Source organism: Sphingomonas sp. CFBP 13733 (genome assembly GCF_014841795.1).
In the GTDB taxonomy this organism is placed as follows: Bacteria; Pseudomonadota; Alphaproteobacteria; order Sphingomonadales; family Sphingomonadaceae; genus Sphingomonas; species Sphingomonas aerolata.
On sequence record NZ_JACYUP010000013.1, the window covers coordinates 1 to 47,200 of the forward strand.

Consider the following 47,200-nt stretch of genomic DNA (forward strand, 5'->3'; position numbering starts at 1 on the left):
CAAGTCGCATGGCAAGCGCGCCCAATAAGGCCGCTGGCAGGAACCCCGCCCCCGGGCGGGGCTTCACCAAAGGAGTTTAGCAATGAAGTTTACGATCCGGAGTGCGATCGTCGCCGCAGCGATGATGACCCCGGCTGTGGCCTTAGCGGCGAACAGCATTGCCATGCACCGCGATCCAGGGTGCGGCTGTTGCGAGCAGTGGGCCAAGCAGGTCCGTCAGCAGTTCGGGCGCAACGTGCAGATCATCGATGACGCTCACCGCGATGTGCTTCAGCGCAAGATGGGTGTCCCCGCCGACCTCAGTTCATGTCACACCGCGGTAGTCGACGGTATGGCATTTGAGGGCCATGTACCGATTGCCGACATGAAACGGGTGCTTGCCCAGCATCCCAAAGGCGTAAACGGGCTTGCCGTGCCGGGTATGCCGGTGGGATCACCTGGCATGGAAATGCCGGGCATGAACGCACAGCCCTATGAGGTGATCGCGTTCGGACCAACCGGACGCAAGGTGTTCGCCCGCCATTAAAAGAGGGAGGCGCGGACGCCTCCCTCCCATTTACTTTTCATGCCCGACATGTCGTGGCCGGCATGGTCTTTACGCCTGCCGCTTTCATGTCGGTGCAGGGCGTTGTCGGAATCGATAGTGGTTTGAAGATCGTGAGAGCTTTCATAACTTAACATATCCGCTATGCCGGATGCATGGATAACGATTCGGCTATCATTGCGCTTGGTGCGCTCGCGCAAGGCACACGCCTCGACGTGTTTCGCCTGCTGGTTCGCCACGAACCGGACGGCATGGCGGCGGGTGAAATTGCCCGTCAGCTCGACGTGCCGCAGAACACCATGTCCGCGCACCTCGGCATTCTCGCGCGCGCCGGCATCGTGCGCTCGGAACGGCATAGCCGGTCGATTATTTACCGTGCCGATCTAGACGGGCTGCGCGCGCTAACGCTGTTCCTCGTCAAGGATTGCTGTGCCGGCTCGCCTGAACTGTGTGCGCCGCTCCTGGCCGAACTCACCCCCTGCTGCTGAAAGGACGCCCCGTGGCCGTCGATATCGTGATCTATCACAACCCCGAGTGCGGCACGTCGCGCAACACGCTGGCGATGATCCGCAATGCTGGCATCGAGCCGCACGTCATCGAATATCTGAAAACCCCACCCTCGCGCGCGTTGCTGGTCGAGCTGATCGACCGCGCCGGGATCACGCCCCGCGATCTGCTACGCGAGAAGGGGACGCCCTATGCGGAGCTGGGCCTTGGTGACGATGCGCTGTCAGACGACACGCTGGTGGACGCGATGATGGCGCATCCGGTCCTCATTAACCGGCCGCTGGTCGTCTCGCCGCTCGGCGTGAAGCTGTGCCGACCGTCCGAAGCGGTCCTCGATCTGCTGCCTGATGCCCAACAGGGCGCGTTTGCCAAGGAAGACGGCGAACAGGTTGTGGATGCTTCGGGCCAGCGCATCGCCTGATGCTGCTCGCGTTCGCTATCTTCGTCGTCACGATCGCGCTCGTCATCTGGCAGCCCAAGGGCCTGGGCATCGGCTGGAGCGCGCTAGGCGGCGCGGCCGTCGCGCTACTCGTCGGGGTCGTTTCGCTCTCTGACGTGCCGGTGGTGTGGGGCATCGTCTGGAACGCGACCGCGACGTTCGTCGCGATCATCATCGTCAGCCTGTTGCTCGATGAAGCCGGGTTCTTCGAATGGGCGGCGCTCCACGTTGCGCGCTGGGGCGGGGGGCATGGTCGTCGGCTGTTCGTGCTGATCGTCCTGCTCGGGGCGGCGGTGTCGGCGCTGTTCGCCAATGACGGCGCCGCGCTGATCCTGACGCCGATCGTCATCGCGATGCTGAGGGCCCTGGGATACAAGGACAAGGCGACGCTGGCGTTCGTCATGGCGGCGGGGTTCATTGCCGATACCGCAAGCCTGCCGCTGATCGTCTCCAACCTCGTCAACATCGTGTCGGCCGACTTCTTCCGGATCGGCTTTGCCGATTATGCCTCGGTGATGGTGCCGGTCGATCTGGCGTCGATCGCCGCGACGCTGGTCGTGCTGCTGCTGTTCTTCCGGCGCGACATACCCGCCAGCTACGATGTGGCGCAGCTCCGCGCGCCCGCTGATGCGATCCGTGACCATGCCACATTCAAGGCGGGCTGGGTCGTCCTCGCCCTGCTGCTCGCCGGCTTCTTCTTGCTCGAACCTATCGGCGTGCCGGTCAGCGCCGTCGCTGCTGCCGGTGCCGTGCTCTTGCTGGTCATCGCCGCGCGCGGCCATGTCATCCAGACGCGCAAGGTGCTGGCCGGCGCGCCGTGGCAGGTCGTGATCTTCTCGCTCGGCATGTACCTGGTCGTCTATGGCCTGCGGAATGCCGGACTGACCGACCATCTTGCCGGCCTGCTCGATCGCACCGCGCAAGGCGGCGTTTGGGGTGCGGCGTTCGGCACCGGGATCATTGCCGCGCTGCTGTCGTCGGTGATGAACAACATGCCGACCGTTCTGGTGGGTGCGCTGTCGATCGACGCGACGCACGCCACGGGCGCGATCAAGGAAGCCATGATTTACGCCAACGTGATCGGGTGCGACCTTGGCCCGAAAATCACACCGATTGGCTCGCTCGCGACGCTGCTCTGGCTGCACGTCCTCGGGCAAAAGGGCATTCGGATCGGCTGGGGCTATTACTTCAAGGTCGGCGCGACGCTAACGATTCCGGTGCTGCTGGTAACGCTCGCGGCACTCGCGATCAGGATCAGCATGGGATGACGGCACTCGTATATCTGGCCGCGTCGCTCGCGGAAATCGCAGGCTGCTTTGCCTTTTGGGCATGGTTGCGGCTGGGCAAATCGCCCCTGTGGCTGGCTCCGGGCGTGGTATCGCTTGTGCTGTTCGCCTGGCTGCTGACACGCGTGGACAGCGATGCAGCAGGGCGGGCCTATGCAGCCTATGGCGGCGTCTACATCTGTGCATCGCTGATCTGGCTGTGGGCTGTCGAAGGGGTGAGGCCCGACCGCTGGGACGCTGGTGGAGCGACACTCTGCCTGATCGGCACCTGTATCATTCTGCTTGGCCCAAGGACCGCCTGATGCCGCTTCGCGCCCTCTCTGACCCCGATCATCTACCCGCCCTTGATCGGCGCTATGCGCTCGATCGTCCTGCCCTTGGGCTGGGCGCTGGTGATCCACCTCCGCGCATACTGTTGCTCTACGGCTCTTTGCGGGAGCGGTCCTTTTCGCGGTTGTGCGTTGAGGAAGCCGCTCGCCTGCTGCAATTCTTCGGCTGCGAAACGCGAATCTTCGATCCTTCGACGTTGCCGCTGCCCGATCAGGTGACGGGGGACGATCACCTGGCCGTCCACGAGCTACGCGAACTGTCGATGTGGTCGGAGGGGCATGTGTGGTGCAGCCCCGAGCGCCACGGCCAGATCACCGGCATCATGAAGCTGCAAGTCGATCACCTGCCGCTGTCGATGGGTGGGATGCGCCCGACGCAGGGCCGCACGCTTGCCGTCATGCAGGTGTCGGCCGGATCGCAGTCGTTCAACAGCGTGAACACCCTGCGCGTCCTCGGCCGTTGGATGCGAATGGTGACGATCCCAAACCAATCGAGCGTCGCGAAGGCGTTTGCGGAGTTCGACGAAAGCGACCGAATGAAGCCTTCGGCCTACTATGATCGGATCGTGGATGTGATGGAGGAGCTGGTGCGCTTCACGGTCCTTCTACGCCCGCACACCACGCAGCTTGTTGATCGCTATTCCGAGCGAAAGGAGGCAGATGTGCCGATCGATAGCGCCACGGACCTTTCGAGCATCGCAACCTCGCCAACGTACCGGAAAGGCGAGTAAAGTTCTCTTAGTGTGGCGAACCGCTCCTCCGACATTGTGCATCACTGAGTGTGCTTCTAGATGCATCCAATGAAACGCCGGGCTCGCCCATTCTCCAAGATATTGCGTTCCATGGCGTTTTTCGTCCTGGCAGTGATGTTGCTGGTCCGGCTTGGCCCGCTCTGCGAGACGATGGCGATGGCCGCGCCTCCGGCTGCGTCCGCGATGATGGACTGCGCCAGCAAATCAGCAGGCGCTCCCATCAAAAAGGCACCTGCGTCGGCCTGCGCCATACCGTGCGTTGCGGTTGCCGGCGAAACCGTCGAGCATATCGGGCTGGTTCCGTCCTCCCATCTATCGCCTTGGCCAGCTCCACAGACGGGCCTTTTGGGCATGGCATACGCTCCGGCCACGCCCCCTCCGCAAACCGTGTGACGTCGAACACCATCACACGTAAATTTCGGAGAATATCATGACCAAGTTTAAGCTCATCAGCGCTGCCTTCGCCCTCACTCTGTCGACTGGCGCATTCGCCGCTGTCGCCAATTGCTGCGCCGACATGGCGTGCTGCAAGGACGGTGCGGACTGCTGCAAGGATGGCGCAAAAGCCAAGGCCGCGGACTGCTGCGATCATGCTAAGGGCGGCATGAAGCACGGCTGAAGCTGGATAGGGGCGGGCAACCGCCCCTATTTTTCTAGTCTACATCTACCCGCCGCGGCACGCCGTCGCGCCATGGTCGCTGTGACGAGCGGAGAGTTACCCGTAGGGTTGAGGCTCTTCCCCGAACCGCATCCATCGTTCGGCCCATCTCGCGTGCGATTACCGCCAGAGTCTGCTTGGCCTCGATACGCCGACGAAGCTCGACGTCATCATCATTGGTCCAAGACGTTCCACGTCGAGCGGTCAGCCCAAAAACTCCTCGATCAGGAGCAATCCCAAAAAGCCGATGAAAAACATGGCGCTGATAAGCGGGGTATCGGGCTTCTCGTGCGCCTCCACCAATAGCTCTTCCGTCACAAGGTAGAGCAGCGCCATCAAACCGAAACTGAGAAACCCGGCGATGACGACGGGCGGAAACGTCGCAACGGGAGTCGCTATCGCCGCACCGATCGGCAGCAACAACGCGATCCCCATCGTAATCGCGATGATCCGCGCCTTGGACTTGATCGTCTCGCCCAACTCGGTGGTCACGGTCAGTCCGAGAAACAGCACCTCCAACGTCAACGCGATCGTCAGCAACACGCCGGCCTTCCCGCCAGCGACGAACGCCAACCCGAGAACAAGCCCGTCGATCAGGATATCCACTGCGACCGCGCCCAACATAGCGATCGGGCCACTGGCGCGACCCTCAAGAGCTTTGAGCGACAGCATCACGAGAATGCCAAGCGCGCCGCCTGTGAATGTCGCGATCGGTGAACCTTCGTGCATCACCTGGGGCAAGATCTCGGCTGCCGCTGCGGCGAACACGACGCCTGCCGCCAAGTGCTGCATAGCGCTTACGAAGGCATCACTTGGCCGTCTCGATACCGCGAATAGCGAGCCGATCAGTACGGCGACGACGGGAATGAGCGTGAAGGCAACGGCCTGCATAGCTTAAGCCCTCACGCTGTCATGATTCAAAGGCGGCAGTTCGATGTGTCCCCCTGATGGGGCTGGCAGCTCGCGCCGTCCGAAACGAGCGTAGAGCGTCGGCAGCACGAACAAGGTGAGCAAGGTTGCGGATATCAGGCCACCAATGACGACGGTCGCCAGCGGCTTTTGCACCTCGGCTCCAGCACCATGACCAAGTGCCATCGGCACAAAGCCAAGCGATGCGACGAGCGCCGTCATCGCAACCGGCCGGAGCCGCGCCAGAGCGCCTTGATGCGCCGCTACCGCACGACCCATGCCTTGCCGCATCAGATCATGGATGGACGACACCATGACCAGCCCGTTGAGAACCGCGACACCTGATAGCGCGATGAAGCCGACTGCCGCTGAAATGGAGAACGGCATGCCTCTTAGCACCAGCGCAAGGATGCCTCCGACCAGCGCCAGCGGAACGCCGGTAAACACGATCAACGCATCCCTGACGGAGCCAAGCGCGCCGTAGAGCAGGAACATGATGACCACGAAGCAGATCGGCACCACAACGCTAAGCCTATCGCGGGCAGATGCCAGGTTCTCGAACTGACCGCCCCATTCGAGATACGTGCCAGGCGGCAATTTCACCTGAGCGTCGATGGCTGACCGGGCATCAGCCACGACACCGGCCACGTCTCGATCGCGCACGTTGGCCTGCACCACGACACGCCGCTTGCCGTTCTCGCGGCTGATCTGGTTGGGACCATCGACCACGGCGATATCCGCCACTGTCGATAGCGGTACGAAGCCGCCACTGCCGGTCGGCACCGGCACCTGAGCAACCGCCGTCAGATCGGATCGTGAGCTTTCGGCCATCCGGATCACGACGGGGAAGCGACGATCGCCTTCAAAGATCACGCCAGCCTGTCGGCCGCCAATGGCTGCGGCAACCGTGTCCTGCACGTCACCCGCCGTCACCCCGACGCGGGACATGGCAGTGCGGTTCGGCCGGATATCGAGCATCGGCAAGCCTTCGGTTTGTTCAACCCGCACGTCTGCTGCACCCCGCGTCTTTCGAAGGATGCCGGCTATCCGATCTGCGGTCGCGTTCATCTCGCCAAAGTCGTCGCCAAAGACCTTGATCGCGATGTCGCCGCGCACGCCTGCAATCAGCTCGTTGAACCGCATCTGGATCGGCTGAGTGATCTCATAGGCGTTGCCGGGCAGAGTGGAGAGCCGCTTTTCCAGCCGCTCGACCAGCTCTTCCTTGGACAGGCCGGGGTCGGGCCACTCCTTCTTCGGCTTCAGGATGACGAAGGTGTCGGTCGCGTTAGGCGGCATCGGGTCCGATGCGATTTCGGACGTGCCGGTGCGCGAGAAGGCGAAACGGACCTCAGGGGCCTTGGCGAGTGCCTTTTCCACCTGGAATTGCATCGCCTGGCTCTGATCGACCGATGTGCCCGGGATGCGGACCGCCTGCACGAGGATGTTGCCCTCATCGAGCTGCGGCAAGAACTCCTGCCCCAATGTCGTAAAAGCGGCCCCGGCGAGTGCCAGCGCACCGATCGCGACGCCGATGGTGAGGGTGGGTCGGCGCATTGCCGCATCAAGTCCCGGCTCATAACGTTTCCGGAGGAAGGTGACGACGCGGCTTTCCTTCTCCTCGACCCGCTTGCTGAGACAGATCGCAATCGCTGCCGGTATGAAGGTCAGCGATAGGATGAAGGCGAACACCAGAGCGATGATGACCGTGAGCGCCATCGGCTCGAACATCTTGCCTTCGACACCCGTGAAGGTGAGCAACGGCGCATAGACAAGGATGATGATAGCCTGCCCGTACACCGATGGCCGGATCATCTCGCGCGCCGACGCCGCGACAATCCCGAGACGTTGCTCGATGGTCAGCACGTCATCACGACCATGCTGCGCCTCGCCCAAACGCCGTAATGCGTTCTCCACAATAATGACCGCGCCATCTACGATCAGACCAAAGTCGAGCGCACCAAGGCTCATCAGATTTGCGGAAACGCCCGCCTCCAACATGCCGATGCTGGTCAGCAGCATCGTGATCGGAATGACGCAGGCCGCGATCAGCGCCGCGCGGAAATTGCCAAGCAGCGCAAACAGAACGACGATTACCAGCACCGCACCTTCGGCGAGGTTGCGGGCAACCGTCGAAATTGTGGAGTTCACCAGCTCGGTCCGGTTCATGACCGGCTTCACGACAACATCGACCGGCAAAGAGCGGCCGATCTGCGTCAGCCGTTCGGCAACGCCGGTCGATACCGTGCGGCTATTCTCCCCGATCCGCATAACCGCGGTGCCGACGACAACTTCATGGCCGTTTTCTGACGCCGATCCCATGCGTAGCGCCTGCCCGGTGCGAACGGTCGCGATCTGGTTAAGCAGGATCGGAACGCTCTCGCGGGTGGCAACGACGGTACGTGCCAGCTCGTCGGCGTTGCGAACACGCCCATCCGATCGAACCGCCAGCCCTTCTCCGTTGCGGTTGACCACGCCAGCGCCCGCGCTGGTATTGCTGCGCTGAAGGGCGGTGGTGAGATCCTGAAGCGTTAGCCGCATTGCCGCCATGCGCTGTATGTCCGGAATAACGAGATATTCCTTGGTGTAGCCACCAAGGGAGTCGACGCCAGCAAGCCCGGCCGTGCTTTTGAGCTGCGGCGTGACGATCCAATCCTGTACGGTGCGCAGATAGGTCGCCTTGTCGGCGTCGCTGACAAGGTGATCCCCCTCGGGGGTGATATAGCTGGCATCGCGCTGCAAGCCGGGTTCGCCGTTGCGGTGGTGAACTTGGTCCAGCTCGCGATATTCGACCGTCCACATGAAGATATCGCCGAGGCCCGTAGCGATCGGCCCCATCTCGGGGTTCACACCTTCGGGAAGGTCTTCCTCAGCGGTTCGCAGACGTTCCGCGACCTGCGCTCGCGCAAAGTAGATATCGGTCTTTTCACCGAAAACCGCTGTGATCTGGGCAAAGCCATTGCGACTTAGCGAGCGGGTATATTCAAGGCCAGGAATGCCCGCGAGCGCGGTTTCGACCGTGAACGCAACCTGCTTCTCGATCTGATCGGGGGAGAGGGCAGGAGCAACGACATTGATCTGCACCTGGTTATTGGTGATGTCGGGTACGGCGTCGATCGGAAGCTGACGCAGCGCGCCAATCCCGAGCAATGCAGCCGCGATGGTGAGAAGCAGGACGAGCCAGCGCTTCTCGACGGAGAGGGTGACGATGCGACCGATCATGGCTCAGTCCTCATCCCCGCCTGCACCCTTGCCGAGTTCGGCCTTGAGCGTGAAGCTGTTGGTGGAAGCGATGCGCTCCGAGCCGGTAAGGCCTGCCGTTACGGTGACTTGCCCGCCGTTGGTGCGACCAAGCGTCACGGGAATTGCCCGGAATCCTGTCGCAGTGCGGACGAACACGAACGACTTGTCCTCGATCATCTGCACTGCGGCCGATGGCACGGCGACGGTGCGGTCCCCGGTCGCAGGAACGAGGATCGATACGTTGACCGTTTCGCCGACGCGCCATGTGCTGCCGGCGTTGTCGAGGGTAGCGATCACCGGCACCAATCGGGTCGTCTCGTCCAGAATGGGGGATACGAACGTGACGCGCCCCTCCTGACGCCGCCCCGGTGCCGTCACTTCGACACGCACGCCGGGTTTCACCCGACCGGCATCGGTGGGGACGAGTGAGGTGGTTACAGTGACCTTCGACAGGTTGGCGACGCGGAACAGCTCTGCATCGGCCGCGACCGCCTGCCCGAGTGTAGCGGATCTCGCGATGACCTGGCCGGCGATCGGCGAGCGAACCGCGATGCGGTTGAGCGCGCCGCCTCCGCTGCCCGTCGCTGACAATTGCTGCTGCGCGAGGCGAAGGGCAATGCTGGCCTCCGTCGCTGCCGTCCGCGCTGCGACCAGATCCTGCTCTGGCGAAACACGTTCAGCGAACAGGCGCTGTTCGCGGCGAAGGTTTGATTGGGCGAGTGCGGAACGCGCGCGCGCGGCTTCTACCTCCGCTTTCAGTGATGCCGCTTCCCGGCTTTCGATGATAGCCAGCGGGTCTCCCCGGCTGACTGACTGCCCGAGATTGCTGGTGAGGGAAACGAGCCGACCGCCTACGGAGGTGGACACAACCTGCACACCCTGAGGATCGCCCTCGATCGTTGCCGATAGCTCGATCGCTCCGGCCACGCCGCCTACTGTAGGACGCGTAACCTCTATCCCGGCATCCGCAATCTGCTGCGCGGACAGGGTGACGATATCCTTTGGACCCTCCTTGGCTTCGCTGGCCTCGGCACCTTCGGTCTTCTCGGCTCCGGCTTTCTCACCGGCCTCGCCGTTGCCACCCCCGCCGCATCCGGCAAGGAGGACAGCCAGGGTCACAGGCGCGAGCGCCCGCATGATGGTCTTCGTCATTGATTGGTTTCCTCGGTCGAGGGCGCTGCGGCAACGAGCCGTTCGAGGCGTGCCTTGGCGTCGTGATAGGTGGCGAGCGCATCGATCGCGGCGGTTCGTGTTTCGGACAGGGTACGTTCGGCATCGAGCAAATCGAGCTGACCGAACTTGCCCTCCCGGTAGCCGATCCGGGCGATCCGAGCGGCTTCGCTTGCCGACGCCAATGCCGGCCCGCTGGCGTTGCGAGCGGTCGTCGCGGCATTCGCGACGTTCGCCTGTGCGCTTGCGATATCCTGCGCGGTATCCAGCTCGGCCGCGCGACGTAGCGCCTGCGCCTGATCAGTCTGCGCCCGCGCCTGCGCCACTGCCGCCTTGCCGTTGTTGAACAGTGGGAACGGGATCGACAGCCCGAACACCGCTGCCACGTCGTTCGTAGCCTCAAGCCGTCGTGCGCTGGCGCTGAGTGTCACGTCGGGAATGCGCTGCGACCTAGCAAGCCGCACCTGTGCCTCTGCCGTTGTCACGTCCGCGCGTGTCGCCGCCAATGCCAGCGTCCCGGCGGTCTCGATCGGCCGCGCTGGACCAAAGCCCTCGACACGGCCGAACCACACCAAGTCCAACGGTCCCGTGAGGGGTTGGCCGATCCGTCGGGCAAGATTGCTTCGGGCGACCTCGGCAAGCCGCTCTGCGCGCTCCACAGCCGTCTCCGCGTTGATCCGCAATACATCGGCGCGCTGCTGTTCGAGCGGTGATGCTCGCCCCGCTTGAACGCGGACGCCGGCTGCGCGCGATGCTTCGCGGGCGATACCGGCCTGCTCGCGCGCGGTCACCAGTCGGCGTTCCGCTGCGGTCGCCTCGATGTAGAGCTGCGTGATGGCAAGCCGTAGATCAGCCTCGGCCAACGCCGTGCCTATCCTCGCTCGATTACCAATCGCATCTGCGACAGCGATCCGTGCCGATCGTTTGCCACCCAACTCGATCGGTAGTGCCAGACCTGCCGTTGTCTCGGCGCTTCGAAGACCGCGATATTGGCCGCTGCCGGCAATGTTCTCGGTCTCGGCGACGATCGACGGGTTCGGGCGGTAGCCGGCAACCGTGCGGCCTGCTTGTGCTGCCCGGACGCCAGCCGTGGCAGCCTCAAGGCTGGGGGCGCTGGCTCCGGCAAGCGAAAGCGCCTGCTCAAGGGTGAGCGGGGGACTGGTCGATGTTGGATCGGCTGACTGCGCCTGTGCGATCGACGCGCACGACGCCACGGCCAATAAGGCCGCAATAAAACGGTGCATGGGTAACGGACTCCTGACGAACCTTGGGCATCCGCACGGGCTTTCCCGGCGGAATTAGGCGTTGGTCAGGCTTGGGGAGGACGTAGGGCTGGGTCCGACGCTACCGGGGCCTTGGGCGCATTGCGCCACATCGATGCAGTCATACGAACGCTGCTGGCTGGTCCGGTTGAATCGGACGCGATCGGCACGCCGACATGATGGCCGTGGCAACCACCATGATGGTGAGGATAAGCCTTGTCGGCGTCTGCCGGCACTTGGTCGGCATCGCCGTCGCAATGATCGAGGGAGCTGACCGCTGTGGTATCAACGCACGTCACGCCTTCGGTCGCATGCGCGACTGATCCAAGCCCGAGCATAAGCACGAGCATGAAACTGAGGAACAGGGCGGAGAGGCGGTGCATCGGCCCGCGCCTTAGCAGCTTACCGACTGCCATGTAACGACTGCTGGTAACTAGCGGGGGCGGGTGAGGGCTCGCTACGCATTTCGGCGCGTGCCTGCCGCATGATCTGAACACCGCCCGATATTCCCAACACAGCCATCAAGGTGGCGACGGCGAGATCAGGCCACGCGCTGTTGAGGCCGAACACTCCGCCTGCGGCCAGTACGACGGCGATGTTGCCAATCGCGTCGTTACGCGAGCAAATCCACACTGACCGCATGTTCGCATCACCGCTTCGAAAGCGGTACAGCATGACCGCGACTACAAGGTTCGCGATCAACGCGGCGATGCCGACCACGCCCATAATTTCGGCATGGGGCGTTGCTTCGTGGAGCGCCCCCCATCCCGCCGCGAACAAGACATAGACGCCTAGCAAAGCAAGCGTCGCCCCCTTCAACATCGCAGCGCGTGCGCGCCAGGCTATCGCCATTCCGGCAACGCCAAGGCTGATTGCGTAGTTCGCAGTATCCCCAAAAAAGTCGAGCGCGTCGGCTTGCAGCGCCTTCGATCCACCCGTGATGCCGGCAACGATCTCGATAACGAACATGCCGCCATTGATGGCGAGCGCAATCCATAGCGCGCGCCGCCACTTAGGGTCGTTGAGAGTGTCCGCCTTGTCGGACGCGCAGCTTGTGCAGGCCATATTCGCCACCTCGATAGAATCGATCTGACAGCCTATATGCACCCTCTAGTCGCTAGAGGGTCAAGCGCTGTGTCTGAGAAACTGACGATCGGAAAACTGGCTGGTGCGACCGGCACGAAAGTCGAGACGATCCGCTACTATGAGCAGATTGGCTTGCTGCCGGCTCCTGAGCGATCGGCGGGGAACTATCGGACCTATGAGGGCGCGCATCTACGCCGCCTGTCCTTCATCCGTCGCGCGCGTGATCTTGGCTTTTCAATCGATCAGGTGCGCGAGCTTATGGGGCTTGCCGATCGGCGCGATCAGTCCTGCATCGCCGTCGATGTCGTTGCCAACCAACACCGCGACGCGATTAGACGCAAAATTGCAGACCTCACCGCGCTTGCTGGTGAACTCGACGCGCTAATAGATTCCTGTAGCCGCAACACCGTCGCCGACTGCCGGATCATCGAAGCACTTGCCCCTTCCGCATAGCGCATCGCTGCTGTCCGGTGGAATGATCGGCTTGCACCGCTTGGGCACTTCAATCCGTGGAGCTGACGATCGCACTTCTTGCCGCCACGTCATCCCGACTGATCTCGATGGTACAGCGCACCGTCTTCTTAGTCCTCACAGCTATCTTGTAGCAGGCTTGCACAGCCTTGCGATTTGCGGTGATGATCCGATCGGCTGCCGCGATGTTGGCGAAAGCATCCGGCCCAGCAGCTCGCATGAGGCGCTGCCCGGCTTCCCATTTCGGTAGGTCAAGCGTGCGCGCTGCCATCCACTCGGGCACCTGCCACTTCCCCGGGAGCTCGCGCGCGATGATCCCCGGCACGATCGTCCATAGCAGCGCCCCGCCCAGGCACGCTCCCGCACCGACCTGCCACAAGGTACGGCGCTGCTCGTCCGCACGGCGGGCAGAACCGCCGATACCGTGCAAAGCGGTCGTCGCCTTGTCCATCTTCTCACCGGCGGTCGCGATCATGCGCCGATCCTCGTCGCGGGCATGGCCGCCAGCCGCGACGATCCGGTCGGCGACATAGCGCGGCGCGACATTGTCCTCGGCCGTTTTCGCCAGCACGCCGACATTTTGCATGGTCGCGTTGAGCGCCTTCGCCATTTTCCCCAGCGTCTCGCTGTAATCGGGTATCTCCGGCACCTCGGCGCGCTCCGCGGACAGCCGCTCGACGGCGCGGCGCAACAGCGCAAGCTCACCGCGGACACCTTCAAACGCCTCCGCTGCGGCGTCCGGTTCGTGATCGTCACTCATGCACTTCTTCCCCTTTACTGCATGAAACCACAAACCGGATCGTACCCGAAAGCACGAACCGTCACCGGCTCATCCCCCGATCCCGGTCGCGCCCACGATCGAGCGACGACGACAGCGCATCGCCGATCGACCGCTCGCTTTCCTGCTTCAGCGCCAGGTCGGGTGCATGGCGACGCAGTGCGGATTCGAGCTGCGGGTCACGGTGCAGCCCGCCCGCCGCCTTCTCCATCCGCTCGCGCAACCGCTCGGCACCGGCACTGTCGCCGGCCCGCTCCATGCCTGCCCGCGCCTGCTGCATTTTCTGCCAGCCTTCCACGAACCGCTCGGCACGCGCGTCCGGGTCTAGCCGCACACGCTTCTCGTCGGCCATCGCGCGTGCCGCGCCAACTGTATTGCCGCCCGACACCTGCTCGATAAGCTTCGGATCACGCGCAAGCGCCGATGCAAGGTCGCGCGCGGCATGGGGACGGGTCGCGTCCAGCCTCTCGCCAGCCTTCTGCAAAGCGCTCTCCTGATGCGGCAGCACGGGCAGACCCTTGTTGCGCATCCGGCCGATATCGCCCGCGGCACGTGCATAGCGTTCGATCGCCTTGGCCTGAGAGACGTCCAAGGTGGTGTTAATCGGCCCCCCCTGGCTGCGATCACGGGCGGTGTTAATCAGACCCCCCTGGCCGTGATCGCGGGCAGTGTTAATCGCCCCCTCTTTCGCGACAGCCGGCTTTGGCCGGAAACCGGCAAACATGCCCTTGGCCTTGTCGCGCACCTTCTCGACCATCTGGCGTGCGAGTTCCGGGAACCGGATCTCGCGCCGATCGGCGAACGCCCGCGCCTGATCCTGCTCGGGCTTAGCGTAATCGCCCGCCATGTCCTTGCCGCGATCACGCGAGAGCGCGCGGACGAGCTGGCGCTGGTCGCTGAAGTCGTCGCGGCCATAGTGGAGCTGCACGTCGTCACGATGACGCGACATGCCGACATAGGCGCTGTGCCGGTCCATGCCGGGGGTGGCGAGGACGTGCGCGCGATCGACCGTCACGCCCTGCGATTTATGGAACGTCGCCGCATAGCCATGATCGACATGGGCATAGTCCTTGGTGTCGAACGCGACGCCGCGCCCGTCATCGAGGCGCACCGCCATGCCCTCGGACGATACCCGCTCGATCGTCGCCAGCGTGCCGTTCTTCACCCCCATGCCGCGCTCGTTGCGCAGGAACATGATGCGGTCGCCCGTCGCGAACTGCCGCTCACCGCGCTCGGCCTTCACCGTCACGTCGTCGCCAAGGTCGCCGGATGCGCGCAACCGGTTGCGCGCCTCGCCATTGAGGCTCTGCACCTCGGCGTTGGTGTGGGTGAGGATGATCCGGGTCTTGCCCGGCTCGGTCTGGCGTGCGCGATCCCAACCGTCCACCAGCTCGCCCCGCGCCTCGTCACGGTTGTCGGCGACGTGGACCATGCCCTTGCTGTCATAGGCATGGATCGCCTCGCCGGTGCGCCCGGTCGCCAGCGCACGCGTGGCGTCGCGCTGCCAGTCCTCGCGCTGCCGGCGTATCTCGGTGATCTCGGCCGCGCCGTGGCGCTCGGTGACGCTGCGAAAGGCCGCGCCGGCCTCGATCGCCTGCAACTGCTCGGGGTCGCCGACCATCACGACCTTGGCCCCGGCATCGCGTGCTTGGGACAGCACCCGCTCCATCTGACGCGAGCCGATCATGCCGGCCTCGTCCACCACCAACACGTCCCTTGGGCCTAGCTGTTCACGCCCCCGCCCCCATGCGTGTTCAAGGCTGGCGATGGTGCGGGACTGGATGCCGGACCCGCCCTCAAGGTTCTCGGCCGCGATGCCTGACAACGCCGCGCCGCGCACCGTGTAGCCCTGCCCCTCCCAAGCCTCGCGCGCGACGCCCAGCATCGCCGATTTACCGCTGCCGGCATAGCCGACGACGGACGCCAGCCCACTGTTGCCGGTGACGTGATCGAAGGCGTCGCGCTGCTCGCTCGACAGGACAAGCCCTCGGCCCTCGGCTGCGTCGATCGCGGCGTCACGATGCCGATCGACGATGCCATGCGCGGCGCGGCCCGCCAGCTCGTCGCTCGCGCGCTCAAGCCGGTTCTCCACCGCGATCATGTCGCGGCTGGTGAACCGCTCCTGGTCGCGCCCGTCCTTCCCCAATGCGACCAGCTCGGGGCTGGCGCGCACCGCCCCCATCACCTGGTCGAACTGCTCCTTGCCGTCGCTGTGCCGGAAGGCGAACGTCGCCAGGTCGCGAGTGGTGAACGTGGCCTGCTGCCGCGTGATCGCGTCCAGCGCGACATTGGGATCGGCGATGATCTTCTCGCCGTTCTCACGAGCGATGCGCGTGTGATCCTCGATCCGCTCCGCCTCAAGCCCCTGCTCCGGACGACGCGATGCGGCCGGGCCGATCTTGTGCTGCGGTTCCAGCCCGATCCCCTGCGCCTCGTAACTGCGGTGGTCGATGCGACCCTCAAGCCCAAGCTCGGCCATGCGCTCATTAACGTGGGCGCTCCACGCCTCGCGCCAGTCCTTCAAAAGCTCGGTCGAGTTCCAGTCGCGGTTCTTCTTCCCGAACCCCTCCGGCCCCACGTCGCGCATCGCAAGCATGACATGCGCGTGCGGCTTGGGCGTGCCGTCCTTCGCCTTGTCCCAATGCACGTTCAGATCCGCGACCATCCCGCGATCGACAAACTGCTGCTTCACGAAATCGCGCGCTAGCTGGACGCCCTGTTTCTCATTCATCTCGCGCGGAATCGAGAACTCCACCTCGCGGGCAAGCTGCGCGTCCTTGCGTTTCTCGCCTGCCTCCACCTCGTTCCACAAGGTCGTGCGGTCGTTTAAACGCTCCGGTGCGCCCTGTGGCAACATCACTTCGGAGTGGATCACGCCTGCCTTGTTGCTGAAGTCGTGATTCCGGTTCAACCGATCGTCGTGCAGCTCGGATGCGGAGCGATAGGCGGCGCTCGCGACGGCGCTCGATCCGTTCGCGCGGCTCACAACCTTGGCGGAGAAATGGTAGATCGCCATGACGCCCTGCTTATTGCACTTCTGAGCGCACGTCGGCAACGACGTATAAGCGCGCACTCATCCTCCGCTTCGCTCCTCCTGATTGACTTGGTGCTGCGTTCTGCTCGTTCTGGCTTTACCCATATGCTCGGCGCGCTAAGATGTTGATGAGCGATACGCGGAAGGGTAAAGGCGATGCGGAAGGTTCGCGATTACGATGCCGAGCTGAAGGCACTGGGTGACAAGGCCCGCGCGCTCAAGGCAAAGCGGGTCGAACAGCTTGGCCAGCTCGTCGTTGCGACCGGGGCCGATGCGCTTGATCCGGAAACCCTCGCCGGGGTGCTGCTCGATGCGATCGGATCAAAGGATGCGGGCGCGAAGGAGGCATGGCGCGCGAAGGGCGCGGCCTTCTTTCAACGACGTGGGCGCAAAGGTGGCGGCGCTGCTGCAATCGACGGATCGGGCACTGCGACTGAACCAGGCGGCGACGCTGCGGGCGGAAGCGGCGGAACGGCGAACGGATAGCAGGGGCTGGGTCGTGCAACGTCGCGAACGAACACGCCATCTGATTGAACTGGGCGGGCTGGTCCAGAAAGCCGGGCTGGTCGAGCTGACCGACGACGATCGCGCCACGCTCTACGGCGCGCTGCTCGATCTCGCCGGGCGTGGTCGCGGCGACGATGCTGGCGACGTGCTGGCGCTATGGAAGCGGCGCGGCAAGCGGGCGTTCGACGCGGAAGCGGAAGGGAGCGAAGCGCAATGAGCGATTTCGATATCGAGACGATCCGTGCCCAAGTCCGCGCGATGAATTTCGTGCGCGGCACGCCGGCGGAAATCGCGATGTGGCATGAGGACATGGCGGACTCGCGCGCCAACCTGGTCATCGAGGACATGATCCCGACGCCCAACGACGATGCGTTCTTCGCGATGATGCTTGACGAGGGCGTGCCCCCTCCCCTTGTATCGCAAATCCTGCTCCGGCTGCTCGATCATCCCGACTCCGACCGGTCCTTGCCGGTCACGCCGATGGAAGCGCACTGATGCCGAGGCGACGGATCAGCCCGCTGTTCGCGGTCTTCGTCGCCTTCGTGGTGCTGATGGCGAGCAACGCCTGGCTCAAGGGCATCTTCGGCTATGGTGAGATTGCGACCGACATTCCGTTCCTGCTGGCCGGCGCGATCCTGTTCCTGGCTTGGCGCTTCAACCGGCGCGCCGCCAACCAGCGGAGCGATCTGCTCGGCTCCGCTCGTTTCGGCGACCGAACCGACGTGCGAAAGCTGGAGGCGAACGGAGATCTCCTGATTGGCCGCTCGGCGAAGTCAGGCAAGCTGCTGCATTACGACGGCGCGGCGCATCTGCTAACGATGGCACCCACCCGGTCGGGCAAGGGCGTCGGCACGATCATTCCCAACCTGCTGCTGCTCGATCGCTCGGTGATCTGCATCGACCCCAAGGGTGAGAATGCCCGCGTCACCGCCCGTGCGCGTGCCGCCAAGGGCAAGGTCTGGTGCCTCGATCCGTTCGGCGTGTCGGGTCAGCCGCCTGCCCGCTACAATCCGCTCGACCGGCTCGATCCCGCCAGCCTCGATCTCGCGGAAGATGCCAACACCCTCGCCGACGCCCTAGTGCATGACGCGCCGGGGCAATCGGGCGAAGCGCATTGGAACGAGGAAGCCAAGGCGCTGATCGCGGGGCTGATCCTGCATACCGTCGTCCACGAACCCGCCGACGCCCGAGTGCTGGCGACGGTGCGCGACAAGCTGACGCTCGCCCCTGCCGGCTTTGCCGCTTTGCTGGCCAAAATGCAGGACAGCGCCGGCGCCGGTGGCCTGATCGCCCGCGCCGCCAACCGCCAGCTCGGCAAGTCCGATCGCGAAGCCGCTGGCGTGCTGTCCTCGGCACAGCGCCATACCCACTTTCTCGACAGCCCTCGCATCGTCGCCAGCACCGCCGCGTCGGATTTCACCTTCGCGGGGCTGAAGGACACGACCGCCACCGTGTTCCTGTGCCTGCCGCCCGATCGGCTCGACACCTATGCGCGCTGGCTGCGGCTGCTGGTGAGCCAGGCCGTCACCGACATGGCGCGGTCCACCGCCCGTCCTGCCCGGCCCGTGCTGTTCCTGCTGGACGAGTTCGCCGCGCTCGGCCGTCTCGAACCGGTTGAACGCGCGATGGGCCTGATGGCGGGCTATGGCCTCCAGCTCTGGCCGATCCTCCAGGACATGCACCAGCTTAAGGCCACCTATGGCGAGCGCGCCGGCACCTTCATGTCCAACGCCGGCGTGATCCAGACGTTCGGGGTCAACGATCATGCCACCGCCGACATGCTCTCGCGCACGATCGGCGACACCACGATCGAATATGATACCGTCAGCACGTCGCGCGGCACCGGCTGGGGCGAAAACCGCGCTGGTCCCTCGGAGAGTGTCAGCGGGCACGTCTCCGCTCGCCGGCTCGCCACACCGGACGAAATCATGCGAATGCGGCCCGATCAGCTTCTGCTGCTCCGCCAGGGCGAAAACCCGCTCGCGGTCGAGAAAATCCGCTACTACGATCAACGCGAGTTCACTGGCCTGTTCGATCCTGCGTGACGATGTGCGAAAGGTGAGTTTTGGGGTAGCGCCTCACCTTCCGAAGGTGACGGAGCTGGTGATCGGATTGACGATCTACGAAACCGATCGCGAAGGAGCTGATTTAAGCACCAACAGCGAGGTTCGGTGCTGCAAGGGTGCGGATCGTGGCAAAGCCCTCTTCCCTGCCCTCATGGCGCTCTTGGTCGGCTCTGGCGTAGTATCTGGTCGCCAGCTTGCCTTTCTTCTTTTTCCGCTAAGCACGCGGCGTTTGCGCCGCTCTGGTGACAGCGCAGCTGGCACCAGACGAATAGTGCATCGGCCATTAGGCCGATTCCATTTGCCTATTCTGACGGTGGTTATCCACAGGCTCGCCACCCCAAAGCTCACCTTTCGCCGTTCAGATTCTCTAATTCTTCTGATTCAAGATTCAGAGCCCTGAAAGGTCCGTATTTCTGCCGAAAAATGCCTCCAATAGTGAGCGTTGGGGTCGATTCGCGTGAGTTTCGGGGTAGCATGCGGTGAGCTTTGGGGTCGGTAAAAGTGAGTGTTCGGGCAGGGTCCAGTGAGTGTTGGGGTACCCCAATGGTTGGGTTAAAAGGATCGGTGAGTTTTGGGGTATCCGCCTCTCTGCTCCACGGGGGAGCTGAAACATTTGCCTAGCTCACTTTTCGTGATTAGGGTGAGTTGGTAAGTTCCTCTAGCTCACCGTTGGTCAAGCCTATGTCGCAACCTGCCGTGGTCGATATGACATTCCGCACGCTGGCCCAGAAGGGACGTGGAAATCCTTTTGATCCCGCCAACTACGGTGAAATCGTCAAGCCCGGCGAGTTGGTCGATATTGTAGAGCTAAGCCCCCTCACCCTCGCGGATCGCCGTATCTACAACCTGCTGATCGCCAATGCCTGGGAACGCATTGGCGAGCCGATCATCCATCGCATTGCGAAATCCGGACTGAAAGGGACGCACCAAGGCAACGAGCGCATAGAGAGTTCACTGCTGCGCCTCATGGGCACCATCGCGATCGTCACGATCCGCAAGGATGGCAAGAGCTACAAGCGCCGTGTCCAGCTGCTCGGCCCAAGTGATGAAAGCCTCGAAAAAGACGGCTTCCTTCACTATCGTATCCCAGAAGAGCTAATCGAGATACTGCGGAACAGTCAGGTTTATGCCCGTCTCAAGACGCAGGTAATGTATTGCTTCGAGTCAAAATACGCACTTTGTCTCTATGAAATGATCGAGCGGCGCATTGGTCTCGAATACAAACAGAAAGAGGAGTTTACGATCGAAGAGCTGCGCGGCCTGCTTAACGTGCCTGAAGGTAAACTCGAACGCTTCGCTGATATGAACAAATATTGTCTGAAGGTGGCTGTCGAGGAAATTAACAAGCTTTGCCCCTTCTATGTCGATTTCACGCCGATCAAGAACGGGCGCAAGGTCGAACGGGTGGCACTCCACTGGTTCCCAAAAACGTCCAGCGGCAAGCGCGACGCACAGAACCTGATCGACCAGCACAGCATTGTACGACGGGCAAAGCTGCGCGGCGGAATTCCCGAACTGCCCGTGCTGGTAGATTTCAGCGCGTCGGCCCAAAGGTGAGCCGCTACCCCAAAACTCACCGATAGGCTTTGCTACCAACCTCTACATGCCAGACACGTGTTCACGTTCCATCGTGTTCTCGTGTTCTCGTGCTATCATGTTCACATGCCAACAAGTGGGCTGGCGGATTCCGGGGTGCCCGTTACAGATGCCGGGCATTCACCCAGCCCTTGCATGTTCCACTCGGGACGGATCATTCGGATCGCCCCCTCTTCGGGGTCGGTACATAGAACGGACCCAGATATACGTTAAGCGCCCTCATCCGGGTTCAGGCGGCGCAAATCACCCGTTTGTCGCGCATCTGCGATGGCGACAGGGTTTTCCGTCATCCCTAGTACCTAGCGACGACTTTTGGGACAAAGCCGTCGTAGCAAGTCCAGTCACATCGCGACGATCTACGGGAAAGGCTGTCTGGCGCTCGGCGCCTTTCGCGCGACGGCATGGTGATCGCTCCACCGCCGTCTAGAAAGGGATAGGCTATCGAAAGAGTCTGGGTGACATCGCCCAGCAAAACGATCGATTTCGCTACTGATTTCATCATGGTAGGCCGCTTGCATGACCGCATCCGATCGCGCCGAACAGAATCTGATCCTCCGCTGTCCGGAGCCGCTCAATGCGGAAACGCCCCCGGATAAACTGATCACGTCCTTCCTGACGCCGCAGGCGAACTTCTACATCCGCAGTCACGGACCAACGCCGGAGCTGGCCGACGATCATCGTATAGCGCTGGACGGCTTAGTCGACCGCCCGCGCTCCTACACGGTTGCCGAACTTCAAACGGCATTTGCGACCCGGACAGTGACCGCGACCATGCAGTGCGCCGGCAATCGTCGGGCACATCTTCAAGACGTGGAAAAGACTTCGGGCGATCCCTGGGACGTGGGCGCGATTGGCAATGCGGCGTGGACCGGCGTCGCACTGTGCGACGTGCTCGCCGCAGCCGGCATCCAGGACGGCGCGTCGTTCGTCGGCACTACGGGGGCCGACAACGTGGATGTCGATGGTGAGACGGCACCGTTCGGTGCCTCGATCTCGATCGCCAAGGCGCTAGAGCCCGACGTGCTGATCGTCTGGGCCATGAATGGCGAGGCGCTGGCCCCCGAACATGGCGCACCGCTGCGGCTCGTCGTGCCGGGTTATGCGGGCGTTCGTAGCGCCAAGTGGCTGACGCGCATCGAGGTGCGCGATCGCCCGTCCGATGCGCCGATCCAGGCTAAGGACTACAAGCTCTTTCCGGCGTCGGTAGCGAAGGAGGACGCAGACTGGGATCGGGGTCTGACTATCGAGGAGATGCCGCTCAATGCTGCGATCTGCGCGCCGGTGGACGGCGCGCATGTCAGCGCCGGCGCGTGCGAAATCGCGGGTTATGCGGTCGCCTTCGGCCGAGCGGTCACCCGCGTCGAGGTCTCCGTCAATGGCGGCACCGACTGGCTGCAGGCGGAACTGACTGCAAAACCCGATGCGCCTTGGAGCTGGACGCAGTGGCACGTCACGGTCGATCTGTCTCCCGGACTCCACGTCCTGATCGTGCGCGCCGTTGACGGTGCCGGGCAGATGCAGCCCGAACGGCCCGAGCCGATCTGGAACTTCGCCGGCTATCTCTCGACTGCCTGGCATCGCATCGCCGTTACCGCTGGCTGATGGACGCGCCGCACGACGCCGATCGGGCCCATGCGAAGCTGGCGGAGAGCGCGAGCAAGCTGAAGGACAGCGCAGTCCAGCAGGTGGACAGCGCCGACCGTCGCACAGAGCTTGCCGCGGACCGCACAATCCTCGCCGGCGAACGCACCTATGCTGCCTGGGTGCGTACCGGACTGGCGGCGCTCGCTTCCGGTATCGGCGCGCGCGCGCTGCTCAAGGACGTCGTGTTCCCGTGGCTGGCGACGGCGACCGGGACCATGCTGATCTTGTTCAGCGCCTTTTGCTTCGCCGCTGCGGTGTGGCGAGAGATGGGCGCAGGCGCCCCGCCGCCACGACCGGACATCAAGCGCCTGCCAGCGACGTTGCTCCTAGTGATGAACGGGTTTCTTATGCTCGTGTCACTGGCCGCGCTCGTCGGCATCTGGACGGCACGCTCGTAGCAGCCATCCCTAGGTTTGCTGCGAACCGATCAGACCCCGCAGCGCATCCGCGGCTTTCGTGCGGTATCGCCCCCTTGTGACGAAGCCCGAAAACGACGTGGGCCAAAGCCGATCGGTCCCGCATGCAGCGTACCCGGGGTCGGTACATATAACGGGCTCAGATAGACGCTGCCGACTGGCCGGTCCGAGCATTTGCCCGACCAACATGCCCATTGACGGTTGGGGCAAACGTCTAATAGATCGACTTTGGCAATGGATTTCTGCCGGGCAATTTGGCCGAACCGCTCTGATAAGAGCTGATGATTCCTACTTGGCGCCTTCAGGCAGCAAGGAGGAATTGTGCGCGCTACCTTTCGCAATCTCGTCGGCACGCTGAATGTCGCGGCATTCATGCGCGATCGTCACGACCATGCGATCTCTGTCCTGCGCTGGGCGCTGATCTTGCTGCCCATGGCGGCACTCGTCGGGACGCTATGTGCGGCGTTCCTGCTGAGTCTCGATACCGTTACGCGACTGCGGTTTGCATCGCCTTGGCTGCTCTATCTGCTACCGGTGGGCGGGTTCGTTGTCGGATTCCTCTACCATGTCACCGGGCGCACAGTGGAAGGCGGCAACAATCTGATCGTCGAGCAGATCCACGAGCCTGGCGGCGGGGTGCCTCTGCGGATGGCGCCGCTCATCTTCTTCGGCACAGTGGTGACGCATCTTTTCGGTGGCTCGGCCGGACGTGAGGGCACCGCCGTCCAATTGGGTGGAAGCCTTGCCAGCGGTTTCGGCCGCGCGCTCCGCCTCGATGCGGGCGGCACGCGCATCCTGTTGATGACGGGTATCGCAGCCGGGTTCGGCGCGGTCTTCGGCACGCCGATCGCAGGCGCGGTCTTCGCGCTCGAAGTGCTGGCGATCGGCCGCGTTGAATATTCCGCGCTAGTGCCTTGCCTCGTTGCAGCGCTAGTCGGCGATTGGACGTGCCTCGCCTGGGGTATCCATCACGGTGTCTACCCGATCGGTGCGTTGATACCGGTCGATGCGCTGCTCGTGACGAAGGCGGGTATTGCGGGGATCATATTCGGATTGGTCGGTTTGGCCTTCGCCGAAGCCAACCACGTGGTCGGGGGATGTCTGAAGCGGATCGTCCCCTATGGTCCGCTACGTCCAGTGATCGGCGGGGTCGTCGTTATCGCGCTCGTCTTCCTGTTCGGCACGCGCGACTATCTAGGCCTGGGTGTCCTGGCAGCGAGGCCCGAGAGCCTTACCATCGCCAGCTTCTTCGGACCAGACACGCATCCGTGGAGTTGGGCGATCAAGCTGCTGTTTACTGTCGTCACGCTCGGTGCGGGTTTCAAAGGCGGTGAAGTCACGCCGTTGTTCTTCATCGGCGCGGCGCTCGGTAACGCGCTGGCGCCTTTCTTGGACGTACCGACGGGCCTGTTCGCCGCGATCGGCTTTGTTGCGGTCTTTGCCGGGGCTGCCAATACCCCGCTCGCCTGCACCTTCATGGGGATTGAACTGTTTGGCGCCAGCTATGCGGTGCCGATCGCCGTCGCCTGTTTCGTGGCCTATCTCTGCTCGGGCCACAATGGCATCTACCTGTCGCAGCGCGTTGCGATACCCAAGGTGCCCGCGAACGGCCTCGCGCCCAATGCAACACTGCGCGAGACACGTACACGCCGCACAGCACTTCGCGCGCAGAACCGCGTGTCGTGAGTGATGTGCTTAGCCTGATCCCCCCGATACGTCGGGCGCAGCCTTCGGATCGGGGTCTTGCGCCTTGCCCTTCGCGGCGCCCGGCTGCTTTGCGCTCATGGCGGTCAGATAAGCGACGATCGCCGGCACGTCAGCCTGTGCAACAGGAGCCTTGTAGACCTCGCGCATCTTGGTGACCTCCGCGGTCCACTGATCGGAGGAGAGTGGCGGCTGGTTCAGCGCCATGCTCGCCGAATGACACGAGGTGCAGTTGGCGTTGATGACGTCGGCATGCGGGCCGGCGGGATATTGCCCTTCGTCGGTCGGGAGATCGACCGAGGTGGACGCCAGCGAGAAGCCGCGCGCCGAAACGCTTGGCGGCGGTGGTGCGGTCGGGGCGGCAGGCGGCGGGGCGATGCGGCTGTTCGGGGCACCGATCGCGAGTAGAAGAACGACGGTCGCGCCGACGAACCCGAACGACAGCGTGCCGATGGAAGGCGTTTTCATGGGGGAGCGCTCCTCAGCCGACGACGATGTTGGTGGTTTCGATGTTGCCGCGCATGAACCCGCCCGGGTTCCAGATCGGCGTCATCGGCTGCGCGATGCCGGCGGTGTTCCAGCAGCGCGACATCAGTCTGGTCGGGCCCGCATGGCTGAGCGGCACCTGCGCATCCCAGCGGCGGAAACTGTATTTGCCGTGATCGGGGCCAAGCGTCGTCTTGTACCAGCTCTTGCCGTTGTCGGTCGACACATCGACCTTGGCGACGCCGCAATCGCCGCCCATCGCGATGCCGCCCAGCGGGATTGACCGGTCAAACGCGATCGCCTGCCCTTCGTCGAGGCTCGTGACCCAACTGCGCGGGATCATCTTGTTGATCGGGACGGCCGGGAAATCCTTCTGGCCAGGCCGCACGTTCGCGCCTGGAGTGTCAGGGATCTTGTACGCCTTGGCCATCCAGTAACCGTCGTCGGGCGCGGCAAGCACCTCGATGTCGTTCAGCATCTTGACCCAATAGGTCGAATACCAGCCGGGTACGATCAGCCGGACCGGGAAGCCGTTGAGGAGCGGCATCTGTTCACCGTTCATCCCGAAGGCGAGCATCACTTCGCCGTCGCGTGCGTGGTCGATCGACAGCGACTTCGCAAAATCCGGTCCACCCGCGACCACCGGCTGGTCGAGCGCACCGAACCGCACCGCGACCGCGCCCGGCTTCACGCCGGCGATATCGAGCACGTCGCGCAGGCGCACGCCGAGCCATTTGGCGTTGCCCATCGCCCCGTGACGCCACTGCGCACCGGCAACAGGGGGCTGGAACAGCGCACGCGAATTGCCCGAGCATTGGTTGATCGCCGCCAGCTCGACGCGTGGCAACTTCAGCAGTTGCGCGAGCGAGATCGACAGCGGCCGCGTGACCGCGCCGTGCACCTTGATCCGGAACGCCTCGACATCGATCGCGGTCGGAATGTCGGCCCAGTGCCAGCGGACGAAGAACTGGTCGTTCGGTGTGAAGACGTCGCCATTGAACACGCTCATCGGCGTTTCCAGCAGCGGCGGGTGGATCCGCTGGAGGATCATGCTGCCCTTGCCGGGGAACGCACTGGTTATCGGCCGTTCCGATGGGCCACCCGGAAGATGCAGGTCGACCATGCTCTGCGCCAGCGCGGGTGCGGCGATCAGCGCGCCGCTGCCGATCGCAGCCTCTGCGAGAAAGCGACGGCGGTTCGTCGCCTGCGCCAGTTTCATATCCAGGCTGTCCACCAGCATTCTCCCTTCGATGTCATGCTCTTATGCGCGATCCGTCCGACGGTCTGCCCGGTACGGGTCGATCGGATGGGCCGGTTCGATCCGGCAGGACGATCAGTTCGGCCCATCAATTGGCTTGGGCGATGCAGGGCGACACGAACAGGTTTCCGCGCCAGCCGCCTGCGACCGTCTTGGCGCCGACCAGCAGCCACATCGCTGCGAGCGCGATGGTGAGGATGGTGCCGACGATCCCGAAAAAGCCGAGCTGGAGCGTCGTGCCGAGCTTGAAGGTGGCGACAGTGTAGACGCCGAGCGGGAAGGTGTAGCCCCACCAGCCAAGGTTGAACGGGATACCCGCGCGCCAGTAGCGGATCGTGATCAGCGTCGCGAGCGCCAGCCACCACAGGCCGAAGCCCCAGAGCAACAGCCCGGCGATCGTGCCGATCCCCTGCGCTACCGCGCCGATCTGGCCGAGGCCGTTGGCGGCGAGGATCGCGGGCGCGTCGCTACCGAGCACCAGCATCCCGAGCGCACCGGTGCCGATCGGACCGAGCGCGAGCCAGCTCGAGGCGGCCATGCTCTCGTGCGGCAGCTTGTGGAGAGCCATCCGCAGGATCAGGATCGCGAGAATGCCGAACGCGACCGGCACCGAATAGGCCCACAGGACATAGGAGGTCGCCAGCACCACGAACTGATGATGGGCGTCGGCCAGATGCGGTGCGAGCAGGCCTCCGCTCGCGCCTGCGACCTCGGCCGCGACCACTGGCAGGAGCCACACCGCGGTCATGCCGTCGAGCGAATGTTCGTGCCGGGTAAACATGAGGTAGGGGATCGCTACACCGCAGGCGAGCGACATCGCGACGTCGATCCACCACAATGTCTCGGCGATCGGGATCACGCCGGCGCCGAACCGCGGCAGGCCGAACGCCAGGAACCCGTTGATGATCGTCGCGAGGCCCATCGGGATCGTACCGATGAACATCGATACGGTGTTGTGCCCGAAGATCCGCCGCGCCTCGTGCCCGAACATCGTCCAGCGCGCGGTGTAGAGCCCGGCGAACAGCGTGAAGAGCGCGATGTTGAAATACCACAATGCCTCGCCGACCGGGTGCAGCGACGTGCCGACGCCCGGCACCTGCGGTAAGGCCAGCGCCAGGATACCGGTGCCCATGGTCGCGGCGAACCAGTTGGGCGTGAACTGCCGGATCATCTCGCGCGGTGAGTCGAGCCGGCTGAGCGGCTTCAGGCCATCAAGAACGGGTTTCAGATCGGCGGTCACTTGCCAGTCTCCTTGATGAGATCGGTCAGCGCATCGGCCGCCCGGGTACGATAGCGCTCTTTGTGCCGCAGCGCGTAGAACGGACGCCGCGGCAGACCGAGCGGCAGATCGTGCAACGTTCCGGCCGCGATTGCAGGTGCGACGACATGCTGCGACAGGACCGCGACGCCTGCGCCAGCCTCGACCGCGCTACGTACCGCCTCGTTCGACGGCAGGGTCAGCGCGGTGGTGAGGTCCGACGGATCGACGCCGCGCTGGCGCAACACCTCCTCGAACGACGAGCGCGTGCCCGATCCCTGTTCGCGGACGATCCAGCGCGCGGCGCGGATCCAGTCCTCGTCGATCGTGTCGGCTGCGCGATCGCTTACCAGCACCATGCGGTCGTTCGCGACCGTCCAATGCGCGAGCGCGGGCTCGTCGATCACACCCTCGACGAAGCCGAGCTCGACCGCACCGTCGAGCACGCGCGCCGCGGCCCCCTCGGTGTTGTCGATCGCCAGTTCGATTGAGATCGCGGGGTAGCGCGCATGGAACGCCGCCAGCTGGCGGGGCAGCCAATAGCCTGCGATCGTCTGGCTTGCGACCAGCCGCAGTGTGCCGCGCTCCAGTCCTGCATATTCGGCCAGTGCAAGTTCCGCGCTGGCGGCACGGCCAAGCACTGCGCGCGCGTCGACCAGAAACATGCGGCCCGCTTCGGACAGTTCGATCCCGCGGCCGACCCGGTGGAACAGCGGCACGCCGTGCCGAGCTTCTAGCGCGGCGATGGCAGCGCTTGCGGCTGACTGCGTCACATTGAGCGCTTCGGCAGCGCGCGTCATGTGCTCGCGCTCTGCGACACCGACGAAAATCCTGAGTTGTTCGAGGGTCATGCCCGATCTCCTTGCCCCAATGATAGGGAAAGGAGATCAATCGCACCAACCAAAGATTACAGTCATTCCAATCAGATATACCGATCGTTCATTTCAGAATGTCGATAACCGCCTCACGTTCATCGACCAGTTCGGCAATCGTGCGATCGAGCATCGATCGCTGGAACGGATCGAGGGTCAGGCCTTCGATACGCGCATACCCACCGCTCATGCAGTGCACCGGCACGCCGCACACCAGTCCTTGCGGGATACCGTAGGAGCCATCTGACACCACGCCCATCGACACCCAATTATCGCCTGCGCCGTGCACCCAGTCGCGCAGATGGTCGATCGCTGCATTTGCGGCCGACGCGGCCGAGGACGCACCCCGTGCTTCGATGATCGCGGTTCCGCGCTGCGCAACGGTGGGGATCAGGGTTTCGCGGTACCAGGCCTCGTTTCCGATACGGTCGGCAAGCTTTTGGCCATCGAGTTCGGCATTCCCCCAGTCGGCAAACATCGTCGGCGAATGGTTTCCCCAGACGACGAGCTTTGTAATCGCATCGACACCTACACCCGCCTTGGCCGCAAGCTGTCCCTGCGCGCGGTTGTGATCGAGGCGGATCATCGACGTGATGTTTTCGGCAGGAAAACCCGGTGCGCTTTGCGCAAGAATCCAGGCATTTGTGTTGGCGGGATTGCCGACGACCAGGATCTTGGCGTCACGTTTGGCCACTGCGTCCAATGCTGCGCCCTGCGTCTTGAAGATCGCTGCGTTGGCAGCGAGCAAATCACGGCGCTCCATGCCCTTTGAGCGGGGACGAGACCCAACCAGCATGGCCGCATCGATGTCCTTGAAAGCCACCATCGGATCATCAGTAATGATCACACCTGCCAGTAGCGGGAACGCGCAATCCTCCAGTTCCATGACCACGCCGCGTACGGCGTCCATAGCCTGCGGCACGTCGAGCAGTTGAAGGATAACGGGCTGGTCCGGTCCGAACACGTCACCCTGCGCAACCCGGAAGAGCAGCGAATAGCAAATTTGTCCTGCGGCACCGCTGATCGCGATCCTGACGGGGGGCTTGGTCATTTTAGAAAGGGCTTTCCTTGGGAAATTACAGACGGTGTAAGACCGATCAACGCGCCGCCACGGCAAGCGCCGCATCGCGCCCGGATGGCACCAGATTGGCGAGACCTTTTCCTGATCGCACGGCACCAGGAACGTAGATCAGGCTTTGCGCATCCGTACTGATAGGGATTGTCGACACGGTGGTGTACGTCAGCGTGTCGATCCCAGCGACCTTGTTGGTTCCGGCCAGGCTGGCATAGATTCTCGTACCATCGCCCGACGGCCAAACCGCACTTGGAGCCGCTTGTAGCGGGACGGTTGCCACAGCCTCCAGGCTGTCGGTTCTATAGACCTTGATTGCAGGTTGATCGCCGCCAATGCTGACATAGGCAAAGGAATCGTCCGCGCGCTGGGCGAAGTTGACCGCGCCCGTTGCTGGACCAGTGTTTATCACTTCGCGTACCGCAAACGGCGGTTTGGCAGCAAAAACCGTGGTCGTGCCGCTCTCGCGGCGTGTTGCCCAAATCTGTTTGCCATCTGGCGAGACCGCGATTGCTCCCTCACCTGCACCGTTGCTGGCAACGTGTCCGACGACGCGCCGATGCTCGACGTCGACAACCAGGATGGACGGCCTTTCAGTAAGCGATACAAAGGCATAGCGTCCGTTTGGCGACAGGATGGTCGCGCCCGCTCCGCCACTTGCTGGTACGCGGGTGATCTCCCGCGCGGTCTTAGGATCCACGACTGCGATGGCATGTTCATCGCCGAGCGAAACCCAGAGTTCGTGCCCATTGGGCGTAAACGCGACGGCGGTAGGCGACGTCTGGAACACGGTCCGGCCTCGTTCCGTGTTCGTGGCCAGATCTACGAGCGTCACACTGTGCTGCGCTAATGCCGATACCGCCAGGGTCCGCCCGTCACGCGTTGCAGCCAGGTGCTGGACTTTGGGGCTGGAAAAGCTGGGCTCAGCTATCGCGCTTTTGGTGAGGTCGATGCGTCCCAGTTCGTTGCCCGCTGCAGGATCGATGACAACGATCTTTGTCGATGTCGGGTCAGACACATAGATCCGGTCATGATGACTAAGGTCGATATCAGCCTTCGACCACGGTGCCTGAACCGCCTTGATATCGCAGGGAAAGTCGTCCGCCGCAGGTGCAGCCCAATAGGCCTGAGCGATCGCCGGGACTGGGGCTACGGAGGCCAACATCGCGGCAACCAGAACGATCGCAGCTTTCATCGTTTGATCCTTATCGCGGATCCGGCGGGTGATCGTGCCAGTCCGATGCCGCTAGATCGACCGATATCTCCCCTGCGTCCAACGCATGGTAGCGATGGTTTCAATACGAAAACGCGATCATAGATTGTCTACCGTTCTTTTTAGATGATCAGAACAACCATGCTTATGCGTTGGATCGATGGCTGCGCCGCGATCATTTACGCTGTCACGCTCGGCATTCATCGCTCGCGTGTCATAAATGGGAATACTAAAGGCATGACGATGAAATCTCGCACGGCCTTGCTAACGGCGATAGCCGTGTCCGTATCGACGGGTGCGTTAGCGCAAACGGACGGTTTCGCGTCCGCAATGGATGCGGCGATGGCGCGGATGCACGGCGCGATGATGACCGGTTATTCAAGCGATCCCGATCGCGACTTCGCAAGAATGATGATCCCGCATCATCAGGGTGCGATCGACATGGCCGAAGTCGAACTGCGGTTCGGCAAGGATGAACGCCTGCGCCGGCTCGCCCAGGGAATCATCGTCGAACAGCGTCAGGAAATCGCGGTGATGCAGGGCATCCTATCCGAAGGCGGCGCGTTGCTGCCTCACACCGAACCGACCGCGACCGGTCACCCCCATCACGGAGACCGTCCATGAAGCGTTTCACCCTAACCGCCTGCGCCGCCTTGTGTTTCTCGGGCCCTGCGTTTGCCCAGCAAGTGCCGAACGCGACCCCCGACGTCCCCGTCAGCGCGCAGGACCGGTTCTACACCTCGGACCAGTTCTCCAACACCGTGTCGGTGATCGATCCGTCGACCAACACGCTGCTCGGCGTGATAAAACTCGGCGACCAGACCCCCGCGAACCTCAGCCCGCTCTACAAGGGACAGCTGCTCGTCCACGGCATGGGCTTCTCGCCTGATCGCAAGACGCTGGCGGCGATCTCGATCGGCTCGAACTCGGTGACGTTCATCGACACTGCGACCAATGCCGTGAAGCATACGACCTATGTGGGCCGATCGCCGCACGAAGCGTTCTTCCGCCCCGACGGTCGCGAAGTCTGGGTCGCGGTGCGCGGCGAGGATTATATCCAGGTGCTCGACGGCAAGACCTTCGCGCCGACTACGCGCATCCCCGTTCCTAATGGCCCCGGCATGACGATCTTCTCGCCGAACGGGAAATACGGTTACGTCTGTTCGAGCTTTTCTCCCGAGACCGTTGTGATCGACACCGCCTCGAAGAAGATCGTCGGTCGCGTCAAGCAGGCGAGCCCGTTCTGCCCCGACATCGCCGCGACGCCCGACGGCAAGCAGGTCTGGTTGACGCTGAAAGACGTCGGCAAAGTCATGGTGTTCGACGCCAAGCCACCCTTCGCAGTGCTCAAGACGTTCGACACAGGCGCGATCACCAACCACGTCAACATCGCCCGCACCAAGGCTGGCCAGTTCGCCTATGTGACGGTCGGCACCGAGAACGTCGTCAAGGTGTTCCGCACCACCGACTTCGCGCAGGTCGCGAACATCCCGGTCGGCGCGCTCCCGCACGGCCTTTGGCCGTCGGGCGACGGTACGCGGATGTATGTCGGGCTGGAGAACGCCGACGCAGTCGCGGCGATCGATACCGCCAGCAACACCGTTATCGCGACGATTCCGATCGGTCAGGGGCCCCAAGGCGTGGCCTACGTTCCCGGCGCGGTGCCGGTAGGCGATGGCCGTGCAAACCTGATGCCGCTCGCCCAGGCCGGCATGAAGATCCAGCTGACTCTTTCCGGGACTGGGCGCAGCCAGGTCACGCTGTTCGATCAGGGCCAAGTCCAGATTTTGCAGGCGGCGGTTGCGGGCCTCAGTCCAAAGATGCCCTATGTCCTTGGGCTATCCTCCCGCGCTGATGGCAGCGGCGTGATCCAGCCTCTGGCGAAGTTCATGACCAATCCGGCGGGCGGCGCGATAGTCAACACGCTCGGACCGCTCCGCCAGATCGTCAGCGACGCAAAAGGCGACATGCGCCGTTACCTCGTCATTGCTCCGGGCGACCCGATGATGCCGGGCGCCGTCGTTCAGGTGCAAAAATGAGGATTCCGGTGAAACCTGCGATCTCTTGTCCGTATCCGGTATCTTGGTCATGACGCTGGTATAGGCTGCCGCAGCGTTTTGAGACTGTCGGAAAACACATGCTTTCGGACAGGGTGCGCTCCGGCCTTGGGTCGTGGCGCCAACAGGATGGCAGAGTGTGCGACAAACCCTGTCGCTTTGGTCAGCTGTACGGAAACCCGAATCTGGGGGTTTGCTGACACCCGATCGCGTTAGCGTACATCTGGGTCCGTTCTATGTGCAGACCCCTCTTCAAAGCTGCGCGTCACCGCTCCCCGAACGGGTGCTTGCCGTACTGGCGCATGAGAAGGTCGATTGCCTCGCCCATCAAGGCCTGAAGGGTAGTTCCGTTCTCGGCCGCCAGCACATTTAAGCCTCGGCTAACTTCCGGACTAAAGTATGCGCTGACAGCCTTCTTGCCCTGCCGCGCCGCCGATCGCACCGACGCCGAGCCCTCAATGGCTGGGGTCGAGACGCTCGGCTCCACCTTCGCGCGTTCTGCACGCTGCTGCCTCATGGCGCCAAATTTGCTCATGTCAGCCTCGCTTCTTTCTGCCCTGCTTACTTGTGGGCAAGTTCACACGTTCGCTTGTCCACGTCCATAGCGCGGCGATCTCCTCCGCCGCCTTACCGTCAGGCTCCGCCTCTATCGCGGTTTTCCCTTGCGCCGTGCTGTGGTGATAGATCGCGCGCATCGTGAGCATGACGGGCGCGACCGGCACACCCATACCCTCAACGCCTTCGCTGCCCTCAATCAGCTCCCGCGCGTCTCTGTAAGTAGTTGGCGCGCGCTGAGGACCGCCCATGAAGAGCACGAAGGCCGGCTTGCCTGCTGCCTTCACCAGCTCGGCCGTCGTTTCAACGGCTGACAAGTCGAACGCTTGGGGACGACAAGGAATAAGGATCAGGTCCGCAGCCTTGCACGCCTCGCGCGCCATGATGTCCGCGTGTGGGGGCGTATCGATAATGACTAGGTCCGCGCCTAGATCGGCTGCTTGCTGCACCTTGCGCGGAAGGAGGGTGGGGGAGGCACAATCTACGACCTCAGGGTCCGCGCCGCCTCGCCAGTGGTTCCATTGGCTAGCGGTCGCTTGCGGGTCCGCGTCGAGGATCAGCGCGGAGAGGCCCGCACTGGTGGCGGCACCGGCAAGGTGGATGGCAAGCGTGGTCTTACCCGCTCCGCCCTTCTGGCTGATGATAGATATGGTCTTCATGTAGCCCCTGCACGTGTTCGCGTGTGAACATGATGGATAGCACACAAGTGAGCAAGATAACAATCTCACTTGTGAACTGATAGCCTTCGTGGCCTGTAGCAGCGTGGTTGGGTGGTCGTAAGCTGCACCCGAGGTTCGCGGCATAAGGGAGCATACGTGACAGGAATATCAGGGGGGTCAGGATCAGGCGGCTGGACGTGGGTGCAGGGCTTCGGAACGGCCTTTGCGGGCGTGCTTGCCTACCTTGGCGCGCGTTTTGGCGCGCAGGCCGGGAAGGAGAACGCAGACAAGGCCATCTTCGTCCAGATCGTCACCAGCGAGCGCGCGGTATGGCGAGAAGCAATGCGAGGGCTGGTTGTAGAGTTAACGGCCGAGGTGCGGCGTGGTGCAGTTAGCCCTGCCAAGCCGGTGAATTGGCGAAAGGTACATGCCGCGCGCGCTGGTATCGTACTCCGCCTAAACCCGGCCTGCCGCGACGTAGGGACTGAGGACAAACATGCCCTGGATCGCGCGCTCTTCCGCGCAGTCGAGGAGCTAGTGAGTGCGCGGCATACTCCAAAGCCCGATTGGCTCAAAAAGGCGGATACGGTCGAGAAAGCAGCCCAACGGCTCATCAAGAAGGAATGGGACAAGTCGAAGAAGGAGGCTCGCACAGGCAGGCTTGAAGAATGAGGCTGTGAGGGCCGCAGGATAGCAACTGTCGACTGTCTCAAATGTTCTAAGTTTTGCGACAGCGTTCCTGAAAACTGTTTTGTCTCATTTAGCGTTGTCGCAAAAGTCTGTTGCATAATACTCACATTTCGATACAGTTATGCGACATGTTGATTGGCTACGCCCGTGTGTCCACCGATGACCAGGATCTCCGGCTGCAACGCGCCGCGTTGAAAGAGGCCGGATGCAAGCGGACGTTCGAAGAAAAAATCTCTGGCGCAAAGCGTGACCGGCCTCAGCTTGCCAAGATGATCGAGCAACTGCGTGACGAAGACACGGTGGTGGTGACGCGGCTTGATCGGTTGGCACGCTCGACCCGCGACCTGCTCGATATTGCCGAGAGACTGAAGGAGGTCGGCGCCGGTCTGCGTTCGCTGGCCGAGCCCTGGGCGGATACGACCTCGCCTGCGGGCCGCATGGTGCTGACCGTGTTCGCCGGCATCGCCGAGTTCGAGCGCGAGCTGATCCACCAGCGCACCGGCAGCGGACGGGTAGCAGCCAAGGCAAGAGGGGTGCGCTTCGGCCGTCCGCCCAAGCTCACCCCCGATCAGGTCGCGCTCGGCGAACGATTGATAGGCGAAGGCACATCGGTGCGCGAAGCCGCCAAGCTGCTCAAATGCCATCATGCCACACTCTACCGGGCGCTGACCGCAGCGACGGTGGCTCCATGATGCGGTGGGCTGAGCAACCTGACGTTTCGGCAGGGAGGGCCTGATGCCTATCCGCCCCGAGCACGTGTTCCTGTATCCGATCGACTGGGCGCAGCTCTCGCACCAGATACGCTTCGTGCGGGCGGGGGGACACTGCGAGCATTGTGGACGCCCCCACAGGCAGAAGGTCTTCCACCTGGGCGACGGACGGTGGTGGGATCGGAACCGGCAATGCTGGCGCAATGGCCGGGGCCGGCGTGTGCAACGGCCTACGGAGAACATTCTGCTACAAGGCCGGTGGACACCGGTGGTCCTGGCCTGTGCGCACCTCAATCATGATCCGAGCGACAGTGCGCTTCACCAGCTCGCAGCGCTCTGCCAGCGCTGCCACATGCTCCACGATGGACCGGAGCATCGACGCCGTCGCTGGATGAACGCGCACTATCGGCGTGCGTTGGGTGATCTGTTCTACGGCCCATACCCCAAGCTGGGAGGCGACTGGATCACACCAACCCCCCTCAGCATGCTCGACGATCACCGCAGTGGAACGTCCTCCCGTTGACACTCGTTTCACTTATTGCGTTTACAAGTCGCAATCACTAGATGGCTTCCGCTCTGGGAGACGAAACATGGCCGCCGTGGCCTTCAATATCGACGAGGCCTACGAGCCTACTGCACACGAGATCGAGGCGGCCGGTAACGCCGCGCGTGCACTGTCGAGGGTAGATTCCAGCCGCCCTATTCACCTGACTGTAGAAGGGGCAGGCGAGGACGTTATCAGCCTGCCTTCTGGTGTGTTCAACAGTATCGTCAAGATGCTGGTTGAGATCGGCAACGGTCATGCCGTCACTGTTGTGCCAGTACAGGCAGAACTTACAACCAGCCAGGCGGCCGATCTGCTCAACATGTCGCGTCCACACCTCATCAAGCTCTTAGAACGCGGTGACCTGCCGTTCCGGATGGTCGGCACGCATCGTAAGCTGCTCGGGCGCGACGTGCTGACCTACCGCAGCCGCATGGATGCGGCCCGGCATGAGGCCTTGCAGGGGATGGCGGACCTGGATCAGGAAGCTGGCCTCTTCGATGATCACGCACCCCTCGATCGTCCCTGATGCTGGTCGGCCGCTACACCGTCCTGCTTGATGCCAACGTCATGCACCCCTCCATCGTGCGGGGTGCGCTTTTGTGGTTCGCCGCCAACCGGCTGTTCCGGCCGCTCTGGAGCGAGGCGATCCTGGCCGAGTGGGAGGAAAGCCTGAGGCGGCGGTTTCCTGATTTGCCAACTGACCATTTCCAACGCCAGCGGGCCTACATGGACAGCTTCGGGGAGGCGCTGGTGGAAAGCTATGAATCGCTGATGCCTGCCCTGACGCTGCCTGATCCCAAGGACGTCCATGTTCTTGCAGCAGCGATTCACGGCAGAGCCGATGCGATCGTCACTTACAACCTCAAGGATTTTCCGGTCGAAGTGGCCGCCCGCCACGGTATCGAGGTGAAGCATCCCGACGACTTCATCGTCAATGTCATCGATCTTGATACGGCCAAGGCTCTGACCGCGATCGGTAGCCAGCGCCGTCAGTTTCGCAATCCCGCTGTAACCGCCGAAGATTACCTCGACCGCTTTCGGAAAAGCGGCTTGGTCCAAGCGAGCCACCGACTGCAACCCCTCGCCGAGCTATTTTAAATGAGGGTTCTGACACCAGCAAGCGCTTGAAAGGCGCTGACCTATCTCAAGCGTCAGAACCGTTCGGTTTTGACACAAAGCTTCCTCGAAAACGATGGTCTTTTGGGAACGATAGATCTTTCCCAAAAGCCGTTTTCACACGAGAAGGGAGAACACTAGAACCGCTTGCGAACGCCCACAGGCGGTAGAGCGCGGCACGCTAAGCGCCGCGCTCGATCGGATTATTCAGCGAGGCTTTCGATAATTGGGCACTCCGGGCGATCATCGCCGTGACAGCGCTCAACCAAGTCGATCAGCGCCAATTGCATAGCTTTCAACGCGCGCGCCTTGCGGCCCAGCTCGGCAGCGCGCGCTTTCGCCAGCGCCTTAACTTCGGCGCTCGACCGATCCCGATCCGACCACAAGCCGAGTAGCGTGCGGATCTCCTCGATTGGAAACCCAAGGTCTCGCGCGTTGGCGATGAACCGCAGCCGATGAATGTCCACTTCCGAATAATCCCGGTAGCTCCCGCGCCGGAGCGGTGCGGGCACAAGGTCGATCTTCTCGTAGTGGCGGATCATGCGTTGCGAGACGCCGCTGGCCTCCGACGCCGCCCCGATGTTCATAGTTTCACCGTGTTCAGACGCAGCGCGTTGAGCACGACGGTGAAGGAAGAGAGGGCCATCGCAGCGCCAGCCAGCATTGGTGACAGAAGGATGCCGGCAACGGGGTAGAGCACGCCGGCCGCGACGGGCACGCCGACCCCGTTGAACAGGAATGAGAAGAACAGGTTCTGCCGAATGTTCCGCATCGTCGCACGGGCGAGCTTGCGCGCGCGCACGATCGCCGAAAGATCGCCGCGTGTGAGCGTCATGCCCGCGCTTTCTATCGCTACGTCGGTTCCCGTCCCCATCGCGAGCCCAACGTCGGCAGCGGCCAGCGCCGGGGCGTCGTTGATACCGTCGCCGGCCATTGCAACCTTGGCACCATCAGCTTTCAATTCGCCGATGATCCGCGCCTTATCTTCCGGTCGCAGATCGGCGCGTACATCGTCCAGGCCGCCCACGGCGCGCGCAACCGCATCGGCCGTCCCGCGATTGTCGCCCGTCAGCATGATAACGCGCAGACCTTCCTTGCGAAGAGCCGCGATGGCGTCGCGCGCCGAAGGGCGCACCGGGTCAGCAACCGCGAGCAAGCCCGCGAGTGCGCCGTCGATCGCGATCAGGATGACGCCGGCTCCCTCGCTCCGATGGCGATCGGCCGAAGCGTCGAGTGACTGGGGATCGGCACCGACCCGGCTCATTTGTGCGGCATTGCCGATCACCACCGATCGGCCGCCAACCGTGGCACTGACACCCATGCCGGTCTGCGAAGCGAAGTCTGCGACCGTGGCGAGTTGCAATCCGCGTTCCTTGGCGGCGACGACGATCGCGTGGGCTAGCGGGTGTTCGGACTGTCCTTCGACAGCCGCAGCGAGCGCGAGCATGTCGTTCTCTCCAACGGTGCCGGTTGCCTCGATCGCGACCAGCGACGGCTTGCCTTCCGTTAGCGTGCCCGTCTTGTCGATGACCAGCGTATCGACCTTATCGAGTGCCTGTAGGCTTTCGGCATTCTTGACGAGCACGCCGGCCTGCGCGCCGCGGCCGGTGCCAACCATAATCGACATAGGGGTCGCGAGCCCGAGCGCGCACGGGCAGGCGATCACCAGCACGGCGATCGCATTAAGAAGGGCGTGACCCATGCGTGGCTCGGGACCGACCAGCGACCACACCACGAAGGTCGCGACCGAGATCAGCACGACCAAAGGTACGAACCAGCCCGATACCCGGTCGGCGACCGCCTGGATCGGGGCACGGCTGCGCTGCGCTTCCGCGACCATGCGGACGATGCGCGCCAGCATCGTGTCCGAACCGACCGCGCCGGCTTCCATAACGAGGCTGCCCGTGCCGTTCACCGTCCCCCCCGTGACTGCGGCATCGACTTCCTTGAGGACGGGGGCCGGCTCGCCGGTGAGCATGGATTCATCGACCGAGGAGCGACCCTCGACCACCACGCCATCGACCGGGATCGCATCGCCGGGGCGGACCCGCAACCGATCTCCGGTTGCCACGTCGGCAAGGCTGACTTCTTCCTCTGACCCGTCAGACCGCAACCGTCGCGCTGTCTTGGGAGCGAGGTCCATGAGGGCGCGTATCGCGCGGCCAGTCGCCGCTCTGGCGCGCAATTCGAGAACCTGTCCGAGCAACACCAGTGTCACGACGACGCCGGCAGCTTCGTAATAGACTGGGACCATGCCCCCGTGCATCCGGAACGTCGCAGGGAAGATGCTGGGCGCGAGTGTTGCGACCAGGCTGTAGAGGAATGCCGCACCGACGCCGATCGCGATCAGCGTGAACATATTCAGATGGCGGGTGCGAAGCGACATCCACCCCCGCTCGAAAAACGGCCATCCCGCCCACAGCACAATTGGCGCAGTGAGTGCGAGTTGGACCCAAGGCGAAGCGGTAGGGCTAACAACATGGAGCCCAAACATCTCGGCGAACATCGAAACAATGAGCAGCGGAACGGTGAGCGCTCCTGCTACCCACAAACGCCGGGTGAAATCGACTAGTTCTGGATTGGGACCGTCATCGAGCGACGGCTCTTCCGGTTCGAGGGCCATGCCGCAAATGGGGCACGTTCCCGGCCCTTCCCGACGAATCTCAGGGTGCATGGGGCACGTCCACATCGCTCCCGGGGTTGCCACCGGCTCGGGCTTTGGCTTGGCCCCAAGGTAGGCATCAGGGTCAGCGACGAACTTGGTTCGACACCCTGCACTACAGAAATGATACTCGTGCCCGGCATGCTCGGCATGGTGCGCTGTTTTTGCCAGATCAACGGTCATGCCGCATACCGGGTCGGTCACTGTGGCAGAAGGTTCTCCGCCCGCTTTCCCTGAGCAGCATCCTTCCTTGGCAGCTTGTGGAACAGCCGGAGATTTGGAGGACGAGCAGCAGGACGCGCCCGCCTCGCGCTCGATCGCAGCAGCTTTATCAGCTTGCTTGTTCGAGCACCCGCAGCCCCCGGCCAAATGGGCGTGGAAATCAGGGTCGTTCATAGAAAAACTCCTTCAACCCGAGAGCATGTAGGGTCTGACACCGTGTCAGGGTCAAGCCCCCCTTCCAACGACTCACGGCACCTAATTAAATTACGTCGCAAAGCTCGATTGCCCTCAAACCAATAGCTACATGGCCGACGCAGGGGGTTCGAGCGTGCCGAGCCAACCTACCAGCACGAGGATCGCGACCACGCACGAAGCCTCGACTGCAAGACTTGTTCGCAAGGTTCGCAGCGCGCCTTTATAATCGCCTGCTGACACCGATCGTTCGAATGCCGGTGTAAAGCGGAAGCGGTTAAGCGAAGCGAGTCCGAGCATCCCACCCAACAGCACAAGCTTGGCGATCAAGAGCCTGCCGTAGACCGTCGTGCCGAGGGTCGGGAGATTGCCAAGGCCAACCAACAGCCAAGCGTTGATGAGGCCGGTGATGACGATCGTACCGACGACAATCGTGCCGGTCAGACCGAACCCGTGCAGCGCTCGATAGGTCAGTGCGAGGTGGGCGGCATCGGTGCGCCGCGCTGGTCGTGTCACCAGCAGCCCAAGCCCGAGCAGCGCTCCCACCCACGCACCAGCGCTCAGGAGATGGAGGATATCGGCCGCCAGATGCACCCACCCGGTCGCGCCTTCGTCCATCGCCCCGTGCCCCGTCCAGGCGAGCGTTGCGAGAGCGACGCCGGAAAAGATGGCGACCAAGCCAAGCGGCATCGTGCGCCGCGCCGCTATTAGGGCAGCGATAGACGCCACCAAGAGCGCGATCATGCGTACTTTCCATGCCGTGCCCGTTGCGGAGTCAGAGAGCAGCATTCCGACTGCTTCCCGATCGATCGGCCACGGAGGTGCACCTGCCATCGCGGCTGCGAGCAGCGCGACCGCTATGCCGGAGAATAGCAGGGCGAGAAGCCCGGTCCCGAACAGCCAAGGGCGGAAGGCAAGCGCGTTGCCGCGCTCACCGACCTTCAACCCGTAGAGGCCGAATGCCGAGAGGCCGAACAGCCCGCTCAGCGTCACGTAAAGCGCGAAGCGAACCGCGATCAGCGGCCAGTCGGCTTCCACCTTACTTCACCGTGAAGGCGTAGTTTCCGGTGATGCGGTGTGTGTCGGTCGAGACCACATGCCAGGCAAGCTTATAGCTACCCGCGCCGAGCGGCGACTTGGGCGTGACGACGAGGGTGCGACCGTCCGAGCCGACAGTTGCGGTCCCGACGACTTTCATTGGTGCGTGCGTCATGCCGCCATGCCCGGTCATCATCAGATCCGCACCGGAAAACTTGGGCATCAGCTTCTCGCTGAAGCGCAGTGTGACATTGGCGGGCTTCGCGACCATCGCATTCGGTGCCGGGGATGCGGATACGAGTTTGGGATGGGCCTGGGCGGCTCCGGCAAGGCCGAGAAGGACGACAGCGGTAGGAAGGAAGACGCGACGCATGGGAATACTCCGATCAGGTTCGTGCCTGTTCTACGCGGCCCGGCCGCTCGCCCCTCATGACGGAAGTCGAGGGGTGATGGGCATCGCTGCGTAACAAGTGGTAGAGGCGCGGAGTGGACAGCATGGACGATCTAGACAGAACATTGGCGAGGCTCGCGGGCGCACCCGTGCCGGCATCGCTGGACGGGATCGAAGCGCAGGTGTTCGCACGCATCGGTGCGCAGCCCGTCGCACGGTTGACCGGATTGGGCGTCGGGGGCGTGATGGTCGCAGCGCTCGCGATCGGCATGGTTGGCGCGGAACTTCCGGCGACCGCCAGCCCTGCGGTGTCGCTTTCGCCGCTCGGGGGCGCATCACCACTGGCGCCATCGGTCTTGCTGATTGGTGAGCCATGACATCGACCAAGCGGCTTATCGTCTGCGTTGTACTGGCCTTCCTCGCGGCTATCGCAGGCGTATTTCTTGCGCGCGTGTTGCTGCCCCAGCCTAAGCAACCGGGCACCGCCTTGCACGAGGTCCTGCACCATAAGCTGGCGCTTGATGGCAATCAGCAGGCCCGGCTGAAAAGCCTAGAGGACCGGTTCGCGGTGCAACGCCACGCGCTGGAATTGGAAATGCGCGCGGACAATGCACGGCTAGCCGAGGCCATTGAGACCGAGCATGGCAACGGCCCCAAGGTGACCGCCGCGGTCGATCAGAGTCATGCGGCGATGGGCGAGTTACAGAAGGCAACGTTGGCGCATATCTTCGCCATGCGGCAGCTTTTGCGCCCGGATCAGACCCCCCAATTCGATGCTGCGGTGGTGAAGGCGCTCACCGACGACCAGGGGTGAGCCTCGATTGGACCACCCTGTCCGACGGCGAACTGGCGACGCTCAGCATCGCTGGCCGACAAGCGGCATTCTCCGAAATCATGCGTCGCTATCGTCAGCCTATATTCCGGCTCGCGCGCGCCTTTGTCGGCGAGGCCGACGAAGCGCTCGATTTGGTTCAAGAGACGTTTGTCGCGGCGCATCAGGCGATGCCGCGCTACGATACACAGCGGGCGATGAAAGCATGGCTTTCTACGATCGCCGTCAACAAATGCCGGGATTGGGCAAGGAAGCGCGCGGTCCGTCGGTTTTTCTCCTTTGCCGCACCGCTCGACGAACAGGCCGAGACGATCGCGGACGATCAGGTAGCAATCGATGACGCAGCAGCCGATCGGCAGGAACTTGCCAAAGTGACGCGCGCCATCGCGACCTTGCCGATGAATCTCAAAGAACCGTTGGTGCTCCGCACGATCGAGGGTTTGAGCCAGGCGGAAACGGCCGATGTATTGGGGATCAGCCAGAAGGCGGTCGAAACCAGGCTATATCGGGCTCGCGCGCGCCTCGCCGAAAATTTGAAAGAGAACCAAGGGGTAGGCGCACGGGACGCGTAAGAGGTGAGACGGGCCGGCAGCGGCTCAATCCCAAGGAGCTACCATGTCGCGCGTTCTAGACCGCCGCCAATTGCTGCGCGGTGCCACTCTTGCAGGAGGCGGTGTTGCGCTGTCGGCATATATGCCGGCATGGGCGCAGCCTGTTTCCGCTGGTATTGTGAAGCCGCTGCCTACTGTATCGGGTGATGAAATCCGGCTCCGGGTCGCGCACCAGATGATGATGATCGACGGACGGCAGAGCCACGCCATCGGCATTAACGGCACTGTGCCCGCACCGCTGATCCGGCTGCGGGAAGGTCAGACCGTGCGGCTGCATGTCGAGAACGGTCTTGATGAGCAGACCTCGTTGCACTGGCACGGCCTGATCGTGCCGTTCCAGATGGACGGCGTGCCGGGCGTTGCCTTCCCCGGCATCGATAAGCGCACGACCTTCACCTACGAGTTCCCGATCGTGCAGGCCGGCACCTATTGGTATCACAGCCATTCCGGGTTGCAGGAGCAGATGGGGCTCTACGGCCCCATCGTGATCGACCCCAAGGGCGTTGACCCGATCCAGTCGGATCGCGAGCACGTTATCGTGCTGTCCGACCACAGCCAGCTCCACCCGCATCGCATCTTCATGAAGCTCAAGAAGCAGTCGGGCTATTTCAACCGGCAGCAGCAGACGCTCGCCGGCCTGCTCAAGGGCGAGGACCAGCCGCTCAAGGATCGCCTCGATTGGGGCAAGATGCGGATGGACCCGACCGACGTCGCCGACGTGACGGGTTCAAACTACACCTATCTCGTCAACGGGCATGGGCCGCAGGACAATTGGACGGGGCTGTTCAGGCCGGGCGAGCGGGTGCGGCTGCGTGTCATCAATGCGTCCGCGATGACGACCTTCAACGTCCGGATTCCGGGGTTGAAGCTGAGCGTTGTCCAGGCGGACGGCCTCAACGTCCGTCCCGTTGAGGTCGACGAGTTCCAGATCGGCGTGGCCGAGACCTACGACGTGATCGTCACTCCATCGGACGAGCGCGCCTACACGCTGGTCGGTGAGAGCGTGGACAGGTCCGGCATGGCGCGCGCAACGCTAAGCCCCCGCGAAGGCATGGCCGCTGAAGTCCCTCCACTTCGCAAGCGCCCTGTCGCCACCATGAAGGACATGGGGATGGACATGAACATGGATATGTCGGGCGGCGGTTCGATGCAGGGCATGGACCATAGTGGCATGCCTGGAATGGATCACGGATCAATGGCCACGGCTGAAAAGCCCGCCGCTGCGATGGACCACGCGCAGATGGACCACGGTGCTGCCGGTGCCGGCGCGGGCGGAATGGCCGGGATGGATCACGGCGCGATGCAGTCGGGTGCTACGATGCCAGGCATGGCAGGTGCGCCCGACGCCGCAGGTGGTATGGCAATGGGCGGCATGGCGGGCATGGACATGAACATGCGCGACTTTTCGAAAGCGCCGGGCGTGAAGAAGGGGCCGGGTGTCCAGACCATCTCGCCGATGCCGATGGATCGTACCGGCGACCCCGGTCAGGGTCTGGAGAATGTCGGGCATCGTGTGCTGAATTACCGCGATCTGGTCGCGGTCGATCGCAATCCCGATCTGCGCGCGCCGTCGCGCGAGGTGCAGATCCACCTTACCGGCAACATGGAACGCTACATGTGGGCGCTCGACGGTGAAAAGCTGTCCGAGGTGAAGGCACCGATCCCATTTCTTGCTGGCGAGCGCGTCCGCGTCACGCTGGTCAACGACACGATGATGGGCCACCCGATCCACTTGCACGGCCACTTCTTCGAATTGGTGACGGGGCACGGCGCGTACAGCCCGAGAAAGCATACCGTCATGGTCCAACCGGGGGGCAAGGTCAGTTGGGACGTGACCGCCAACGAGGGCGATTGGGCATTCCACTGCCACATGCTCTACCACATGCACGCGGGCATGATGCAGGTCGTCCAGGTCCGTTCGGCGAAGGGAGAGGCGGCATGAAGGCGCTGCTTCTCGCCGGGATCGGCGCGCTGGTCGCCACGGCACCTGCCACGGCGCAGACGATGGACCATTCAATGATGCCGGGCATGAGCATGCCGGGCATGAAAATGCCGGCGAAAAAACCGACCGCTAGATCGAGACCGGCCACAAAGCGGGCCCCTGCCAAGAAGGCAGCGACTAGGAAGGTCCCGGCAAAGCGTCCCTCCAAGCCTGCAGCCGATCCACATGCCGAACACACGATGCCCGGCATGGACATGAGCGGTGCGAACGCGGCCGATCCGCACGCCGGCCACGACATGTCCCAAATGTCAGGCATGAACCCTGCTCCGGCTACCGCAACAGGCGAGCACACCGGCCATGATATGTCGGCGATGCCCGGCATGGATATGGCACCCGGCCAGCCAACGCAGCATGACATGTCTTCAATGCCGGGAATGGCGACCGTGCCTGTCGGTACAGACCTGAAGCCGGGCAATGCGCCCGCGCCTGCACCATCTCCGGTGCTGGCAGCGTCTCGCTATTACGGCGAGGCAGCCATGAGCGATGCCAACCGCGACCTGCGCCGCGAGCATGGCGGAATGACCTACTACCAAGTGCTCTTCAACCTTGCCGAGTATCAGGCGCGCAAAGGCGGGGACGGCTATCGATGGGATGGCGAGGCTTGGATCGGGGGAGACATCAACCGTCTCACCCTGAAGAGCGAAGGCGAGGGCACATTTGGCAAACCGCTCGAAGCGGCCGAGGTGCAGGCGCTCTACAGCCGTGCGCTCGATCCCTATTGGAACCTTCAGGCGGGCGTCCGCTACGACTTCAAGCCGAACCCTTCTCGCACCTACGCGACGGTCGGGATCGAGGGGCTTGCGCCCTATTGGTTCGACGTCGAGGGGGCACTGTTCCTTTCTGACAAGGGCGACGTGCTTGGCCGAGCCGAGGCATGGTACGACGAGCGAGTGACACAATTCTTCGTCCTTCAGCCTCGCGTGGAAGCCAACTTTGCAGCCCAAGACGTGCGCCAGGACGGCATCGGATCGGGGCTTACGGACCTCGAACTCGGGCTCAGGCTGCGCTACGAAAAGTCGCGTGAGTTTGCGCCCTACATCGGCGTGTCGTGGGAAAGGCAATTCGGCGACACGGCACGCTTCACGAGAGCACGCGGTGATGACACGGGCGGCTTCAGCTTCGTTGCCGGCGTGAGGACCTGGTTCTGAGGAGCGGCAGGCTCCGCCTTCATGTCGGTGCCAGCAAGCTTCATCGCTGGCTGGCACTGATTATCGGGGTGCAGCTACTGCTCTGGTTCTCCAGCGGCTTGTTGATGAGCATCCTGCCGATCGAGCGGGTACGAGGAGAACACCTCGTTGCACGCGAGAACACGGCGACGATCGATCCGGCTCAGGAGTTTGCTTCCCCGGCATCGGTGTTGGGCGCTGCCCCCGGCCCGGTGCGCGAACTGCGCTACACGACCTTGTTCGGACAACCCGTCGCCGAGTTGACGATGGCTAACGGCACGGTCCGGATGCACGACGCCCGGACCGGTTTGCCGATGCAGCGTATCGATGCGCCCTTTGCGCTACGAGTTGCACGCGCGGCATATCGCGGCCCCGGTGTCCCTGTTGCGTCCGTCATGTTTGCTCGAACAGCGAGCACGGAGTTTCGTGGCAAACTGCCGGTCTGGCGTGTGGAGTTCGAGGACGCCGAGACGACGCGCGTGTTCGTGTCACCGGAGAACGGTAGGATTGTCGGTGTCCGAACGGGTACGTGGCGGCTCTATGATTTTTTCTGGGGCCTCCACATCATGGACTGGAAAAACCATGAGAACTTCAACACCCCTTGGATGATGGCATTTGCAGCTGGGGGGCTAGCCCTTGCGGTGGCAGGCGTGGTGCTGCTCTACATGCGCTGGCCGCGCCGCAGGCAAAGAAAAGTCCAAGGGGTGCACGACGTTGCCGCGTAACTCTCTCTAGGTGGGGGATACCTCGGGAGAACGACTATGAAGACCATTACCACGATCGGCATGTTAGCCGCAGCGCTCGCCGCCAGTCCGCTTGCCGCACAGAGCAGCATGGCGGGCATGGATCATAGCCAGATGCAGGGAATGGATCATTCCAAGATGATGAATGATCCGGGCAATCCTTACGCCGCATCCGAGATGGACATGCATCAGAAGATGATGGCCGCGAAGCAGGGAGACGCATCGGAGATGTGGACCCGCAAGATGATCGAACATCATCGTGGAGCCGTTACCATGTCGCGCGTGGCGCTTCGGGACGCGAAGGATGCCGACACGAAGCGGATGGCGCAGATGACCATTACGAAGCAGGAAAAGGACATCGCCGAGCTTCAGGGCTGGCTCAAGTCGCATGGCAAGCGCGCCCAATAAGGCCGCTGGCAGGAACCCCGCCCCCGGGCGGGGCTTCACCAA

General features: G+C 63.1%; 48 protein-coding genes and 1 riboswitch. Of the genes, 29 read left to right on the plus strand and 19 right to left on the minus strand.

Annotation, left to right across the window (positions count from 1 at the left end):
- Nucleotides 1–82: 82 nt before the first annotated feature.
- The 7 genes from IFT71_RS19995 (at nucleotide 83) to IFT71_RS20025 (ending at nucleotide 4,476) form a co-directional block, all read left to right on the plus strand.
- Entirely contained in the window at nucleotides 83–526 is a 444-nt protein-coding gene (locus tag IFT71_RS19995; protein WP_055763320.1) for a DUF411 domain-containing protein, read from the plus strand.
- Between the two features lie 173 nt (nucleotides 527–699).
- Nucleotides 700–1,032 (plus strand): ArsR/SmtB family transcription factor, encoded by a 333-nt coding sequence (locus IFT71_RS20000; RefSeq protein WP_055763316.1) that lies wholly within the window; start codon nucleotides 700–702, stop codon nucleotides 1,030–1,032.
- A gap of 11 nt (nucleotides 1,033–1,043) precedes the next feature.
- On the plus strand, nucleotides 1,044–1,472 hold the full coding sequence (arsC, locus tag IFT71_RS20005; protein ID WP_082446616.1) for an arsenate reductase (glutaredoxin): 429 nt from the start codon (nucleotides 1,044–1,046) through the stop codon (nucleotides 1,470–1,472).
- Nucleotides 1,472–2,758: an arsenic transporter gene (locus IFT71_RS20010; RefSeq protein WP_055763311.1), complete on the plus strand. Its 1,287-nt coding sequence runs from the start codon at nucleotides 1,472–1,474 to the stop codon at nucleotides 2,756–2,758. The genes arsC and IFT71_RS20010 overlap by 1 nt, the downstream gene beginning before the upstream one ends.
- Nucleotides 2,755–3,078, plus strand: coding sequence for a YnfA family protein (locus tag IFT71_RS20015; protein WP_055763308.1), 324 nt, complete (start codon nucleotides 2,755–2,757; stop codon nucleotides 3,076–3,078). Before IFT71_RS20010 ends, IFT71_RS20015 begins: the two co-directional genes overlap by 4 nt.
- Nucleotides 3,078–3,836, plus strand: coding sequence for an arsenical resistance protein ArsH (gene arsH, locus IFT71_RS20020; protein WP_055763304.1), 759 nt, complete (start codon nucleotides 3,078–3,080; stop codon nucleotides 3,834–3,836). The genes IFT71_RS20015 and arsH overlap by 1 nt, the downstream gene beginning before the upstream one ends.
- Nucleotides 3,837–4,287: 451 nt before the next feature.
- A complete protein-coding gene (locus IFT71_RS20025; RefSeq protein ID WP_041394287.1) occupies nucleotides 4,288–4,476 on the plus strand; it encodes a hypothetical protein in 189 nt (62 codons plus the stop codon).
- A 243-nt stretch (nucleotides 4,477–4,719) separates the two neighbouring features.
- Here IFT71_RS20025 and IFT71_RS20030 read toward each other — a convergent pair whose 3' ends face one another.
- From IFT71_RS20030 to IFT71_RS20050, 5 genes are all read right to left on the minus strand, one after another.
- Complete coding sequence (locus IFT71_RS20030) at nucleotides 4,720–5,406, minus strand: ZIP family metal transporter (RefSeq protein WP_055763298.1); 687 nt, start codon at nucleotides 5,404–5,406, stop codon at nucleotides 4,720–4,722.
- A 3-nt stretch (nucleotides 5,407–5,409) separates the two neighbouring features.
- On the minus strand, nucleotides 5,410–8,643 hold the full coding sequence (locus tag IFT71_RS20035; RefSeq protein WP_055763295.1) for an efflux RND transporter permease subunit: 3,234 nt from the start codon (nucleotides 8,641–8,643) through the stop codon (nucleotides 5,410–5,412).
- Nucleotides 8,644–8,646: 3 nt separating this feature from the next.
- Nucleotides 8,647–9,816 (minus strand): efflux RND transporter periplasmic adaptor subunit, encoded by a 1,170-nt coding sequence (locus IFT71_RS20040; protein WP_055763292.1) that lies wholly within the window; start codon nucleotides 9,814–9,816, stop codon nucleotides 8,647–8,649.
- Nucleotides 9,813–11,078 carry a TolC family protein gene (locus IFT71_RS20045; protein WP_055763290.1) on the minus strand — a complete coding sequence of 422 codons (1,266 nt, stop codon included), beginning with the start codon at nucleotides 11,076–11,078 and terminating at the stop codon, nucleotides 9,813–9,815. The genes IFT71_RS20040 and IFT71_RS20045 overlap by 4 nt, the downstream gene beginning before the upstream one ends.
- A 420-nt stretch (nucleotides 11,079–11,498) precedes the next feature.
- The gene (locus IFT71_RS20050; RefSeq protein ID WP_055763288.1) at nucleotides 11,499–12,161 is read right to left on the minus strand and encodes a cation transporter; all 663 of its coding nucleotides are present in this window, start codon (nucleotides 12,159–12,161) and stop codon (nucleotides 11,499–11,501) included.
- 69 nt (nucleotides 12,162–12,230) lie between these two features.
- Between IFT71_RS20050 and IFT71_RS20055 the strand changes: the two genes are divergently transcribed.
- Entirely contained in the window at nucleotides 12,231–12,635 is a 405-nt protein-coding gene (locus IFT71_RS20055) for a MerR family transcriptional regulator (RefSeq protein WP_235516308.1), read from the plus strand.
- 49 nt (nucleotides 12,636–12,684) lie between these two features.
- Here the strand turns inward: IFT71_RS20055 and IFT71_RS20060 are convergent, their stop codons facing one another.
- Together IFT71_RS20060 and traA are read right to left on the minus strand one after the other, a co-directional pair.
- On the minus strand, nucleotides 12,685–13,413 hold the full coding sequence (locus IFT71_RS20060) for a DUF6118 family protein (protein WP_192143182.1): 729 nt from the start codon (nucleotides 13,411–13,413) through the stop codon (nucleotides 12,685–12,687).
- Between the two features lie 61 nt (nucleotides 13,414–13,474).
- Complete coding sequence (gene traA / locus IFT71_RS20065) at nucleotides 13,475–16,447, minus strand: Ti-type conjugative transfer relaxase TraA (protein ID WP_055763284.1); 2,973 nt, start codon at nucleotides 16,445–16,447, stop codon at nucleotides 13,475–13,477.
- A gap of 174 nt (nucleotides 16,448–16,621) precedes the next feature.
- Here traA and IFT71_RS20070 point away from each other — a divergent pair, with 174 nt between their 5' ends.
- The 8 genes from IFT71_RS20070 to IFT71_RS20105 all read left to right on the plus strand — a co-directional run bounded on the left by IFT71_RS20070 (nucleotide 16,622) and on the right by IFT71_RS20105 (nucleotide 24,380).
- Nucleotides 16,622–16,951: a conjugal transfer protein TraD gene (locus tag IFT71_RS20070; protein ID WP_031393025.1), complete on the plus strand. Its 330-nt coding sequence runs from the start codon at nucleotides 16,622–16,624 to the stop codon at nucleotides 16,949–16,951.
- A 13-nt stretch (nucleotides 16,952–16,964) separates the two neighbouring features.
- Nucleotides 16,965–17,189 carry a conjugal transfer protein TraD gene (locus IFT71_RS20075; protein WP_031393026.1) on the plus strand — a complete coding sequence of 75 codons (225 nt, stop codon included), beginning with the start codon at nucleotides 16,965–16,967 and terminating at the stop codon, nucleotides 17,187–17,189.
- The gene (locus tag IFT71_RS20080; protein ID WP_031393027.1) at nucleotides 17,186–17,467 is read left to right on the plus strand and encodes a hypothetical protein; all 282 of its coding nucleotides are present in this window, start codon (nucleotides 17,186–17,188) and stop codon (nucleotides 17,465–17,467) included. Before IFT71_RS20075 ends, IFT71_RS20080 begins: the two co-directional genes overlap by 4 nt.
- Nucleotides 17,467–19,017, plus strand: a complete 1,551-nt coding sequence (locus IFT71_RS20085) for a type IV secretory system conjugative DNA transfer family protein (protein WP_082446614.1) — start codon at nucleotides 17,467–17,469, stop codon at nucleotides 19,015–19,017. Before IFT71_RS20080 ends, IFT71_RS20085 begins: the two co-directional genes overlap by 1 nt.
- A gap of 702 nt (nucleotides 19,018–19,719) precedes the next feature.
- Nucleotides 19,720–20,595, plus strand: coding sequence for a replication initiation protein (locus IFT71_RS20090; protein WP_031392895.1), 876 nt, complete (start codon nucleotides 19,720–19,722; stop codon nucleotides 20,593–20,595).
- A gap of 555 nt (nucleotides 20,596–21,150) precedes the next feature.
- On the plus strand, nucleotides 21,151–22,236 hold the full coding sequence (locus IFT71_RS20095; RefSeq protein ID WP_031392894.1) for a sulfite oxidase: 1,086 nt from the start codon (nucleotides 21,151–21,153) through the stop codon (nucleotides 22,234–22,236).
- Nucleotides 22,236–22,676 (plus strand): YidH family protein, encoded by a 441-nt coding sequence (locus IFT71_RS20100; protein ID WP_051916165.1) that lies wholly within the window; start codon nucleotides 22,236–22,238, stop codon nucleotides 22,674–22,676. Before IFT71_RS20095 ends, IFT71_RS20100 begins: the two co-directional genes overlap by 1 nt.
- 239 nt (nucleotides 22,677–22,915) lie before the next feature.
- Nucleotides 22,916–22,992: riboswitch (Fluoride riboswitch) on the plus strand.
- Nucleotides 22,993–23,015: 23 nt separating this feature from the next.
- Nucleotides 23,016–24,380 carry a voltage-gated chloride channel family protein gene (locus tag IFT71_RS20105; RefSeq protein WP_031392892.1) on the plus strand — a complete coding sequence of 455 codons (1,365 nt, stop codon included), beginning with the start codon at nucleotides 23,016–23,018 and terminating at the stop codon, nucleotides 24,378–24,380.
- Nucleotides 24,381–24,389: 9 nt separating this feature from the next.
- Here the strand turns inward: IFT71_RS20105 and IFT71_RS20110 are convergent, their stop codons facing one another.
- The 6 genes from IFT71_RS20110 to IFT71_RS20135 form a co-directional block, all read right to left on the minus strand.
- Nucleotides 24,390–24,866, minus strand: coding sequence for a hypothetical protein (locus IFT71_RS20110; RefSeq protein WP_031392891.1), 477 nt, complete (start codon nucleotides 24,864–24,866; stop codon nucleotides 24,390–24,392).
- Between the two features lie 13 nt (nucleotides 24,867–24,879).
- Complete coding sequence (locus tag IFT71_RS20115; protein ID WP_197975372.1) at nucleotides 24,880–26,124, minus strand: molybdopterin-dependent oxidoreductase; 1,245 nt, start codon at nucleotides 26,122–26,124, stop codon at nucleotides 24,880–24,882.
- Nucleotides 26,125–26,230: 106 nt separating this feature from the next.
- Nucleotides 26,231–27,382, minus strand: coding sequence for a TDT family transporter (locus tag IFT71_RS20120; RefSeq protein WP_031392889.1), 1,152 nt, complete (start codon nucleotides 27,380–27,382; stop codon nucleotides 26,231–26,233).
- Nucleotides 27,379–28,251: a LysR family transcriptional regulator gene (locus tag IFT71_RS20125; RefSeq protein WP_031392888.1), complete on the minus strand. Its 873-nt coding sequence runs from the start codon at nucleotides 28,249–28,251 to the stop codon at nucleotides 27,379–27,381. Before IFT71_RS20125 ends, IFT71_RS20120 begins: the two co-directional genes overlap by 4 nt.
- A gap of 88 nt (nucleotides 28,252–28,339) precedes the next feature.
- Nucleotides 28,340–29,323 (minus strand): malate dehydrogenase, encoded by a 984-nt coding sequence (locus tag IFT71_RS20130; RefSeq protein WP_031392887.1) that lies wholly within the window; start codon nucleotides 29,321–29,323, stop codon nucleotides 28,340–28,342.
- 46 nt (nucleotides 29,324–29,369) lie between these two features.
- Nucleotides 29,370–30,539: a hypothetical protein gene (locus IFT71_RS20135; RefSeq protein ID WP_051916164.1), complete on the minus strand. Its 1,170-nt coding sequence runs from the start codon at nucleotides 30,537–30,539 to the stop codon at nucleotides 29,370–29,372.
- Between the two features lie 165 nt (nucleotides 30,540–30,704).
- On the opposite strand from IFT71_RS20135, the gene copM reads away from it, so the two are divergent.
- Nucleotides 30,705–31,181, plus strand: a complete 477-nt coding sequence (gene copM, locus IFT71_RS20140) for a CopM family metallochaperone (RefSeq protein ID WP_234387257.1) — start codon at nucleotides 30,705–30,707, stop codon at nucleotides 31,179–31,181.
- On the plus strand, nucleotides 31,178–32,596 hold the full coding sequence (locus IFT71_RS20145; RefSeq protein ID WP_051916163.1) for a YncE family protein: 1,419 nt from the start codon (nucleotides 31,178–31,180) through the stop codon (nucleotides 32,594–32,596). The genes copM and IFT71_RS20145 overlap by 4 nt, the downstream gene beginning before the upstream one ends.
- A 283-nt stretch (nucleotides 32,597–32,879) precedes the next feature.
- Here the strand turns inward: IFT71_RS20145 and IFT71_RS20150 are convergent, their stop codons facing one another.
- Together IFT71_RS20150 and parA are read right to left on the minus strand one after the other, a co-directional pair.
- Nucleotides 32,880–33,149, minus strand: coding sequence for a ribbon-helix-helix domain-containing protein (locus IFT71_RS20150; protein WP_031392883.1), 270 nt, complete (start codon nucleotides 33,147–33,149; stop codon nucleotides 32,880–32,882).
- A 1-nt stretch (nucleotide 33,150) separates the two neighbouring features.
- Complete coding sequence (parA, locus tag IFT71_RS20155) at nucleotides 33,151–33,828, minus strand: ParA family partition ATPase (RefSeq protein WP_031392882.1); 678 nt, start codon at nucleotides 33,826–33,828, stop codon at nucleotides 33,151–33,153.
- A 201-nt stretch (nucleotides 33,829–34,029) separates the two neighbouring features.
- On the opposite strand from parA, the gene IFT71_RS20160 reads away from it, so the two are divergent.
- The 4 genes from IFT71_RS20160 (at nucleotide 34,030) to IFT71_RS20175 (ending at nucleotide 36,873) form a co-directional block, all read left to right on the plus strand.
- Nucleotides 34,030–34,500, plus strand: a complete 471-nt coding sequence (locus IFT71_RS20160; RefSeq protein WP_031392881.1) for a hypothetical protein — start codon at nucleotides 34,030–34,032, stop codon at nucleotides 34,498–34,500.
- A gap of 146 nt (nucleotides 34,501–34,646) precedes the next feature.
- Nucleotides 34,647–35,210: a recombinase family protein gene (locus IFT71_RS20165; protein ID WP_056677686.1), complete on the plus strand. Its 564-nt coding sequence runs from the start codon at nucleotides 34,647–34,649 to the stop codon at nucleotides 35,208–35,210.
- A 608-nt stretch (nucleotides 35,211–35,818) separates the two neighbouring features.
- A complete protein-coding gene (locus IFT71_RS21650; protein WP_056677689.1) occupies nucleotides 35,819–36,301 on the plus strand; it encodes a helix-turn-helix domain-containing protein in 483 nt (160 codons plus the stop codon).
- Nucleotides 36,301–36,873 carry a PIN domain-containing protein gene (locus IFT71_RS20175; protein ID WP_056677692.1) on the plus strand — a complete coding sequence of 191 codons (573 nt, stop codon included), beginning with the start codon at nucleotides 36,301–36,303 and terminating at the stop codon, nucleotides 36,871–36,873. The genes IFT71_RS21650 and IFT71_RS20175 overlap by 1 nt, the downstream gene beginning before the upstream one ends.
- 221 nt (nucleotides 36,874–37,094) lie before the next feature.
- On the opposite strand, the gene IFT71_RS20180 is transcribed toward IFT71_RS20175, so the two are convergent.
- The 4 genes from IFT71_RS20180 to copC all read right to left on the minus strand — a co-directional run bounded on the left by IFT71_RS20180 (nucleotide 37,095) and on the right by copC (nucleotide 41,378).
- Nucleotides 37,095–37,478 carry a MerR family DNA-binding protein gene (locus IFT71_RS20180; RefSeq protein ID WP_055763348.1) on the minus strand — a complete coding sequence of 128 codons (384 nt, stop codon included), beginning with the start codon at nucleotides 37,476–37,478 and terminating at the stop codon, nucleotides 37,095–37,097.
- Nucleotides 37,475–39,949: a heavy metal translocating P-type ATPase gene (locus tag IFT71_RS20185; protein WP_082445487.1), complete on the minus strand. Its 2,475-nt coding sequence runs from the start codon at nucleotides 39,947–39,949 to the stop codon at nucleotides 37,475–37,477. Before IFT71_RS20185 ends, IFT71_RS20180 begins: the two co-directional genes overlap by 4 nt.
- A 126-nt stretch (nucleotides 39,950–40,075) precedes the next feature.
- Nucleotides 40,076–41,005 carry a copper homeostasis membrane protein CopD gene (gene copD, locus IFT71_RS20190; RefSeq protein WP_055763342.1) on the minus strand — a complete coding sequence of 310 codons (930 nt, stop codon included), beginning with the start codon at nucleotides 41,003–41,005 and terminating at the stop codon, nucleotides 40,076–40,078.
- A 1-nt stretch (nucleotide 41,006) separates the two neighbouring features.
- Nucleotides 41,007–41,378: a copper homeostasis periplasmic binding protein CopC gene (gene copC / locus IFT71_RS20195; RefSeq protein ID WP_055763339.1), complete on the minus strand. Its 372-nt coding sequence runs from the start codon at nucleotides 41,376–41,378 to the stop codon at nucleotides 41,007–41,009.
- Nucleotides 41,379–41,500: 122 nt separating this feature from the next.
- Here copC and IFT71_RS20200 point away from each other — a divergent pair, with 122 nt between their 5' ends.
- Genes IFT71_RS20200 through IFT71_RS20230 form a run of 7 tightly spaced genes read left to right on the plus strand, consistent with a single transcriptional unit; the run spans nucleotide 41,501 to nucleotide 47,158 of the window.
- The gene (locus IFT71_RS20200) at nucleotides 41,501–41,773 is read left to right on the plus strand and encodes a hypothetical protein (RefSeq protein ID WP_055763369.1); all 273 of its coding nucleotides are present in this window, start codon (nucleotides 41,501–41,503) and stop codon (nucleotides 41,771–41,773) included.
- Nucleotides 41,770–42,210 carry a periplasmic heavy metal sensor gene (locus IFT71_RS20205; RefSeq protein ID WP_055763336.1) on the plus strand — a complete coding sequence of 147 codons (441 nt, stop codon included), beginning with the start codon at nucleotides 41,770–41,772 and terminating at the stop codon, nucleotides 42,208–42,210. Before IFT71_RS20200 ends, IFT71_RS20205 begins: the two co-directional genes overlap by 4 nt.
- Complete coding sequence (locus IFT71_RS20210) at nucleotides 42,207–42,800, plus strand: RNA polymerase sigma factor (RefSeq protein WP_055763333.1); 594 nt, start codon at nucleotides 42,207–42,209, stop codon at nucleotides 42,798–42,800. The genes IFT71_RS20205 and IFT71_RS20210 overlap by 4 nt, the downstream gene beginning before the upstream one ends.
- A 43-nt stretch (nucleotides 42,801–42,843) precedes the next feature.
- Nucleotides 42,844–44,781, plus strand: coding sequence for a copper resistance system multicopper oxidase (locus IFT71_RS20215; RefSeq protein WP_056405756.1), 1,938 nt, complete (start codon nucleotides 42,844–42,846; stop codon nucleotides 44,779–44,781).
- A complete protein-coding gene (locus IFT71_RS20220) occupies nucleotides 44,778–45,989 on the plus strand; it encodes a copper resistance protein B (protein WP_055763326.1) in 1,212 nt (403 codons plus the stop codon). The genes IFT71_RS20215 and IFT71_RS20220 overlap by 4 nt, the downstream gene beginning before the upstream one ends.
- Entirely contained in the window at nucleotides 45,986–46,732 is a 747-nt protein-coding gene (locus tag IFT71_RS20225) for a PepSY domain-containing protein (protein WP_268795171.1), read from the plus strand. Before IFT71_RS20220 ends, IFT71_RS20225 begins: the two co-directional genes overlap by 4 nt.
- A gap of 36 nt (nucleotides 46,733–46,768) precedes the next feature.
- Nucleotides 46,769–47,158, plus strand: a complete 390-nt coding sequence (locus IFT71_RS20230; RefSeq protein ID WP_235516307.1) for a DUF305 domain-containing protein — start codon at nucleotides 46,769–46,771, stop codon at nucleotides 47,156–47,158.
- Nucleotides 47,159–47,200 lie beyond the last annotated feature (42 nt).

Coding starts and splice junctions, on each gene's coding strand:
- IFT71_RS19995 (WP_055763320.1), top strand. CDS start 83: ATGAAGTTTACGATCCGGAGTGCGATCGTCGCCGCAGCGATGATGACC.
- IFT71_RS20000 (WP_055763316.1), top strand. CDS start 700: ATGGATAACGATTCGGCTATCATTGCGCTTGGTGCGCTCGCGCAAGGC.
- IFT71_RS20010 (WP_055763311.1), top strand. CDS start 1,472: ATGCTGCTCGCGTTCGCTATCTTCGTCGTCACGATCGCGCTCGTCATC.
- IFT71_RS20015 (WP_055763308.1), top strand. CDS start 2,755: ATGACGGCACTCGTATATCTGGCCGCGTCGCTCGCGGAAATCGCAGGC.
- arsH (WP_055763304.1), top strand. CDS start 3,078: ATGCCGCTTCGCGCCCTCTCTGACCCCGATCATCTACCCGCCCTTGAT.
- IFT71_RS20025 (WP_041394287.1), top strand. CDS start 4,288: ATGACCAAGTTTAAGCTCATCAGCGCTGCCTTCGCCCTCACTCTGTCG.
- IFT71_RS20030 (WP_055763298.1), bottom strand. CDS start 5,406: ATGCAGGCCGTTGCCTTCACGCTCATTCCCGTCGTCGCCGTACTGATC.
- IFT71_RS20035 (WP_055763295.1), bottom strand. CDS start 8,643: ATGATCGGTCGCATCGTCACCCTCTCCGTCGAGAAGCGCTGGCTCGTC.
- IFT71_RS20040 (WP_055763292.1), bottom strand. CDS start 9,816: ATGACGAAGACCATCATGCGGGCGCTCGCGCCTGTGACCCTGGCTGTC.
- IFT71_RS20045 (WP_055763290.1), bottom strand. CDS start 11,078: ATGCACCGTTTTATTGCGGCCTTATTGGCCGTGGCGTCGTGCGCGTCG.
- IFT71_RS20050 (WP_055763288.1), bottom strand. CDS start 12,161: ATGGCCTGCACAAGCTGCGCGTCCGACAAGGCGGACACTCTCAACGAC.
- IFT71_RS20060 (WP_192143182.1), bottom strand. CDS start 13,413: ATGAGTGACGATCACGAACCGGACGCCGCAGCGGAGGCGTTTGAAGGT.
- traA (WP_055763284.1), bottom strand. CDS start 16,447: ATGGCGATCTACCATTTCTCCGCCAAGGTTGTGAGCCGCGCGAACGGA.
- IFT71_RS20070 (WP_031393025.1), top strand. CDS start 16,622: ATGCGGAAGGTTCGCGATTACGATGCCGAGCTGAAGGCACTGGGTGAC.
- IFT71_RS20080 (WP_031393027.1), top strand. CDS start 17,186: ATGAGCGATTTCGATATCGAGACGATCCGTGCCCAAGTCCGCGCGATG.
- IFT71_RS20085 (WP_082446614.1), top strand. CDS start 17,467: ATGCCGAGGCGACGGATCAGCCCGCTGTTCGCGGTCTTCGTCGCCTTC.
- IFT71_RS20090 (WP_031392895.1), top strand. CDS start 19,720: ATGTCGCAACCTGCCGTGGTCGATATGACATTCCGCACGCTGGCCCAG.
- IFT71_RS20095 (WP_031392894.1), top strand. CDS start 21,151: ATGACCGCATCCGATCGCGCCGAACAGAATCTGATCCTCCGCTGTCCG.
- IFT71_RS20100 (WP_051916165.1), top strand. CDS start 22,236: ATGGACGCGCCGCACGACGCCGATCGGGCCCATGCGAAGCTGGCGGAG.
- IFT71_RS20110 (WP_031392891.1), bottom strand. CDS start 24,866: ATGAAAACGCCTTCCATCGGCACGCTGTCGTTCGGGTTCGTCGGCGCG.
- IFT71_RS20115 (WP_197975372.1), bottom strand. CDS start 26,124: ATGCTGGTGGACAGCCTGGATATGAAACTGGCGCAGGCGACGAACCGC.
- IFT71_RS20125 (WP_031392888.1), bottom strand. CDS start 28,251: ATGACCCTCGAACAACTCAGGATTTTCGTCGGTGTCGCAGAGCGCGAG.
- IFT71_RS20130 (WP_031392887.1), bottom strand. CDS start 29,323: ATGACCAAGCCCCCCGTCAGGATCGCGATCAGCGGTGCCGCAGGACAA.
- IFT71_RS20135 (WP_051916164.1), bottom strand. CDS start 30,539: ATGAAAGCTGCGATCGTTCTGGTTGCCGCGATGTTGGCCTCCGTAGCC.
- copM (WP_234387257.1), top strand. CDS start 30,705: ATGCGTTGGATCGATGGCTGCGCCGCGATCATTTACGCTGTCACGCTC.
- IFT71_RS20145 (WP_051916163.1), top strand. CDS start 31,178: ATGAAGCGTTTCACCCTAACCGCCTGCGCCGCCTTGTGTTTCTCGGGC.
- IFT71_RS20150 (WP_031392883.1), bottom strand. CDS start 33,149: ATGAGCAAATTTGGCGCCATGAGGCAGCAGCGTGCAGAACGCGCGAAG.
- parA (WP_031392882.1), bottom strand. CDS start 33,828: ATGAAGACCATATCTATCATCAGCCAGAAGGGCGGAGCGGGTAAGACC.
- IFT71_RS20165 (WP_056677686.1), top strand. CDS start 34,647: ATGTTGATTGGCTACGCCCGTGTGTCCACCGATGACCAGGATCTCCGG.
- IFT71_RS21650 (WP_056677689.1), top strand. CDS start 35,819: ATGGCCGCCGTGGCCTTCAATATCGACGAGGCCTACGAGCCTACTGCA.
- IFT71_RS20175 (WP_056677692.1), top strand. CDS start 36,301: ATGCTGGTCGGCCGCTACACCGTCCTGCTTGATGCCAACGTCATGCAC.
- IFT71_RS20180 (WP_055763348.1), bottom strand. CDS start 37,478: ATGAACATCGGGGCGGCGTCGGAGGCCAGCGGCGTCTCGCAACGCATG.
- IFT71_RS20185 (WP_082445487.1), bottom strand. CDS start 39,949: ATGAACGACCCTGATTTCCACGCCCATTTGGCCGGGGGCTGCGGGTGC.
- copC (WP_055763339.1), bottom strand. CDS start 41,378: ATGCGTCGCGTCTTCCTTCCTACCGCTGTCGTCCTTCTCGGCCTTGCC.
- IFT71_RS20200 (WP_055763369.1), top strand. CDS start 41,501: ATGGACGATCTAGACAGAACATTGGCGAGGCTCGCGGGCGCACCCGTG.
- IFT71_RS20205 (WP_055763336.1), top strand. CDS start 41,770: ATGACATCGACCAAGCGGCTTATCGTCTGCGTTGTACTGGCCTTCCTC.
- IFT71_RS20215 (WP_056405756.1), top strand. CDS start 42,844: ATGTCGCGCGTTCTAGACCGCCGCCAATTGCTGCGCGGTGCCACTCTT.
- IFT71_RS20220 (WP_055763326.1), top strand. CDS start 44,778: ATGAAGGCGCTGCTTCTCGCCGGGATCGGCGCGCTGGTCGCCACGGCA.
- IFT71_RS20230 (WP_235516307.1), top strand. CDS start 46,769: ATGAAGACCATTACCACGATCGGCATGTTAGCCGCAGCGCTCGCCGCC.